This window comes from Paraburkholderia tuberum STM678 (assembly GCF_902833905.1).
Lineage (GTDB): Bacteria > Pseudomonadota > Gammaproteobacteria > Burkholderiales > Burkholderiaceae > Paraburkholderia > Paraburkholderia tuberum.
This window is the reverse complement of record NZ_CADFGP010000021.1, coordinates 1-57,230: the sequence shown is the minus strand read 5'-3', so window position 1 is coordinate 57,230 and position 57,230 is coordinate 1. Positions and strand designations below refer to the sequence as shown.

49 protein-coding genes and 7 pseudogenes are annotated in these 57,230 nt (G+C 61.5%); 20 read left to right on the top strand and 36 right to left on the bottom strand.

Translation table 11 applies throughout. The features are described 5' to 3' along the window. Positions 1 to 65 precede the first annotated feature (65 nt). From HWY30_RS19685 to HWY30_RS19670, 4 genes are all read left to right on the top strand, one after another. The gene (locus HWY30_RS19685; protein ID WP_090811672.1) at positions 66 to 2,327 is read left to right on the top strand and encodes a polysaccharide biosynthesis tyrosine autokinase; all 2,262 of its coding nucleotides are present in this window, start codon (positions 66 to 68) and stop codon (positions 2,325 to 2,327) included. Positions 2,328 to 2,395: 68 nt separating this feature from the next. Continuing rightward, positions 2,396 to 3,634, top strand: a complete 1,239-nt coding sequence (locus tag HWY30_RS19680) for a lipopolysaccharide biosynthesis protein (RefSeq protein WP_090811670.1) — start codon at positions 2,396 to 2,398, stop codon at positions 3,632 to 3,634. A gap of 82 nt (positions 3,635 to 3,716) precedes the next feature. Beyond that, the gene (locus HWY30_RS19675; RefSeq protein WP_090811668.1) at positions 3,717 to 4,865 is read left to right on the top strand and encodes a hypothetical protein; all 1,149 of its coding nucleotides are present in this window, start codon (positions 3,717 to 3,719) and stop codon (positions 4,863 to 4,865) included. 98 nt (positions 4,866 to 4,963) lie between these two features. After that, positions 4,964 to 5,086 carry a hypothetical protein gene (locus HWY30_RS19670; RefSeq protein WP_341809937.1) on the top strand — a complete coding sequence of 41 codons (123 nt, stop codon included), beginning with the start codon at positions 4,964 to 4,966 and terminating at the stop codon, positions 5,084 to 5,086. A gap of 34 nt (positions 5,087 to 5,120) precedes the next feature. Here the strand turns inward: HWY30_RS19670 and HWY30_RS19665 are convergent, their stop codons facing one another. The 5 genes and pseudogenes from HWY30_RS19665 to HWY30_RS19645 form a co-directional block, all read right to left on the bottom strand. Beyond that, positions 5,121 to 5,951 (bottom strand): ATP-binding cassette domain-containing protein, encoded by an 831-nt coding sequence (locus HWY30_RS19665; RefSeq protein WP_018422193.1) that lies wholly within the window; start codon positions 5,949 to 5,951, stop codon positions 5,121 to 5,123. Next, on the bottom strand, positions 5,951 to 6,955 hold the full coding sequence (locus tag HWY30_RS19660; protein ID WP_090811666.1) for an ABC transporter permease: 1,005 nt from the start codon (positions 6,953 to 6,955) through the stop codon (positions 5,951 to 5,953). Before HWY30_RS19660 ends, HWY30_RS19665 begins: the two co-directional genes overlap by 1 nt. Then, the gene (locus HWY30_RS19655) at positions 6,955 to 8,064 is read right to left on the bottom strand and encodes a sugar ABC transporter substrate-binding protein (RefSeq protein WP_090811664.1); all 1,110 of its coding nucleotides are present in this window, start codon (positions 8,062 to 8,064) and stop codon (positions 6,955 to 6,957) included. The genes HWY30_RS19660 and HWY30_RS19655 overlap by 1 nt, the downstream gene beginning before the upstream one ends. Positions 8,065 to 8,355: 291 nt before the next feature. Next, a pseudogene (locus HWY30_RS19650) lies at positions 8,356 to 8,466 on the bottom strand (uracil-DNA glycosylase family protein); the annotation flags it as partial. 93 nt (positions 8,467 to 8,559) lie between these two features. Next, the gene (locus HWY30_RS19645; protein ID WP_090811663.1) at positions 8,560 to 9,108 is read right to left on the bottom strand and encodes a DUF488 domain-containing protein; all 549 of its coding nucleotides are present in this window, start codon (positions 9,106 to 9,108) and stop codon (positions 8,560 to 8,562) included. 174 nt (positions 9,109 to 9,282) lie between these two features. Between HWY30_RS19645 and HWY30_RS19640 the strand changes: the two genes are divergently transcribed. Continuing rightward, positions 9,283 to 10,683: an MFS transporter gene (locus tag HWY30_RS19640; protein ID WP_090811661.1), complete on the top strand. Its 1,401-nt coding sequence runs from the start codon at positions 9,283 to 9,285 to the stop codon at positions 10,681 to 10,683. Positions 10,684 to 10,716: 33 nt separating this feature from the next. Here the strand turns inward: HWY30_RS19640 and HWY30_RS19635 are convergent, their stop codons facing one another. The 18 genes and pseudogenes from HWY30_RS19635 to HWY30_RS19555 form a co-directional block, all read right to left on the bottom strand. Next, the gene (locus tag HWY30_RS19635) at positions 10,717 to 11,682 is read right to left on the bottom strand and encodes a sulfonate ABC transporter substrate-binding protein (protein WP_090811659.1); all 966 of its coding nucleotides are present in this window, start codon (positions 11,680 to 11,682) and stop codon (positions 10,717 to 10,719) included. A 564-nt stretch (positions 11,683 to 12,246) separates the two neighbouring features. Next, the gene (locus HWY30_RS19630; protein WP_018422184.1) at positions 12,247 to 12,687 is read right to left on the bottom strand and encodes a MarR family winged helix-turn-helix transcriptional regulator; all 441 of its coding nucleotides are present in this window, start codon (positions 12,685 to 12,687) and stop codon (positions 12,247 to 12,249) included. 27 nt (positions 12,688 to 12,714) lie between these two features. Then, positions 12,715 to 14,610, bottom strand: a complete 1,896-nt coding sequence (locus HWY30_RS19625) for an FAD-binding monooxygenase (RefSeq protein WP_090811657.1) — start codon at positions 14,608 to 14,610, stop codon at positions 12,715 to 12,717. Between the two features lie 137 nt (positions 14,611 to 14,747). After that, on the bottom strand, positions 14,748 to 14,954 hold the full coding sequence (locus HWY30_RS41715; RefSeq protein WP_090811655.1) for a hypothetical protein: 207 nt from the start codon (positions 14,952 to 14,954) through the stop codon (positions 14,748 to 14,750). Between the two features lie 46 nt (positions 14,955 to 15,000). Further along, positions 15,001 to 15,342 (bottom strand): annotated as a pseudogene (locus HWY30_RS19620) (ABC transporter substrate-binding protein); the annotation flags it as partial. A gap of 144 nt (positions 15,343 to 15,486) precedes the next feature. Then, entirely contained in the window at positions 15,487 to 16,806 is a 1,320-nt protein-coding gene (locus HWY30_RS19615) for a PQQ-dependent sugar dehydrogenase (RefSeq protein ID WP_090811654.1), read from the bottom strand. Then, complete coding sequence (locus tag HWY30_RS19610) at positions 16,799 to 17,185, bottom strand: DUF2231 domain-containing protein (RefSeq protein ID WP_244144947.1); 387 nt, start codon at positions 17,183 to 17,185, stop codon at positions 16,799 to 16,801. The genes HWY30_RS19615 and HWY30_RS19610 overlap by 8 nt, the downstream gene beginning before the upstream one ends. Before the next feature lie 556 nt (positions 17,186 to 17,741). Then, positions 17,742 to 17,820: pseudogene (locus HWY30_RS19605) on the bottom strand (ShlB/FhaC/HecB family hemolysin secretion/activation protein); the annotation flags it as partial. A gap of 2 nt (positions 17,821 to 17,822) precedes the next feature. Further along, positions 17,823 to 19,277 (bottom strand): TolC family protein, encoded by a 1,455-nt coding sequence (locus HWY30_RS19600; protein ID WP_244144946.1) that lies wholly within the window; start codon positions 19,275 to 19,277, stop codon positions 17,823 to 17,825. Further along, positions 19,267 to 20,691, bottom strand: a complete 1,425-nt coding sequence (locus HWY30_RS19595) for an HlyD family type I secretion periplasmic adaptor subunit (RefSeq protein ID WP_090811648.1) — start codon at positions 20,689 to 20,691, stop codon at positions 19,267 to 19,269. The genes HWY30_RS19600 and HWY30_RS19595 overlap by 11 nt, the downstream gene beginning before the upstream one ends. Further along, positions 20,691 to 22,832, bottom strand: coding sequence for a type I secretion system permease/ATPase (locus HWY30_RS19590; RefSeq protein ID WP_279613293.1), 2,142 nt, complete (start codon positions 22,830 to 22,832; stop codon positions 20,691 to 20,693). Before HWY30_RS19590 ends, HWY30_RS19595 begins: the two co-directional genes overlap by 1 nt. Positions 22,833 to 22,931: 99 nt before the next feature. After that, positions 22,932 to 23,339: a TonB family protein gene (locus tag HWY30_RS19585; RefSeq protein WP_167368805.1), complete on the bottom strand. Its 408-nt coding sequence runs from the start codon at positions 23,337 to 23,339 to the stop codon at positions 22,932 to 22,934. Positions 23,340 to 23,430: 91 nt separating this feature from the next. Next, a complete protein-coding gene (locus HWY30_RS19580; RefSeq protein ID WP_090811642.1) occupies positions 23,431 to 26,121 on the bottom strand; it encodes a beta strand repeat-containing protein in 2,691 nt (896 codons plus the stop codon). Then, the gene (locus HWY30_RS19575; protein WP_090811640.1) at positions 26,122 to 26,730 is read right to left on the bottom strand and encodes a hypothetical protein; all 609 of its coding nucleotides are present in this window, start codon (positions 26,728 to 26,730) and stop codon (positions 26,122 to 26,124) included. A gap of 226 nt (positions 26,731 to 26,956) precedes the next feature. After that, positions 26,957 to 27,889: a phytanoyl-CoA dioxygenase family protein gene (locus HWY30_RS19570; protein WP_167368804.1), complete on the bottom strand. Its 933-nt coding sequence runs from the start codon at positions 27,887 to 27,889 to the stop codon at positions 26,957 to 26,959. Positions 27,890 to 28,028: 139 nt separating this feature from the next. Further along, positions 28,029 to 28,178 (bottom strand): hypothetical protein, encoded by a 150-nt coding sequence (locus HWY30_RS19565; protein WP_167368803.1) that lies wholly within the window; start codon positions 28,176 to 28,178, stop codon positions 28,029 to 28,031. A gap of 781 nt (positions 28,179 to 28,959) precedes the next feature. Then, a pseudogene (locus tag HWY30_RS19560) lies at positions 28,960 to 29,211 on the bottom strand (MFS transporter); the annotation flags it as partial. 87 nt (positions 29,212 to 29,298) lie between these two features. Next, positions 29,299 to 30,258 carry an MBL fold metallo-hydrolase gene (locus HWY30_RS19555; protein ID WP_090811638.1) on the bottom strand — a complete coding sequence of 320 codons (960 nt, stop codon included), beginning with the start codon at positions 30,256 to 30,258 and terminating at the stop codon, positions 29,299 to 29,301. 205 nt (positions 30,259 to 30,463) lie between these two features. On the opposite strand from HWY30_RS19555, the gene HWY30_RS19550 reads away from it, so the two are divergent. Together HWY30_RS19550 and HWY30_RS19545 are read left to right on the top strand one after the other, a co-directional pair. Then, the gene (locus HWY30_RS19550; protein WP_090811637.1) at positions 30,464 to 31,267 is read left to right on the top strand and encodes an IclR family transcriptional regulator; all 804 of its coding nucleotides are present in this window, start codon (positions 30,464 to 30,466) and stop codon (positions 31,265 to 31,267) included. A gap of 5 nt (positions 31,268 to 31,272) precedes the next feature. Beyond that, a complete protein-coding gene (locus tag HWY30_RS19545) occupies positions 31,273 to 32,127 on the top strand; it encodes an IclR family transcriptional regulator (RefSeq protein WP_090811636.1) in 855 nt (284 codons plus the stop codon). 10 nt (positions 32,128 to 32,137) lie between these two features. Here the strand turns inward: HWY30_RS19545 and HWY30_RS19540 are convergent, their stop codons facing one another. Both HWY30_RS19540 and HWY30_RS19535 read right to left on the bottom strand, forming a co-directional pair. Then, positions 32,138 to 32,329: a DUF2783 domain-containing protein gene (locus HWY30_RS19540; RefSeq protein WP_013094246.1), complete on the bottom strand. Its 192-nt coding sequence runs from the start codon at positions 32,327 to 32,329 to the stop codon at positions 32,138 to 32,140. 5 nt (positions 32,330 to 32,334) lie between these two features. Continuing rightward, positions 32,335 to 34,020 carry an FAD-dependent oxidoreductase gene (locus tag HWY30_RS19535; protein ID WP_090811634.1) on the bottom strand — a complete coding sequence of 562 codons (1,686 nt, stop codon included), beginning with the start codon at positions 34,018 to 34,020 and terminating at the stop codon, positions 32,335 to 32,337. Between the two features lie 279 nt (positions 34,021 to 34,299). Between HWY30_RS19535 and HWY30_RS19530 the strand changes: the two genes are divergently transcribed. Next, a complete protein-coding gene (locus HWY30_RS19530) occupies positions 34,300 to 35,454 on the top strand; it encodes a Vgb family protein (protein ID WP_090811632.1) in 1,155 nt (384 codons plus the stop codon). 73 nt (positions 35,455 to 35,527) lie between these two features. On the opposite strand, the gene HWY30_RS19525 is transcribed toward HWY30_RS19530, so the two are convergent. Continuing rightward, complete coding sequence (locus HWY30_RS19525; protein ID WP_090811630.1) at positions 35,528 to 35,947, bottom strand: DUF1810 domain-containing protein; 420 nt, start codon at positions 35,945 to 35,947, stop codon at positions 35,528 to 35,530. Positions 35,948 to 36,107: 160 nt separating this feature from the next. Here HWY30_RS19525 and HWY30_RS19520 point away from each other — a divergent pair, with 160 nt between their 5' ends. Then, the gene (locus HWY30_RS19520) at positions 36,108 to 36,578 is read left to right on the top strand and encodes a ribonuclease (RefSeq protein WP_090811628.1); all 471 of its coding nucleotides are present in this window, start codon (positions 36,108 to 36,110) and stop codon (positions 36,576 to 36,578) included. Between the two features lie 586 nt (positions 36,579 to 37,164). After that, complete coding sequence (locus tag HWY30_RS19515) at positions 37,165 to 38,511, top strand: NAD(P)/FAD-dependent oxidoreductase (RefSeq protein WP_090811627.1); 1,347 nt, start codon at positions 37,165 to 37,167, stop codon at positions 38,509 to 38,511. A 335-nt stretch (positions 38,512 to 38,846) separates the two neighbouring features. On the opposite strand, the pseudogene HWY30_RS41710 reads toward HWY30_RS19515, so the two are convergent. Together HWY30_RS41710 and HWY30_RS19510 are read right to left on the bottom strand one after the other, a co-directional pair. Continuing rightward, positions 38,847 to 38,975: pseudogene (locus HWY30_RS41710) on the bottom strand (cupin domain-containing protein); the annotation flags it as partial. A 2-nt stretch (positions 38,976 to 38,977) separates the two neighbouring features. Further along, positions 38,978 to 39,568 carry a LysE family translocator gene (locus tag HWY30_RS19510; protein WP_090811625.1) on the bottom strand — a complete coding sequence of 197 codons (591 nt, stop codon included), beginning with the start codon at positions 39,566 to 39,568 and terminating at the stop codon, positions 38,978 to 38,980. A gap of 100 nt (positions 39,569 to 39,668) precedes the next feature. Here HWY30_RS19510 and HWY30_RS19505 point away from each other — a divergent pair, with 100 nt between their 5' ends. Continuing rightward, positions 39,669 to 40,559, top strand: a complete 891-nt coding sequence (locus HWY30_RS19505) for a LysR substrate-binding domain-containing protein (protein WP_090811623.1) — start codon at positions 39,669 to 39,671, stop codon at positions 40,557 to 40,559. Positions 40,560 to 40,648: 89 nt separating this feature from the next. Here the strand turns inward: HWY30_RS19505 and HWY30_RS19500 are convergent, their stop codons facing one another. Beyond that, complete coding sequence (locus HWY30_RS19500) at positions 40,649 to 41,539, bottom strand: LysR family transcriptional regulator (protein WP_090811621.1); 891 nt, start codon at positions 41,537 to 41,539, stop codon at positions 40,649 to 40,651. 121 nt (positions 41,540 to 41,660) lie between these two features. Between HWY30_RS19500 and HWY30_RS19495 the strand changes: the two genes are divergently transcribed. Continuing rightward, complete coding sequence (locus HWY30_RS19495; protein ID WP_090811619.1) at positions 41,661 to 42,401, top strand: SDR family NAD(P)-dependent oxidoreductase; 741 nt, start codon at positions 41,661 to 41,663, stop codon at positions 42,399 to 42,401. 36 nt (positions 42,402 to 42,437) lie between these two features. Here HWY30_RS19495 and HWY30_RS19490 read toward each other — a convergent pair whose 3' ends face one another. Next, positions 42,438 to 43,187, bottom strand: coding sequence for an SDR family oxidoreductase (locus HWY30_RS19490; RefSeq protein ID WP_090811617.1), 750 nt, complete (start codon positions 43,185 to 43,187; stop codon positions 42,438 to 42,440). A 99-nt stretch (positions 43,188 to 43,286) separates the two neighbouring features. On the opposite strand from HWY30_RS19490, the gene HWY30_RS19485 reads away from it, so the two are divergent. Together HWY30_RS19485 and HWY30_RS19480 are read left to right on the top strand one after the other, a co-directional pair. Next, positions 43,287 to 44,201 (top strand): AraC family transcriptional regulator, encoded by a 915-nt coding sequence (locus tag HWY30_RS19485; RefSeq protein WP_090811616.1) that lies wholly within the window; start codon positions 43,287 to 43,289, stop codon positions 44,199 to 44,201. Between the two features lie 8 nt (positions 44,202 to 44,209). Beyond that, positions 44,210 to 44,641, top strand: a pseudogene (locus HWY30_RS19480) (glycine cleavage T C-terminal barrel domain-containing protein); the annotation flags it as partial. 105 nt (positions 44,642 to 44,746) lie between these two features. On the opposite strand, the gene HWY30_RS42720 reads toward HWY30_RS19480, so the two are convergent. The 5 genes from HWY30_RS42720 to HWY30_RS19455 form a co-directional block, all read right to left on the bottom strand. Further along, positions 44,747 to 44,947 (bottom strand): BON domain-containing protein, encoded by a 201-nt coding sequence (locus HWY30_RS42720; protein ID WP_341809936.1) that lies wholly within the window; start codon positions 44,945 to 44,947, stop codon positions 44,747 to 44,749. Positions 44,948 to 45,383: 436 nt separating this feature from the next. Next, positions 45,384 to 46,829 carry an adenylate/guanylate cyclase domain-containing protein gene (locus tag HWY30_RS19470; RefSeq protein WP_090811612.1) on the bottom strand — a complete coding sequence of 482 codons (1,446 nt, stop codon included), beginning with the start codon at positions 46,827 to 46,829 and terminating at the stop codon, positions 45,384 to 45,386. A gap of 118 nt (positions 46,830 to 46,947) precedes the next feature. Beyond that, the gene (locus tag HWY30_RS19465) at positions 46,948 to 50,253 is read right to left on the bottom strand and encodes an adenylate/guanylate cyclase domain-containing protein (RefSeq protein ID WP_090811610.1); all 3,306 of its coding nucleotides are present in this window, start codon (positions 50,251 to 50,253) and stop codon (positions 46,948 to 46,950) included. Between the two features lie 302 nt (positions 50,254 to 50,555). Beyond that, positions 50,556 to 51,503 carry a pseudouridine-5'-phosphate glycosidase gene (locus HWY30_RS19460; RefSeq protein ID WP_090811608.1) on the bottom strand — a complete coding sequence of 316 codons (948 nt, stop codon included), beginning with the start codon at positions 51,501 to 51,503 and terminating at the stop codon, positions 50,556 to 50,558. A 62-nt stretch (positions 51,504 to 51,565) separates the two neighbouring features. After that, complete coding sequence (locus HWY30_RS19455; RefSeq protein ID WP_090811606.1) at positions 51,566 to 52,228, bottom strand: dihydrofolate reductase family protein; 663 nt, start codon at positions 52,226 to 52,228, stop codon at positions 51,566 to 51,568. 264 nt (positions 52,229 to 52,492) lie between these two features. Between HWY30_RS19455 and HWY30_RS19450 the strand changes: the two genes are divergently transcribed. From HWY30_RS19450 to HWY30_RS19435, 4 genes are all read left to right on the top strand, one after another. Then, a complete protein-coding gene (locus tag HWY30_RS19450; RefSeq protein ID WP_090811604.1) occupies positions 52,493 to 53,002 on the top strand; it encodes a DUF1269 domain-containing protein in 510 nt (169 codons plus the stop codon). 146 nt (positions 53,003 to 53,148) lie between these two features. Further along, positions 53,149 to 54,276, top strand: a complete 1,128-nt coding sequence (locus tag HWY30_RS19445; RefSeq protein ID WP_090811602.1) for an aminotransferase class V-fold PLP-dependent enzyme — start codon at positions 53,149 to 53,151, stop codon at positions 54,274 to 54,276. A gap of 353 nt (positions 54,277 to 54,629) precedes the next feature. Further along, the gene (locus HWY30_RS19440; RefSeq protein ID WP_244144945.1) at positions 54,630 to 55,262 is read left to right on the top strand and encodes a hypothetical protein; all 633 of its coding nucleotides are present in this window, start codon (positions 54,630 to 54,632) and stop codon (positions 55,260 to 55,262) included. Beyond that, positions 55,263 to 55,523: a hypothetical protein gene (locus HWY30_RS19435; protein ID WP_090811598.1), complete on the top strand. Its 261-nt coding sequence runs from the start codon at positions 55,263 to 55,265 to the stop codon at positions 55,521 to 55,523. Between the two features lie 198 nt (positions 55,524 to 55,721). Here the strand turns inward: HWY30_RS19435 and HWY30_RS19430 are convergent, their stop codons facing one another. Beyond that, positions 55,722 to 56,120: a VOC family protein gene (locus tag HWY30_RS19430; RefSeq protein WP_090811596.1), complete on the bottom strand. Its 399-nt coding sequence runs from the start codon at positions 56,118 to 56,120 to the stop codon at positions 55,722 to 55,724. A 462-nt stretch (positions 56,121 to 56,582) separates the two neighbouring features. Between HWY30_RS19430 and HWY30_RS19425 the strand changes: the two genes are divergently transcribed. Next, positions 56,583 to 56,921 (top strand): P-II family nitrogen regulator, encoded by a 339-nt coding sequence (locus tag HWY30_RS19425; protein WP_026226100.1) that lies wholly within the window; start codon positions 56,583 to 56,585, stop codon positions 56,919 to 56,921. 28 nt (positions 56,922 to 56,949) lie between these two features. After that, a pseudogene (locus HWY30_RS41085) lies at positions 56,950 to 57,230 on the top strand (ammonium transporter); the annotation flags it as partial.

Here is a 57,230-nt window from a genome sequence, read left to right as displayed (position 1 = left end):
ACGCCGCATCGCCTGCACATTAAATCTAGCTTCCACCCTTTTCGTACACCCTCCCTGGGGTTTCGATGAATCAGAACTCTCTGCTTACGAATGCTGTCGTGCTCCGGAATAACGATGTAAGTCTTTCGCGTTATTTCGACGTTCTAATGGCCAACCGCTGGCTGGTCGGTGGCATCGCCGGCAGTGTGCTCGCCCTGGGCGTGGCCTACGCGTTTATCGCGCCGTCGGTGTACCAGGCCGATATTCTCGTGCAGGTTGAAGACAGCATTCCGACCAACAATTCGAAAAGCCCGCTGGGCGACGTCTCCAGCATGTTCGACGTCAAAACAGAGGCGACGGCTGAAATGGAAATCCTGCAGTCGAGAATGGTGGTCGGAAAAGCCGTTGACGATCTGCACCTCGACGTCAGCGCAAAGCCGAAGCGCTTTCCATTGATCGGAGACTGGTTGGGCCGGCAAGCCCGGAGTCTTTCCGAGCCAGGGATCTTTGGATTTGGCGGATATGCATGGGGCGATGAAGCGATCAAGGTGTCCAGCTTCGACGTCCCGGAAGCATTCGAAGGCGAGAAGTTCGTTCTGACGGTTCTGGAGGGCGGACGCTACCGGCTGGAGCAGTCGGATCTCAGCGAGCCGATCGAGGGTCGCGTGGGCGAAAAGCTCGACACGAAACTGCCCGATGGCGCGATCACGCTGCAGGTCGATTCGCTGAACGCAAAGCCGGGCACGCAATTCATTCTGGAGAGACAGTCGCGCGAGAAGACGGTGGAAAGCCTGCAAAACCGGCTGACGGTCTCGCAGAAGGGTAAAGACAGCGGCATCATCGGCGCGTCGCTGATGGGCTCTGAGCGGCTGCTGACGGCCAGCACGCTCGCCGAAATCGGCAATGCGTATGTTGACCAGAATCTGAAGCGCAAGGCGGCGGAAGCCGAGAAGTCGCTTGCGTTCCTGAGCGCGCAGCTGCCGCAACTCAAGAGCGACCTGGAGCGCGCCGAGGGACGCTATAACGACATGCGCAACCGCATGGGCGTGTTCAATCTGAGCGAGCAGGGCAAGGCCTATCTGGATCAAAGCGTAGCCACGCAGCGCAGCCTGCTCGAACTGAAGCAGAAGCGCGCGGAGATGGGCGCGATCTACGCGCCGGGTCACCCCGCGATCCAGGCGATCGATCAGCAGATCGGCATGCTGAGCAGCAGGATCGGAAGCTTGTCGCAGCAGGAACAGGCGTTGCCGGACCTGGAGCAGAATGCGGTGCGCCTGACCCGTGACATGAACGTGAACAACGAGCTTTACGTCGGCATGCTGAACAACATGCAACAGCTCAGACTGGTTCGCGCCGGCAAGGTTGGAACGGTGCGGTTGATCGATAACCCGGTGGTGCCGAAAGAGCCGATCAAGCCGAACAAGCTTCTGGTGATTATCTATGCTGCGTTGGGCGGCCTGATTCTGGGCGTGGGTGCGGCGTTCGGGCGTACGGCGCTGTATCGGGGCGTGACCGACGCGCAGGAGATCGAGGAGCAAACGGGCCTGAACGTCTATGCGAGCGTGCCGCTGTCGCAGGCGAAAGTCGCGCGAATCGGCAAGACGCCGAAGCTGCCCGCTGGCGAGAAGTTCCTGCTGGCGAGCGAGTTTCCGCGCGACCCGTCGATTGAAAGCCTGCGCCGACTCAGAACCGCGCTTCATTTTGCCATGCTGGAATCGGAATCGGGCGACAATCGCGTGCTGCTGACGGGGCCGACGGAACAGGTGGGCAAGTCGTTCCTTTCGGCGAATCTGGCGGCGGTCGTATCGGCGGCCGGCAAGCGGGTGTTGCTGATCGACGCGGACCTGCGCAAAGGTCATCTCGAGCAATACTTTGGTCTCGACTCGACACCCGGCCTGGCTGACTATCTGTCGTCGGAGGTGACATCCGACCCGGTGATCATGCGTGACGTGCGTCCGGGCCTCGACTTCGTTGCGCGCGGAGCGATACCGGAGAACCCGGCCGAGCTTCTGGTGAGCGAACGCATGCAGCAATTCCTCGCGAAGACGAGCGAATACGACATCGTGCTGATCGACACGCCGCCGGTGCTCGCCGTATCCGACGCGACCGCGCTTGCGGATAGCTGCGGCACCGTGCTGCTGGTGACCCGCTTCGAGACCACTTCCATTGCGCAGGTGGTGGAGGCCACCAAGCAGCTCAAGCAGGCGAATGCCCGGGTGAAGGGCGTGATCTTCAACGGGATCGATACGGATGTCTATCGCTATAGTCTGGGCGCGCGCGCAGGCCTCTATCGCAGTGCTTCCTATCTCGACGCATTGCCCGCCAGCGGAAAAACGCAGAAAGGCTAGCCTTCAGACGACAACCATCGTCGTGTAGAGCGATGAAAAATTCACCCGGACTTCGACGTAGATAAATTGTGAATATCAAACATTCGATCGTCAGTATCGCTGGAGTCGTACTGAGTCAGGCGCTCAATTTCGTTTCGATTCTATTGATCGGGAAGTTCTGCGGGCCGACGGCTCTCGGGTATTTCAGCCAGCTCATGGCCGGTGGTCTCTTTATCGGGTCGGTGATCGGCTTGCGTCTGGAGGTTGCGTGCATGGCGGCGGACAAGGCCCAGGCCGTGCGCGCAATGACGAGTTCCAGTGCGGTCGCCATAGGGATCGGCGTGGCGCTCGTGGTGGCCACGGCAGCGGCCGGGCATACGGAATACATACCTGTTATCGGTCTGGCACTTGGCGTGTTCCTGCAACAGGCGTTGTGCGGAGCACTCACCACCGAAAGAAAGTACGCGCAAATCGCGACGATCCGGTTCTTCCCTAATGCCGCGTTCGCCGTCTACTTCGTCTGCATGATGATGTTTTCGAAAGGGGAGTGCACAGGCACCACCGTATTCAACGTCTATAGCTGGATTTTTCTGGCCTCGACCGTTGTGCCCGCCGCGATCTGCCTTTACTCGGCGCGCCGGATGATCCCGTTGGCCTTCATCAGGTTCTCCGCGCTTCAGATCCAGTATGCAAAATTTGGTGTGCCGACCACTACGCTGAATTCCTTCGTGATCTATGCGTCCGCCATTTTGATGCCGATGATCTTCGATCATCGTGAAGCCGGCATCTTTGCGCTGGCGTATCGTGTGGGGTACTTCCCTGCGTCCCTCTTGTCGCAAAGTTTGGGCGCTGTCTTCCGCCGCGATCTGATCGATTATTTCGACGGCCACAGAAAAGACAGAGTGAATCCCTCAAAACAGTTTTTTACTATGCTGACGTTTATCAGCATTTCTCTGGTGGCAGCGTGCTATGCAGGCCTTAGCCTCATTATCCACATGAAGATGGGCGACGAATGGGAACCGTCGATGTCCGTGTACCTGATCTTTGTTCCCTATTTCATCACGATGGCGATCTATGGCTCGATGGCTCAGGTATTCATTGTCGCGAACCGGCTGAAGATCGACTTGATGATTCAAGCAGTCAATGCCGTATCGATCTTCCTGATCTTTGCGACGGCTCAATTCCTCGGCGTCGGGTTCATCCACTCGCTTCTTCTGCTCAGCGTCTGTGGAACGATCGTGGCAAGTGCGGGTACTTACCAGGCGCTCAAGATCGGCAAGGAGCCGGACGCTTATTTGAATCGCCAACCTAGTTTTGAAGCGCCGTGATCTCTGCGCTCAAAAATCGGCGACGCTGCAAGTTTAGCTCCTCCACCGCGAGGCGAGTCGCTCACTTGTTCAGGGAAAGAGAATGCGCATTGTAAAACTCCCCGGCATCATCGGCAGGAATGCGAGTCCAGGCGTGTCGGCCGTGGTCTGGTTCATTCTGTTCATCGCACTTTATGCGATCTCCGCGTTTCACCAGAGCACGTTGCCGGCGCGTTTTCTGTTGGATGAACTGGTGATCTTCGACCGGATGAAGACCGTCACGGCTTTCAGGGCGTTTGGCGACTCATTTGACAATCTCGCGTGGCTGTTCAACTTCTTCGGTCTCCGGAGTTTCTCCATTTCTTTGATAGGATTTCTCGCATCGACTATCGGCATGTTTGTCGCCGTCTGGCGTTCCGGTGTCACTTCGCTAAAACCGGCCGAGTTCTTTCTGGTTGCCTTCTGGCTCGCCAATCAGACCGTCTACATCGGCGTTCCATCGAAAGAAATCATCATTTCGGTTCTGGTTCTTTTGATGCTGTTTTACAGCTCGTCGCGTGCGATATTGGTTTTGTTTGTCGTCCTGGCAGCGCTGGTAGCCGTGTACTTCAGATCGTACTGGGGCATTACACTGGCCGCAACCGTGTTTCTTTATATCGCGCCAAACGGCTTCAGAAGGCCGGTTTCATTGATCTTTTTCGCGCTGGCCATGTTTGTGATGGTCGCCTTCGTGTTCCAGAAGGCCTATGGCGAATCACTGGATTTCGCAAGGCAGAACGCCAATGAGTGGCGGGACCCGGAGGAGGTGGGGTCGATGATCGTACAGTTCATTCCAGGCAGTGGTATGTTCATTGGCGTGGCGAACGTCGCCATCACGCTGGCGACCTTCGTTTTGCCGGTGCGGTTGATTACGTCGGGTTCTCCGCTGCAAATGCTGGGCGGCATTGGCGTGTTTTTCACTTTTGCGATGGCGTTTGTGCGTTATCGCTCCGCGGCGGCGCTATTTCCGATGGGCCGATTCGAGACGCTTTGTTTTTGTTTTCTGGTCAGTTTCCTGTCAACGCAAGCTATTTTCGAGCCGGACTACGGGTCATTTCTGCGGCATCTTTCGCCGGTGTCGCCGATGATCATGTTTCTCGTCCTGCGGCTCTCGTACGATGAACACATAACGGTATCGGCGCAGAGTGCATCGCGAGTGAACGACGGCGCCCATCACCAGTCCACATTGTCGAAGCATCGCAGCGCCTCCTGAATCGCAATGACGGTCCGCTGACTCAGTAGGCCGTCGATGAAGCACATGATCGTAGACATCGGGGCGAACTATCTGACGCGCATCGGTGGGGGCATGACGTGACGCTGCGCGCGGCGATCGACAACATCACGAATCGCCGCTACTGGATGTTCCAGTACTCGGACTACATCGCGCCGGGCGATCCGCGCATGGTCAGCGTGAACGCGAAGATCGATTTCTGATCTGAGTTGCGCGGTGTCGCGGGCCGCGGCGGGCTCACTGTGCGCCGCCGGCGCGCATGGCCCGGTATTCCCGCTGCACGATGTCCATCAGCTCCGCCACCGAAGTCAGCGCGCTCTGTTGCTCGTAGGTCACGCGCCCTCGCTGCATCAACATGATGCGATCCGCGATATCGAGCGTCTGCGCATAGTTGTGCATGATCATGATGATCGAGAGGCCGCCTTTTTCCTTCAAGCGCATCAGTAGGTCGATGATGAGTCCCGCCTCGCGCGCGCCCATCGCGGCGAGCGGTTCGTCGAGCAACAGGATTTTCGCGTTCGAATGCACGGCGCGCGCCACGGCGATCGCCTGGCGCTGGCCGCCCGAAAGACGCTCCACGGGCAAATCCACCGAAGGCACGTGCACGCCGATATCGTCGAGGCATTGCGCCGCGCGCTCGCGCATCCGTTTGTGGTCGAGCAGCCTGAACGGCCCGCGCCGCACGATTTCGCGGTTCAGGAACATGTTGTGGTAAATACTCAGCGAATTCGCGAGCGCGAGATCCTGATACACGCATTCGATGCCGAGCGAACGCGCGTGATCGACCGAGCGCAACAGCGTCTCCTCGCCGTCGATGTGGAGCGTGCCGCTCGTTTGCTGATGAAAGCCCGTGAGGATCTTCACGAGCGTGGACTTGCCCGCGCCGTTGTCGCCGAGTATGCCGAGGATCTCGCCCTTGCCGAGCGTGAGCGAGACGCCATCGAGCGCCGTCACCGCGCCGAAGCGTTTGACGAGGCTGTCGCCGCGCAGCGCGAGCGGGGCGTTCGGCGCGCTGCGCGCAGCGGCCGTGGCATTGGCGCCCGCGGAGGAGGTTTGCGATTGGTCCATCATCGTCCACCCTTGCGGCGAATGCGCCCGACGTGGATGTTGAAGATCATCGCCGCCAGAATCGCGGCGCCAAGAATGATGTTGAACGTAAACGCGTTGATACCGATCAGTGTAAAGCCGTCGTTCAGAATACCGAGCACCGCTGCGCCGATGAGCCCGCCCACGATGGTGCCCGAGCCGCCGGTGAGCGGCGTGCCGCCGATCACGGCGGCGGCCACGGCAAGGAACATGATCTGGTTGCCGCCGGCCTGCGGGTCGATCGAGGTAATGCGAAAGGCTTCGAGCATGCCGGTGAAGCCCGCCAGCACCGCGGCGAGGACGAAGTTGCCGAGGCGCAGTCGCTTCACATGTATGCCGGCCTCGCTCGCGCCGAGCGGATTCGCGCCCGCGGCCTGCGTATGCAGGCCCCAGCGTGTATGTCGCAACAGCACGTGCATCGCGGCCGCGATCACCAGGGTCCAGATGATCTCGCTGTAGCCCCACGCGCCCATGAACGCGGCGAAGGTGGGCGATCCCGGCGTGGCGGCGGGCGTGCCGCGCGAGATCGTGAGCGTGATACCGTTGATCAGAAAGAGCGTGCCGAGCGTCGTAACGAACGAGGGCAGCCGCAGCCAAACCGACACCGCCCCGTTCACGAAGCCGACGATTCCCGCGGCGACGAGCCCCGCGATCACGGCGAGCCACATCGGCGCGCCCGCGTCATTCGCGAACACCATCATGAATGGCGCGAACGCGAACACCATGCCCGCCGACAGATCGATGTCGCCGCCGATCATCAACATGATTTCGCCGAACGCGATGATCGCCACCGGCGCGATGAACTGCGACAGGTTGACGAGGCTCGCGTTGGTGAGCAGGAAATCGTGGTTTGCGAATTCGAAGTAGGCGGCCAGCAACACGGCCACGAGCAGGATGCGCAGCTCGGCCGCCCATTGAGACGCGAAGGAAACGCCCGCGCGCCGGGACGCGCGGACCGCTTTGCTGGTTTCGTTCACTGTATTCATCAGGACTTGATTGCGCCGGATCTCGGAACGATTTGCTCCTTGTCGGTCTTGCCTTCATAGCGCGTCGAGGTATTCAGGTACGGCTCGACGTTATCCTTCGTCACGAATTTCAGGCCGGTGTTGATGTCGGCCGGGCCGACGAGGCCGCCGGAGCTGAGGAACACGAACGCCTCCATCACCGTATAGAAACCCTGGACGTAGGGCTGCTGATCGATGGTGAAGTCGAGGAAACCTTCGTGGATCAGCTGGATCGTGCTCGGCAGCAGGTCGAAGCCGCCGCCGTGCACGCCTTTGGACGGCAGGTTCGACTCTTTCATCACCTGCGCGACGCCCTGCGTGCTGCCCGCATCCACCGCGAACATGCCTTTCAGGTCCTGGTGGCCCAGGTAGAACGCCTTGATCTTCGACAGCTCCTCGTTGACGGTCGCGCCCGTGGCCACGGTCTGGATGTCGATCTTCTTGCCGGACTTCTTGATGGCGTCGCTCGCACCGTCCAGACGCGGCTGGATGTTGAGCTGCCCCGGCGTGGCGATGAACAGCCCGACCATGCCGCTGTCGATCAGACTGACGATGCGCTCGCCCATCTGGTAGCCCGACAGATACAGGTCCTGGCCGATATACGCGAGGCGCGGATTCTTCTTGCCGCGCGGCGCGTCGGCGTTGTACGCGAACACCGGAATTCCGGCGTCGAGCGCGGCCAGGATGGGCTTGTCGAAAGCGCTCGGATCGACGATCGGCACCGCGATGGCGTCGGCCTTCGCGGCAATCGCCGAGTTCACGGCGCGGACCATTTCGCCCGCGTCCGAAGTGGCCGAGCCGGTCCACTGATAATCCATGTCGAGTAGCGAGCAGGCATCCTGAATGCCGTACTGCGTGGGCACGAAGAACGGGTTGGTGGTGACGTGATTGACGAACACGATCCTCCACTTCTTGTGCGACGGAAAAGCCGTCTGCGCTGCCTGCGCGGTGCCGATCAGACCGCCCGCGCCGCCTAGCGCGCCCATCAGCGAAAGCGCTGCGCCGAGTCCCGCGCCCTGCATCAGCCCCCGCCGCGCCGTGCTGAAACCGTTGCCGCTGTTTTTCTGATCGTCATCCCGTTGCTGTGCCATCTGATCCTCCGGTTCTTGTCTTCATTGGTCGATGTGGTCGACGTTGCGTCGATTGCGTGCAGATGCTGGACGGCACCGGGAGTTCGCGGGGCAGCGCGAGAGTTTGGCGTGGGACGTGCAACCCCGATTCGGAAGCGCTCGATACGAGCCGTGCGGTACCGGAAAAATGTTAGTGCAGTGCGGTAGCGACTCCTAATCCATGTATACCCGTAACCGTTCCGAAGATTGGGACGCCGGGTCAGGATGCGTGTTTACCACGAGCGGCCGATCGCGCGGATGGGTGCGCGGCGCTCAAAGCTCGCCGCCCGCCAACACCGTCGCCACGTGCTCGCGCAACGTCGGCAGCACCGCGCCCTCGAACCAGGCATTGCGCTTGAACCACGCGATATTGCGCGGCGACGGATCGAGCGACGTGTCGAGTTTCGACGGACGTTTGGTGGTAACAGCCATAAAGCGGTGCGAGGTGACTGGTGCGCAGTCGTGTCGTGAGTCGGCTCAGTTCTGCGCCTGAGCCGGATAGATCAGCGTGCCGTCGGCCTGGGGCTCGGCGCCCGGTGTCATCGTGGCGGCGTTCGTGTGATGTGCGTCCATGATGTGCAGCACGGTTTTATCGTGCATCAGCAGATAGTCCGTAATGATACGCCGGTGGCAGCGCCACCAGACCGCCTCCGAGCACATGATCGCGCAGCGCTGCCGATGACCGAGCGTCAGAAGTTGCGCCAGCCCGTCGCGGAATGCGTCGCTCATTGCATAGTCGGCATAGTTGCGAAAGGCCGGATGCGTCCAGTACGCATTCGGCGACGGCGCGTCAACCTTGCGCCTGCTGCGGCGTCCGCCGAGCGCGGCGAGATGCATGTAGTCGATATGTTCCGGTGCGAGCGAGGCGGGCAGCGTGTCGCGATTGAACTGCGGGTTGGTCCGCGAGCGCGGGATGCTGCGCACGTCGACGAGCAAGGCGATCTGCTCGCCTTTCAGTAAGTCGACGAATTCCTGCAACGGACGCGTCGAGTGGCCGATCGTGAAAAAAGGGCGTTTCGTTTCCATGTGTGCTTCGCCGGCGCTGATAGCGGCGTCGATCCCTACAGACTTACAACGTGCGGCGCAGTAACGTCAACTGTGTCCCGATTCAGGTACGAGTCGAAGTTGCAACAATGCACCCGCGACGGCGCCCGCGCCGCACGCAGTCGCCCGCGCATTTTCTTTCGACCCGCTTGCACCATGACCGACGGCCTGCCCAATCCCCAACGTGCGTTTGCGTACATTGCGATCGCCATCGCGATGACGATGTCGGTGCTCGACACCTCGATCGTCAACGTCGCGCTGCCCACCATCAGCAACGACCTCGCGGTATCGCCCGCAAGCGCGATCTGGGTCGTCAACGCGTATCAGCTGGCGATCACGGTGTCCTTGCTGCCGCTCGCGGTGCTCGGGGACAGCCTCGGCTACAAACGGGTCTACTGCTACGGACTCGCACTTTTCACGCTGGCGTCGTTCGCCTGCGCGAATGCGCACACGCTGCTGGTGCTTGCGGTCGCTCGCGTGTTTCAGGGCTTCGGCGCGGCCGGCATCATGAGCGTGAATATCGCGCTGGTGCGCTTCGTCTTCCCGAAGGCACGGCTTGGCGTCGGCGTCGGCTATTCGTCGCTGGTGGTGGCCGTTTCGGCGGCGGCGGGGCCGAGTATCGCGTCGGCGATTCTGGCGGTCGCGCACTGGCAGTGGCTGTTCCTCGTCAACGTGCCGCTCGGCGTGCTGGCGCTGTCGATCGGCGCGCGCACGTTGCCCGCGACGCCGACCTCGGGGGCTCGCCTGAGCGGCCTGAGCGTCCTGCTCAACGCGCTCACATTCGGCCTGCTGATCTCCGGTCTCGCGGCATTCAACCAGGCGGGCGCGACGCAGCGCGGCGCCGTGATGGTCGCGATCGCCTTGGTGGCCGGCGTGCTGTTCGTGCGACGCGAAAGCCGGCTCGCGACCCCGATGCTGCCCATCGACCTGCTGCGCATGCCGGTGTTTTCATTGTCGATGGCGACGTCGATCTTCTCGTTCGCGGCGCAGACGATGGCGTACATCATGCTGCCGTTCTACTTCGAGCAGACGCTGAAGCTGTCGGAAACACAGACCGGCATTCTGCTGACGCCGTGGCCGCTCGTGACCGCGTTGATCGCACCGGTCGCGGGCCGGCTGTCCGATCGGTGGGCGCCGGGACGCATCAGCAGCGTCGGGCTCGTCGTGTTCGGGTGCGGACTCGCGATGCTCTGCCAGCTCGGCGAGACGGCGACGCGTTTCGACATCGTGTGGCGGCTCGCGGTCTGCGGCCTCGGCTTCGGTATCTTTCAGTCGCCGAACAACCGCGTGATCATCGGCAGTGCGCCGCGGCATCGCAGCGGCGGCGCGTCCGGCCTGCAATCGATGGGTCGTCTGCTCGGCCAGTCGAGCGGCGCGGTGGCGGTGTCCATCGTGTTCGGACTCGTGCATGGCCGGCACCTCACGTTGATTGCCGGCATTGCCGCGGCGCTCGCGTTGATCGCGGCCGGCGTGAGTTCGGTGCGGCGTATGACGGAGCACAGCGACGCCCCGCCGGAACAGCAGGCTACGCCAACGCGGCCGGTCTCCGAGCGTTGACGCGGCTGCGGCGTCGTTGCGCCGCCCATACGCCTACGCGAGATTCGAAGGCGCCGCCTTCAGCACGTCGACGTGCTTCGGAATCAGGCCGAGATCGAGGAACGTCTCGGCGATCTGTTGCTGCTCGCCGAGAATCGCGCGGGTAATCGGCTGCGTGCCGAACTGTTGACGCTGCACCGCCACGTCCACGACCTGCTTCGGCAGACCCCATAGCTGCGCGAGTTCGCTGGCGAGCTGATCCTTGTTCTGCTTGCCCCACTGATCGACCTTGTCGAGTTCTTCGATCAGGATCCGGACCACGTCGGGATTGTTCGCCGCATAACTCTGCGACGAGAAGTAGAACGCCCGATTGCCGACTACGCCGCTTGCATCGGCAATCACGCGAGCGCCGAGCGATTGCTCCGCCGCGGCGAAGAAAGGATCCCAGATGACCCACGCGTCGATCGACGCCCGCTCGAACGCGGCGCGTGCATCGGCGGGCGCGAGGAACACGAGCTTTACGTCGCCGTATTGCAGGCCACGCTGGCGCAGTAGCTTGACGAGAAAGTAGTGGACGTTGCTGCCTTTGTTGAGCGCGATCCGTTTGCCCTTCAGGTCCGCGACCGAGCGGATCGTCGATTGCGGCGGCACCAGCACCGCTTCCGACCGCGGCCGCTTGACGGTCGCCGCCACATAGGCCAACGGTGCGCCGGCGGCCTGTGCGAAGATCGGCGGTGCTTCGCCGACGTCGCCGAAATCGATCGAGCCGACGTTCAGTGCTTCCAGTTGCACGGGGCCCGCCGCGAACTCGGTCCATGTAACCGATACGTGCAGCGGCGCGAGCCGTTTTTCGAGGGTGCCGCGGCCCTTCAGCAGATTCAGGTAACCCTTCTGATTGCCGACGCGCAGCGTGCGCGCGTTGCCTTGCGCGAACGAAAGCGGTGCTGCCGCGGCCGCTGCGGCGCCGAGCGAAAGTTTCAGGAAGATGCGGCGGTCGTGGAGCGTTCTGTTAATGGACATGACGGACGATACGATCAGGAGGGCAATGAAGAAGGCAGGATGCGCGGCGGCCGAAGCGCCGCGGCGTGAGTCGCGCGTTGTTCGTGCGTCAGGTTAGTGCTGGGGCGCGCCATCCCATGCCGGCAGCGTGGCGCCGTGATAAACGGTCAGGATCGCTTTTGTCGTAGCCATGTTTTGAAAAGAGATCGAAGTGTAGGTCCGGAGATCGTAGAGAGGCGCTCGTTAGTGCACAAATAATATCGAGCGCTATCGTTATCGCGCTTGAGCGTAAGCGGCGGTACGACGTGCATGGCGCTGCTGGAATAAGCCAAGCGCGATCGCCGCGCTGGCATGAAGCGAGCCGCAGCGGGGTTGGCGGACGCCGGAACGTGCGAATGTCCGCTGGCGCGGTTTTCGTTTCAGGTTGCGTGCCGGAACAGACGTGCGGGCTCGCATGCGTCGTCCGTCATTTGTTCTGGAAAGGCACCCGGTTCTAACCAGGCGGCGGGGAGGGGGCTATGGGAGCCGAAATGGAGGCGCTGTCTGGCAGACCGCGACGGCAGGCGGTCTTCAGAAGCAAGCGCATCAAGCCCGCGGCGGCAACAGTGCCGAAAGCAGCCGGCGCAACTGCGCCAATTCGCTTGCCGTCAGCCTTTCAGTGAGAATGCGCTCGACCTGCTCGACGCGCGGACGCAAGGCCGAGAGCTGCTTCTTACCGGCAGTGGTGAGAAACAGCACATAACTGCGCTTGTCGACAGGATCGTCGGCGCGCTCGATCTGGCCGTTGCGCACCATGCGTGCAACGAGATCGGCAATCGTCGAACGATCCACGTCGAGTTTGTCTCCGAGTTGCCGCTGACTGACGCCAGGCGTCTCGTGCAAGACCTCGAGCGCCGCGTACTGCACGCTCGTGATCTCCGCGGAAACCTCGCTCAGCCAGACCGCTGCATGGCGCTGTTGGGCACGGCGCACCAGGCTGCCAGTAAATTTGGGGAGCGCGCCGGCGTCTTCGGGTTTGATCGGCAATTTCGGAGGTTTGGGTTTCGTTGTGGTTTAACGCACGCGAAAGATGGGCCGAAAGAAGGCGTTCAACTCCGCATACGCATTCAATGGGAGAACATGGGCCACGTATTGATCGGGACGTACCACGACGAGTGCACCTTGTTCGCGATCGATGCCGCGCTCGTCGAAGATATCAGTCGTCGCGTCGCTCGTAAATGCCTTTTCGTAGTCGATGAGGCCGTGGCGACCCTTGCGCGGCAGCAGGAGGGCGGGGACGTCTTCGAGGCGGACTTCGCGATGCGGCTGTTGCAGCACCGCGCGCAGATCGAGAACGCTGTCCACGTCGGCGTCCTTCGGCGTGAAGAGCCTCAAAACGGAATCGGGCGACTTGTCGAGATGCTCGCACAGCGCATCCAGCGCACGACGCGACGCGTCCGCGAAAGCGTACAGGCGCCAGCGGCCGTCCGCTTGCGCGGCATGCCCTAGATGGAACGGTTTTGCATCAGCGAGGCGAACGACAGGCGACGAGTGAAAGCGCGTACCGATCGCAAAGCCTTTGGCGAGCGCCTGATGCGTCGCTTCACCGGTCAGGGTGGCCGGCCGGTAACGCGTTGCGACGCCAGCCGTGTAGCGGCCAGCGCGAACGAAGTACGCCTGAAGCTCCGCGGGATCGACGCCGCCCGCCTCGGGCCGGTTCGGATCCTTCGGCGGCGCGGCCATCATCGCCGACCATTCCTTGTCGAAATCGATCAGCTCCTGCGCAATAGGTTGGCGCTCGTCCGAATACGTGCGCAACAGAGCGGCGTCGCTGCGGCCCTCCAGCACCGCGCCGAGCTTCCAGCCGAGATTGAAGCCGTCCTGCATCGACACGTTCATGCCCTGACCCGCTTTGGCGCTATGCGTGTGGCAGGCGTCGCCCGCGATGAACACGCGAGGCTCGCGCGAAGTGCCGTCGGCGGCGATGGCATCGTCGAAGCGGTCGGTGAGGCGCTGCCCGACCTCATAGACCGAGAACCACGCCACTTCTTTTACGTCGAGCGTATAGGGATGGAGGATGCGCTGCGCCGTCTCGATGATGCGATCGACCGTGATCTGCTTGATGCTGTCGCGGTTCTCCGGGGTGACGTCGCCGAGGTCGACGTAGAAGCGGACCAGATATCCGCCTTCACGCGGAATGATCAGCAGGTTGCCCCTGCTCGCGGACTGAATCGCCGCTTTCAGCCGGATGTCCGGAAAGTCGCTGACCGCCAGCGCATCCATCACGCCCCACGCATGGTTGGCCGCGTCACCGCGCAGCGTTTGTCCGATGGCGGTGCGTACGCGGCTGCGAGCGCCGTCGCAACCGACGACATAGCGCGCACGCACGGACATCGTCTCGTCGAGCCGCGCGGGATCGGTCTGGCGCAGCGTGACCAGCACCGGGTATGCGTGCGTATCGTCGCGCTGAACGTCGACCACTTCGAGGCCGTAGTCCGGTTCGATCCGTCGCGCGGAGCGGCGCATCACGTCGAGCAGATATTCCTGGATGCGGGCCTGATTGACGATGACGTGCGGAAATTCCGAAAGGCCTGTTTCGGTATCCTGAACTCGGCCGGTACGACTGATCGCGCCGCGGTCATTTGCATCGGGTCGCCAGAATACTGTTTCATTGACCCAATAGGCTTCTTGCAGCAGGCGGTCACTGAGGCCGAACGCATTGAACATCTCGACGGTACGGCACGCCACGCCATCGGCCTGACCCATCTGCAACGGTCCGTCGCGACGCTCGACGACGCGCGTGCCGATCGACGGGAATTGCGACAGCTGCGCCGCCAGTACGAGTCCGGCAGGGCCGCTGCCGACGATCAGCACGTCGACCGTCTCGGGCATCTGCGCCGCATGCGCATTGCCGATGACTGGCTCGATCGTCGGATCGCCGACCCGGAAACCGTTGAGATGAAATTGCATGACGTCCTCCTCCGTTCAGTAGATATTTGCTGAACGCGAATATACTCCGTACCCCAACCATTTTGAAGTACTTCGTGGGAGGATGGATGTTTACCCTGGTTCGGTAGAGCGCTCGTGGACTTTCGGGAACGGCTGTTTCAATGACCGTGCCAATGGCCCCCATGGTCACCCCAGTAGCCGCCAATGCCGATGCCGAGGCTCACGGACGGCGCGACGTAATACCCGGGGGCATAGCCATAGGCGGGCGCTGGCTCATAACCGTAGCCAGAGCTGGGCGGCGGCGGGGCGACGACGCAGCCCGCCAGGCCGACTGCCACGATGATTGCAAAGAGTAGTCTGGTCATGATCGTTTTCCTCCAATGATTGAGGAGACGCAAGATTCAGTCCAGCCGTCTTCTGCCACCACGTCGACAGTAGCCATTCGTCGGCGGCGAAGTAAAGCGGCAGCTCCGCCGGATAGGCGAGGTTGTTCCGGTACGCGATGCGATGAACCGCGGAATACCAGTGCGGAATCACGTAATAGCCGTTCATCAGTACCCGGTCGAGCGCGTGGGTCGCGTCGACGAGCTGCTCGCGCGTTTGCGCGCCCAGCACCTTGCGCAGGATCGCGTCGACGGCCGGCGATTTCACGCCCGCGAGATTATCGGAGCCCGGCTCGTCCGCGTACTTGCTGCCGAAGCGCGACAGCTGCTCGGTGCCCGGCACCTGCACGTCGGGCAGGCGCACGGTCGTCGGCATACCACATTGCCAATCCGCTCAGCACGAGCATGATCAGCAAGCGCCGCCGGTTGGACCAGTGGATCGCCGGGGAAGTCATCACTGGGTCGCGGTGTCCGCAACGGTGCATCCACGCGGCAGGCGATTGCGATGCGCGCATCAGCCGCCCGCGCCCGTCACGCGCCACGCCGTGTTGCCGACGTCATCGGCGATCAGTAGGCCGCCGTCGCGATCCTTGGCGACGCCCACGGGCGCGCCATACAACTCCTTCTGATCCGGCGACATAAAGCCCATCACGACGTCTTTCGGCGCACCGGCGGGCTTGCCGTTCTCGAACGTCACGTACGACACCACATAACCGCTCAACGGCGAGCGGTCCCAACTGCCATGCGCACCGATGAACGCGCCGCCGCGATACTGCGAGGGCAGGCTGTTGCCGGTATAGAAGGTCAGTCCTGGCGGCGCGACATGCGAGCCGATCGAGAAGTCTGGGGCAATCGCCTTCGCGACGAGGTCGGGACGCTGCGGTTGAGCACGCGGATCGACGTGCTGGCCGTAATAGCTGTACGGCCAGCCGTAGAAAGCATTCTCCTTCACCGACGTCAGATAGTCGGGCACGAGATCGGGGCCGATCTCGTCGCGCTCGTTCGCGATGGCCCAGAGCCGGCCCGTCGTCGGTTCCCATTGCAGGCCGGTCGGATTGCGAATGCCCGCCGCGTAAATGCGGCTTGCGCCCGTCGCCGTATCGATTTCGAGTACGTCCGCGCGCCGGTACTCGACCTCCAGCCCGTTCTCGCCGACATTGCTGTTGGAGCCGACTCCCACATAGAGCTTCTTGCCATCGCGACCGGCGAGCAGGGCTTTGGTCCAGTGATGGTTGATCGTATCGGGGAGATCGGCGAGTTCGACGCCGCGCTCGCTGATGGTGGTTTCGCCCGTCTTGTATGGAAACTTCAGGATCGCATCGGTATCGGCGACATAGAGTGTGTCGCCGACGAGCTGCATGCCGAACGGGGAATGCAGATGGTCGATGAACACATACCGCTCCCATTCGCCACTGCCGTTGGCAGGCTTTCTGAGCAGCGTAATGCGATTCGCGCCGTCGGCCTTCTTTCCCGATCTGGCTTCGATCAGCCCGGCGATGACCTGCTTCGGCGTGGTAACGGCCCCCTCGTTCGGGCTATTGGCTTCCGCGACGAGAACGTCACCATTGGGAAGCGTATAGATCTGGCGAGGGTGCACGAGTCCCGAGGCGATCTTCTCGATCTTCAGGCCGTCGGCCACCTTGGGCGTCGCGCCATTTTTCCATCCCACGTATTTCGGCACCTGCATCGGCGGTGCGAAGAAGTTGCGTGCCCGCGGTATCGACGGATTCGCTCCGGCCTGCTGCGAGGGGTCGTACTCTGCCCGTACGTGGCAGCCGCTCATCAACACGGAGATGGTGATGACGAACGCGCTGCCGGCGATCAGCTTAGCCATGAGTCACCTCGGGGAGATCGAGCCTGTTCATTGCCATCGCGACGTGGGCGATGCTCAGCAGCACGACGGTGATGACCGACAGAATCACGTTGTCCGGGACCATCGCATAAGCGTCGCGGCTGTGCACGAATGCATTGACGATCGCCGCGATGATGGCGAGCAGATTGAGCCAGAAGTCGATTCTTTCGATACGCGTGACGCGGCGACGTCGCTGCAACCAGACGTGACCGAAATTGAGCAGGCGCGGAATGATGGCAATGATCAGGCCCACCGTAATGAGCCACGCGGCGCCCTTGCCCCAGAACACGTTACGTGTGCTCATGTAGGTCAGGTCAAAGATCAACGCGCCGACGAACATTCCATACGAGATGGGGTTCAACAGTCCGAAGATCGCGGGGCGCGAGTTTCGATGGATGTGTGGCGGGATGTCTGATAGCGGACGGCGTGGTGGACATAGCTTCTCCTTTCGATGTGGGAGCCGACGTCGTCTTGCCGCGCATTAGCCATGCCTGAACGTTTCGCTCGACTTTCGGTCGTCGCGGCGGGTGCGGGTGGGCATGCCTAGTGCTGCGGTTACGGGTTATGCGTTGGCGGCGTTACCAATGATCGACGCGAGGAGCCGAGATGAAACGATTCATATTGGCTGTGTTACTGCTTACGCCATTGATCTCCGGCGTGGCGGGTTGTCAGAAAGCGCACCAGGCCGGCAACGACAGCACGAGTGCGGGTGGTGCGAAGATGGGTGTTGCGGCGTCGGGGGATGGGGCTTCTGCGGGGGCGCGGCAGTAGCGGCCGTCAACGTCAGCCCGCCAAGCACAAGCGGTCCCGCAAGAAGGGAGCAGCGAGATCCGTGCTGCTCAAATGGACGTTGCTCCCCGCCAGGCAACTTGAACTGGTTGCTCCGTACGGGTATTCAGAATTGAGCAGTTTCAGGCGTCGACCGTTGCGCCAGAAGAAACCGCGTTCGGCCGCGAGCATCGTTTCGCCGTCGAAGCCGCGCACCGTATGGCGGCTTATCATTCATCCCCAACGCTGTTCATGTCAAGGCGGCCGAGCCTCGATGCCAGTTGCAGTTTCGCATTGTGCCAGTCAGCGAGCGTCTGAACGCGCCGTTGCTGAGCCGTGGCAAGCGATGTCTGCGTGTTCAGTACTTCGAGGATGTTCCCCACACCTGCCCGGTAGCGATGCTCAGCGGCGTCGAATGAGCGTCGGGCAATCGCGAGCGCCGTCTCGCTATGCATCGCGTTTCGCGTGGCAGTGCGCAGCGTCTGATAACCCGCCCAGACATCAAGCGCCACCTGCTGCTGTGTTTCCGCGGCCGCGTCGCGTTGACGTTCTGCTTCAGCCTCGGCTTGCCGGATCTGGTAATGCCGCCCGAACCCTTCGAAAAACGGAATACTTACCTGCACGCCGATGTAGGCATCACGCCCGGTTGCCGGAAACGTTTGAACACCCAGACCCAGGCTCGTCGGTTGGTTGTTACGGCTGTACTTCGCAATGAGACTGACGTTCGGTAACCCTTGCGCACGTGTCTGGGCGATGGCGGCGTTCGCGGACTCGAACTGCGCCTGCGCCGCCAGCACGCGCGGGTGCGCCCGTTTGACATCGTCGATCATCGCCGCGACCGAGCGGCTAAAGGTCTCGTCGGGACTGGCATTCTCCGTGACGGAGAGCACAGCAAGCGGTACGTTCGGGTTAAGCCCCATGTCTGAGGCCAGCGTGCCCAGCGCCGTCTGCGTGTCTCCTTCGGCCTTCGTGAGATTGAATACCGCGTCGTCGTGCTGGGTCTGGGCCTGTAGCGCGTCGGTGACCGGAGCGACGCCCCGATCAACCCGTGCCTCCGCCGCGACGACGATTTCGCGCGTCATGCGTTCGATCTCGCTGGCCGCAGCGAGCGCCCCCTGCGCCGCCTGGGCGGCATAATAATCTCTGGCAATCGTCGCGAATTCCGCCAGCACGGCTGCGTCCTGCGTCGCCCTTGCCGCAGCGAGCAGGTCGGACGCGCTATTCAGTGCGGCAGCCCGACCGCCGAAATCAAAAAGCACCCAGTTCAGGTCTACGCTGGCCGAGCGGATGGTAGCGGCAGTGTTCGAACTGAGTTGTGGTTCGCCGCTCACGCGGGTCTCGGCATTGTCCCGCACGCCCTGCCAGTTGCCTGAAATGGTCGGCAGGAATGCCGCGCGCGCGACGCCAACGGCAGCCGCCTGCGCTTTCACGCTAGCCCAGGCGGCACGGGTTTTCGGGTTGTTGCATAGCCCGCGCGCGATCGCTTCGCGCAAACTCAGTGGTTGTTCCCGCGCGCCAAAGTCGCAAGCCTGCTCATCCGGCGTCATGTTCAGTTCCATCCCGGCGACTGGATTGGTGGGAATGCCGCGCTGCGCAAGCAGCGGGTCGAAAGCGAGTGCGGGTAACGCGAATGCCAGCACAATCCCGGTCACGGCGATTCTTTGCATCATACGTCTAGCGTTCACGCATGCTCTCCTGTACGCCCTCAACCAACGGCCCGAGGAAATAGTGCGCGACGCTCTGTTTGCCCGTCCTGATTTCGGCGCTCACGGCCATCCCTGGCGTGAGCGTGATCCATCTGTTCTCGATCCATATCCGGTTCGTCTTCAGGCGCACGCGCGCGGTGAACGCAAGGCCCAGTTTCTTATCCTGCACCGCATTGTTCGCGAGCGACACGACTTCGCCCTCCAGCATGCCGTAGCGCGTGTAGGGGAACGCTGCCACTTTGATCGCTGCACGCTGCCCCCCACTGACGAAGCCGACATCCTTGTTTTCGACTGTCGCTTCGACCTCCAGCGCATCGTCTGGCACGATCTCCATGAGCGCCTGCGCGGTCGTCACGACGCCGCCCAGGGTATGCGTGGCCAGTTGCTGAACCGTGCCGGCAACGGGTGCGGTGAGGCTCATCAGGTTCGCGCGTGTATGGGCCTTGGTCTCATCACTGCGGCTCTGGGTGAGCTGCTGCGTCGCCTTTTCCAACTGGTCAAGCTGTTCGCGGCGAAACTGCGATGAGGTCGCCTCGATCTGCGCGCGCTGTCCTGCGATACCGGCCACCAGTTCGCGCGCGCGGCTTCGCTGCGTCGCCAGTTCATGTTCCTGCTCAAGCGCGGTCTGTTCCTTCGCCAGATAGTCGTGCCGGGCAACGTACCGGTCGGCCGACAGTGTCCGGTAGTCGTTTGCCTGCGCACGGGCGAGCGGCGCGGTGGCAGCAAACTTCGCAATCTGCTGCCGCGTACTGTCGAGTTCGGCTTCGCGCCTGGCCAGTTCGGCACGCGCTGCATCAAGCCTGTCCTGATACTCTCGATACGCGCCTTCTGCCAGTCGCTGCGCCTCCTGCTGGCGCTCATCCGGCGCGTCATCGACTGGCACTACCCGCAGTTGCGAGCCAGTCTGCTCTGCGGTGAGCAGTGCCTGCGCACGCGCTGCGGTGAGCGCCGCATCCAGCCTGGCCGATTTCGCCTTGTCCTCATCAGCCACCGCCTGCGTGGTGTCAAGCTTCAGCAGCAGTTGCCCGGCGGCAACCCGCTGTCCATCGCGCACGGCGATTTCCCGCACGACACCAGTGATGGCTGGCTGCACGATCTTCACCCGTCCATTGGGCACGAGCTTGCCCTTTGCGGTTGCAACGATATCAAGCTTCGCGAAGACTGCAATGGCAAGGACAATGACAGCGAGCGCGACGATCAGACGCGCTGTCCAGCGCGGCGCCGGGTGAACGGGCGTCTCGACAAGTTCAAGGTGCGCCGGCTGGAACGCCAGTTCATAGTCGAGTCTGGCCGGTGCATCGAGCTGCGTGCGCACCGACCACGCGGCACGCCACACGGCTACATAGCGGCGGCATAGGTCTGCGAACGCCTGGAAACGCGGTGATATCGTCATTAACTGTTCTGCAAGGAGACCAGGTGGGCGTAATAGCCGCCTTGCGCCAGCAGGGCATCGTGGGTGCCACGCTCGACGACCTGTCCCCGGTCCATCGCGATAATCTGGTCGGCGTGCCGCACGGTGGTCAGGCGGTGCGCGATGATGATGACCGTGCGGCCGGCACAGATCGCGCGCATGTTGTTCTGGATCACGCGTTCGGTTTCAAAGTCGAGGGCGCTGGTGGCCTCATCGAAGATCAGGATACGCGGGCCGGTCAGCAGGGCTCGCGCGATGGCCAGACGCTGCCGCTGTCCGCCAGACAGGTTGCCGCCGTGCTCCTCGACCAGCGTGTCGTACGCCATCGGCAGTTCGCAGATGAAGTCATGCGCGCCGGCCAACTGCGCGGCCTGCATCACGGCCTCAAGCGGGGCGCCGGGATCAGCCAGCGCGATGTTCTCGCGGATCGAGCGGTTGAACAGCAGACTCTCCTGCAGGACAACACCGACCTGCCGGCGCAGCCACGCGGGATCGGCCAACGCGAGATCGATGCCGTCGATGCGCAGCGTGCCCTGTTCGGCCAGATACAACCGCTGCAGAAGCTTGGCAAGCGTGCTTTTACCGGAGCCGGAACGGCCTACGATACCGACGACCTGACCCGCGCGGATATCGAGCGAGACCCCGTCGAGGACTGGCGGCCCGTCCGCCCGGTAGCGAAAACGCACGTTCTCAAACCGGATGTCGCCCCTGAGCGCGGGCATTGTCTGGGTGCCGGGTGGCAATTCCGTGCGTGAGTTGAGGATGTCGCCGAGCCGTCGCATCGAGATGCCGACCTGCTGGAAGTCCTGCCACAGTTGCGCCAGCCGCAACACCGGGCCGGCGACGTGTTGCGACATCATGTTAAATGCAATGAGTTCACCGACCGTGAGCCGGCCATCGATCACGAGGCGCGCACCGAAGAACAGCGTGACCAGCGAGACCAGCTTCCCGACGTACTGAATGAGTTGCTGGCCGATGTTGCTCAGACTGACGACACGAAAGCCTGACGCTACATAGGCGGCCAGTTGTGCTTCCCATTTCCTGATGAATTGCGGCTCGACGGCCATCGCCTTGACCGTCTCCATGCCGGACACGGTCTCGACCAGGAATGACTGGTTGTCCGCGCCGCGTGAAAATTTCTCGTTCAGGCGCTGCCGCAGACCCGGTATGAGCGCAGCCGACACGGCGGCATACAGTGGCAGGGAGACGACAACGATGAGTGTCAGCCGTACGCTGTAGAGACACATCACGGCGAGAAACACGACTGAAAACAGCAGATCGATGACCGCCGTCAGCGCCTGTCCGGTCAGAAAATTGCGAATGCTTTCCAGCTCGCGCACCCTGGCAACCGTGTCACCGACGCGGCGGGCCGCGAAATAGTTCAGCGGTAGCGTGACCAGGTGGCGAAACAGGCGCGCGCCCAGTTCCACGTCGATCCGGTTCGTGGTGTGGGCAAAGGTATAGTTGCGCAGGCCCGCCAGGAGCACCTCGAAGGTCGCACTGACGAAGAGGGCGATACAGACGACATCCAGGGTGTTGTAGGTGCGATTAACGAGCACCTTGTCCATCACGACCTGGAACATGAGCGGCGAGACCAGGCCGAAGAGCTGCAGCATCAGCGAGATGCCAAACACTTCCAGCAGCAGGCGCCGGTACCTGACGATAGCAGGGATGAACCACGAGAAGTCGAAGCGCGCGAGTTCACCGGCCAGCGATGCGCGGGACGCGAACAGGATCATATGTCCGGTCATGCGTGCGGCGAGCACATCGAGCGGCATCACGCTGGGCGCCGAGGCCTGCGCTTCGAGTACGAAGGCGGTTTCGCCGTCACACCGTGCGATGACAAAGTGATTACCGTCGCGGTCCGACACAAGTGCAGGTAATGGGGCCCGGCCCAATCGCTCGATGCGAAGCGGCGCGACGCGGGCCTTCAGGCCGAGCGAGCGGGCGCCGAGCACCAGCGAATCCATGCTGAATGCCTCATTGCCGAGCGCGAACGCGTGCCGCAGTTGCGCCGCGTCAGCGGCAATGCCGTGGAAGCGTGCAATGACGACAAGACACGCGAGTCCAGCATCGGCGACGGGCATGGATTCAGCGGGAGTGCGGTGATCCGGTGCGTTCATTCGGTTTGTGGCGTTGCAGACGTGCGTGCCGTAAGGCAGGCGCACCTGGCAAACATTTCGGAAATGGAGATAGTGGTGTGCGGCTTCGTGTACGCTTGGCTAGGCGGCTGGTCTGACCGTAATGGTGAAGTGCCGCTGCGTATCATCTTGGGGAGGAGGAAGCGGCGAGGCCTTTTTCACCGCCGCCAACGCGATGGCGTCCCATCCCACATGACCGCTACTTTGCGCGAGGGTTGCGCTTGTGATCTGTCCATCATCTGCGAGCTTGACATCGATTACGGTCGGCGCCTGAGATTGCGTGTCGGGAAGGCTGGACCTGAGATGCTGGCGCATGCGTGACTGAACCTGTACTGCAAACCCACGGTCCTGCGGGCGAATGCCTGTCAGCAGCTCATCGGGTATTCTGACCTCGGAATAGAGTTGAAGTGGTTGACCAGCGCGGGGTCCGTAGGCGCAGCCCATTAGTGCATGACATGTAATCACGCAGATTGCAAAACCAGTTTTCATGTTCGTGCGTTTGACTCTCACAACTCCCGGCGCACCGGGCGCGCGCATCTGCGGCGTATCCGCTGCAGATGCGCGACTCCATTACGTCGGGTCAGTGCAGGCTGGCCGCGAGCATCGTGTACGGTTGTGGCTGTGCGGCAGGCAGCAGCGTCGAGCTGGCCGCCGGCTGGGCATCGTAGGAGGACATGCCGGCGATCAGGTTGCTGATCTGCAGGTCTGCCAGACTTGCGGTAGCCTGCCCGTCCGGCAGGCTGCTCATGACTGCGGGAGCGGGCTGGAGGCTTATGTCGATCGCGGTACTAAGCGGGCTCACGGAGATCGGCGGAGTCGGCACGGGGTAGCTAATCACCCCGTTGCCCTGATCTATGCCTCCTGACGGCGGGGACGGAAAACTACCCCCGCCCGGCGGCTGTGGCACCGGTGTCTGCGGGCCAGCTGGACGCCCATTGGTGGTATTGAGTGTGCCCGACACGACGTTGTTGGCCGGGTTATCACCTTGAAACCTGACCGTGGCGCCGTTGGCGTAAACATAATTTCCCTGTCCGGTCACGATAATGTTGGTGTTTACGCCATTCAAATCGTTGGCGTTAATGAAATTGTTGTCGCCATTGATATATATGGTCTTTCCCCTCAGTGCGCTACCGAAATCGATCTCGCAACCGGACGCATTAACGGTGTCATTGCCGCCATTAACAAAAAGGTATGAACCTGCTCCCATGCTAATGTTGCCATTATCGCCAATGCTGCTGAGCGAGCATCTCGCCCCAGCGCTAACGGAAGTGTTATTGCCCACTGCGATGATGTCCCTATTGCCTTCTGCTATAGCCAGCGAGTTCGAATCACCGTAGACGATACCATTTGAGCCTTGGTGAAACGTCACGCCGTCGCCGGCCAGGTGGAATTCTGAGTTCGTGCCTGCGATGGAAAAGCCATTACCGACAAATGACGAATCAACCCTGACGTTGTTGCCCCCAATGGCCACGGTGACACCACCACCAGCTGCAGCTATCGCGTTCGAATCCCCGCTCACGATGCCGTCCGAATTCTGATGGAACGTCACGCCATCACCGGTCAAGTTAAACAACGCGCCCGTTCCGACTACTGAGAAGCCATTCCAGGCAAATGACGAATCAACCCTGATGTTGTTGCCCCCAATGGCCACGGTGACACCACTGCCAGCTGCAGCTATCGCGTTCGAATCCCCTCTCACAATGCCGTCCGAATTCTGGTGGAACGTCACACCATCGCCGGTCAAGTTAAACAATGCGCCCGTTCCGGCTACTGAGAAGCCATTCCAGGCAAATGACGAATCAACCCTGACGTTGTTGCCCCCAATGGCCACGGTGACACCACTGCCAGCTGCAGCTATCGCATTCGAATCCCCCCTCACGATGCCGTCCGAATTCTCGTTGAACGTCACGCCATCGCCGGCCAGCTGGAATACCGAGTTCGTGCCTGTGACGGCAAAGCCGTTGTTGGCGATCAGCGATTCGATATGAGCGTAGTTCCCAACGAGCGTGACGCCGACGTTGCTGCCCACTGCAGCCACGAAATTCGAATCGCCGTAGACGACGCCATCCGAGTTATGGTTGAACGTCACGCTGTCGCCGGTCAGATGAAACACCGTACCGGTGCCCGTGGTCGCGAAATTGTTGCTGGCGACGAGCGAGTTGACGACGCTATTGTTGCCAACCAGCGTCACATCGGTCTGGCTGCCCTGTACATTGACTACACCAGTACCATTGAGCGTGACATGATTGCCGATTCCATTTTCGTTGACGAAGGTCTGGCCGCTGCTGGCGCTGATCGTATAGTTGCTTCCGTTACCGTTGACGAAAATATCGCCAATCGACCCGTCGGCACCACTACAGAACTGAGACCAACTGCCGTCGGCATAGGTGCAGATTTGTGCCTGTGAGGCGGTGCCCGGCTCGTCGCGGATCATCCATGTGCCGGTCTGCGCAACGCCTGCCGCATTCAGGAGAAAGTCGGGCAGGCCAGAATCTGGTGCCTGGAAAAAGGTCGTGCCCGAAGCAAAGGTGTAGGCTGTTCCACCTGCGACCTGCTGGATGCTGGTCGGCACCTCGATGGAATAACCGCTCACGAGGCCGAGTGCATTCAGTTGCGGCACCGGCATGCCGCCCGCGAGCGCGTTCGTGACGGTGTTCGACAGCGAGTTCGTGAAGGAAAGCTGGTCACTGGCGGACAACTGGTTGTAGTACGGCGCGATCACGCTGCGGATCGCGTCGAGATTGTCCTGCAGGGAGGGCGAGTTGGACCACGCGAGGCTGGCGAAGGTCAGGCCTGCCGCGGCAATGCCGGCTGCTATGGCGATTTGGGGGGCCGCCACTGCAGTGACGCCTAATGCGGTCGCCGATCCCAGTAGTGAAACAAGGTCGCTGTCCTTGATGTTGGCGAGGGCGTCTCCACTTTTAATCGCATCGCGGATGAGTACCCCAGCGTTTGCGATCAGGCCGAGCCATGACGCGCCGCTTGCGAGCTTGCCGGCAAGCGCCCCGGCGTTGGCGGAATTGGCCGCGACCTGCTGGAACATCTGCAGAGTGGAAAGCCCGGAGCCGGCGATGTCCATGCCGGCGGCCAACCTCTGCCCAAAGGCGACCAACGGGTCGCCAGCTTGTGCCGCCTGGCTCATCTGGGCAGCGGCGTCTGCCGCTGCTGCCGTGCCGCCAGTCAGGTTGTTCACCAGCGTGGCGATCGCTTCCGCGTTGCCGAGCGACCGGGGTGAGATCTGCGGCAGATCCGCAAGAGCTTCAGTTGCCATTTACACGTCCTCCTGTGACAGTTTTTTCTTCAGGCGATAGGCGTTCAGAGTGCTGATCGCCCAGAACACACCAGCGATGGAATACATCACCATGTCTGCTTTCCACGGGTAACGACGGGCACGCCGCAGCGAATCCTGCAGGCGCTGCTGCGGAATCAGGTCTGTACCGCCGGGCGTACGGATTACGAGAGGCCAGTACGATCCCTTGCCGTTTTCGAGCAGGAATCCCTCGGTGTACACATGAACCGGCGGCTCTCTCCGGGCCAGCGCTTCGAGACCGATGCTGTCCATCACGTAGCGGCCAGTTGCGTAGTGCCGGCCGTCATCCGTCTCGAAGTCCACATAGGGCACGCGCCGGATACCGAACTGGGTGAACTTGTGGACAAACTGGCCCGTCGCCCTGATCAGCGGCGCTTCCGGCGGCAGCGAACCAGAGAATTGGGCGTCAAAAAGATGACCGATGAACGGCGTCCCAATAGCCCACATGAGCGCTCCCATCAGAAGGCTGGATTTCCACTTGTAGCCCTTGCCAACGTCCTCCGGGTTACCTTTGAAGAGCAACCAGAACGCTTTGAGCCATGTGATCCGTGTTCGCGACTGATCACTCATTTCATGATTCCTGTATGAGCGATGATGTCGACGCTGCGGGAAATGGTTCGATTCATTTATTAAATGCGCGATGCATTGCCAGGCTCGCGAAATTTGGCCGAAATGAGGCGTTGTAAATATTGAAACTTTGTTATCGTTGGGACGATGTGACGCTCTGAAAGTATTGCCAGGATGCGCAAACGAGACTCAATGACGCTTGCTCTTTGTCGTTGCAACCTGGAGAGCTTCAGATTGAGCGCCCCTCCGCCTTTCCAAAAAGATCGTAGTGTTGAATACCTGAAACGAACCTGCTCTCCTTCACGGCTCGTGCCACGTCCGGATATTTGGTGAGATACGCTTTCTCGAAGCGGGCGCGCTCAAACGCTTCCTCTGGAACGTCCTGGATGGGCCGATCAATCCAGAATCCGCACGACATGGGGTGCAATTTCAGATCGAGGTTCGTCGCGTCGTCGGCAGAGAAATAGTGGAAGACGAGCGACTTGCGCGTGCGCGACGGGTCCGCGATCGGACCACCGCCATGCAGCAAGTTGGCGTGCCAGATCAATACGTCACCTTTTCTTGCCGAGAAGGTTTTCTTCTCAAAGCCATGCCGCTCCACCTCGGCGTCCATATACGCATGCCACCTTGGCATTTCATCAGGTACAAAGTGAGGCGTACCGTTGCTGAAAATCATCTGCTCGATTTTATGACTACCTGGGTAGTATTCCAGTTGCCCTGAATCCACGTGCGCGTCTTCAAGCGCAACCCAGATAGCGATCAGGTGATCGGGAGTTGTCGGAGTCATGTAAATCGAGTCGACGTGGGCGGGTTGTTGACTGCCTTTTTCGAAGTAGAGACTGTTACAGAGTGCAGGCAAGTGGCCCAATAGATCCAGAAGAATCGGAGCGATCCGCTCTGACAGTGCAAGTTCGCGAACTCCAGCCATATCGAGATAGAGATCGTTGATCTTCATCCGTCGCGTCGCGATTTCCTGCGGTGTCAGCAAACCCAGGAAACTACGTTCTCCTGTGTCTAGCAGGTCCACTGTCACATTCATCGGTTGATCGAGCTTACGCTCTGTGATCGAATCGACAACCTCATCTATCTGTTCTGGCGAATAGAAACTGGGAAGGATGGCGAAGCCGCTTTCGTCAAAATATTGTTTTAGAAGATATCTCACAAATACTCTCAATTATTTACGACTGACCTTTTGACTACGCGGGCGGAAGTCTGCACCGTCTCAATTTTCGTGGCTCCCATCCTGACCGTCTCTATTACGTGGCGCTGCACAATTTAAATCATGGCATGCAAATTGACAATTATTGAGATAGCGACGAAGCAGGCGGTGACGCCGGCACCTTGACCATACCCGTGTGGTCTTCGATATGGCTCGCGGTGATTGCGTTGCCTTCGATATCGATCACCGTACAGGTCGCGAGCAGGCAACAGAGCAGCGCGAAACGATGCACTTCACGCGGCGCTAACGGTATTGGGTGCAATGAGTCGGCTCAGGAATTCACCGGTACGTGAAGTTGACCCGCACACAAAAAGCAGCACGGTATGGGCAGGCGCGAGGCGTTTCAGCCCGCACTAAAGTACGTTGTTTCGCCTATGCGGAGAAGGGCGTGGCGAACGCACCGACGAAGCTCAGGTTGTTGAGGGTGAGGGTGGTTGCATCAACCTGCCAGATAAAATCTCAGTCATCGTCGGCAAAAAGTGAGCAGAATGCCGCGCCAAACTGCGAGGGAGCAAACTGCCGAGTCGTGATGGCGTAGCCGGTCGCCGCGGCGACGGCTGCGTATAGGCAACGGACTGGCCGCCCGTCGCAATGTGCCGTGCGACGACCTCTGCGACACCTTAGGCTACGGTGGGCGCGGAACCGGCGCAGGGATCGGGAAGGCCCAAGGGTGGCTTCACGCTCCGGTAGCAGTTCAAACGTCGAAGCGGGAAAAGCATCGGTGGGCAGAAACGCTGCGCATGCGTCGAGCGTGGCGCAGGTGAGAGTCAGCCCGCGCAGCACTGCAGTCTGTGTCGTCACGACTTCGCGGAGCCACACACGTCCGCGCGGCAGCAGCAGTTGCAGCACGTCCCGGTAGTCGGATACCCTGTGCTCAGGGCCGGCACGTCAAACCCAGGTCAACACGCCCGCAACAGGTAGCTCGCCAGTGCCGGGGGTGATGCTTGCTGCCAGCGGCATTTGAGGTCCGTCTGAAAAGCACTGGAATACTAGGTATATATTCGACTATGTATGCTCGGCACTTCGCACAGCACATAGACGAGATAGAACACGGCCGCGCTGAGTCCATACATCGCGTCGCTGAAGCTGAACTCATGCTTCATCTGCAATTGCACGAAGCCGATATTGATCCGGTCCACAACGGACGCGACATAGCAAAGAAAGAGAAACGGCACGACGCGCCACGCGACCTTCTTGAACACCGAATCGTCACTCGCGACGGGCGCGGCGCAGCCAATAGCGTTGCCATCGAGGGAATGCTGCATGTCGCGCTCCGCGTGCGGAGCGCGCCTTCATGGTCTAAACGGAAGTGAGGAAAGACCGAACGGCCTTTCCCCGAATGCACAGAACGATCAATTCTGCAGCGCGTCCCACATTTCCTTGTCGCGCTGCGCTGTCCAGATGCCCGGATGGCTGATGCCGCTTGCTTCGTCGTAGGCTCGCGACACGTCGAACGGCAGGCAATGCTCGTAGATGAAGACGTTGCCGAACTTCGGGTCCATGGACTTGCGCGTGAGCGCCATCGCGCCCTTCAGATCGAGCTTGTCCCTGAATGCGTCACGGCCCGCCTGCAATAGCGTGGTGACGAAGTCTTTCGTGTAATCGAGGCCCTTGTTCACTTCCGCCGGCGACAGTAGCGCGGGGCCGCGACCCGGCACCAGCTTCTCCGCGTTCAGGGCGCGCAGTGCTTCGAGCGTCGTCGGCCATTGTTCGAGTTGCGCGTCGCCGCAATAGCAGGCCGCGTCGTACTCGACCAGGTCGCCGGAGAACAACACCTTCTGCGACGGCAGCCAGACGACCGTGTCGCCCTTCGTGTGGCCGGAGCCGAGATGCGCGATGCGCACTTCGAGCTTGCCGAGAAAGAGCGTCATTTCCTTTTCGAAAACCAGCGTCGGCCACGTCAGACCGGGCACCGTTTCGACGCCTGCAAAAAGACGCGGGAAGCGTTCGATCTCCGATTTCATATCGGCTTCGCCGCGCTCGACGATCATTTCGTAGGTGCCGCGGCTGGCGATCACCTGCTGCGCGCCTTCCTTGAAGTACGCCGACGCACCCAGCACCCGCACCGCGTGATAGTGCGACAGCACGACGTATTTGATCGGCTTGTCGGTGACGCTGCGGATCTTCGCGATCAGGTCTTGCGCCATGGCTGGCGTGGCGGTGGTGTCGACGATCAGCACGCCGTCGTCGCCGATGATCACGCCGGAGTTGGGGTCGCCCTCGGCCGTATACGCATACGCGTTTTCCGACAATTGGGTCCACGTGATCTTCTTTTCTTCCAGATCGGCCTGGGATGCGAAAGCCTTCGCCATGTCTGTCTCCGTCTCACGACTCGTTGGGGGATGACTAATAGTCGTCGTCATGTTGTGATTTGTCAATGACAAAATACCTTGTCATTCACTAAGCTAGGGTAAACTCCGTTGGTTGGTCGGCACGGTCCGATCGGATACCATCTAGGCCTTCCACGGGCGACACCGGACGGGCCGAATCTCCTTCGGGTCAAGGGCGGACAACACGATGGCTGATACGACAAGCGAAAAGAAACAGCGGGGGATTCAGAGCGTCGAGGTCGGCGGACGTCTGCTGCAGGCGCTGGCGCGACAGCGCGAACCGCTCGGGCTGACCGAACTGGCCGGCGAGGCGCAACTGTCGTCGGCGCAGGCGCATACCTATCTCGTGAGCCTGACGCGCCTCGGCCTCGTCAAGCGCGATGCCCTGACCGGCAACTACGAGCCGGGGCCGCTGTCGTTGCGGCTTGGCCTCATGCATATCGAACAGCAGCCGGTCTATCGCATCGCGGCTGACCACGCGGCGTCGCTCGCGGAGCGGATCGGTCTTAGCGTGGCGATCTGCGTGGCGGGCGTGCAGGGCCCGACCATTGTCCGATACGAGCGCAGCGGTGCGCCGCTGCATGTCAATCTGCACATCGGCACGGTGATGTCGCTCGAAGCGACATCGACGGGCCGCGTATTCTGCGCGTTCTGTGCGCCCGAGCAGGTCGCGCAAATGGCGCGAAGCCAGGCGCATTCGGCGGACCCGACGCCGGCGCGCGGCCGCGCCGCCAAAGGGCCGACTAGCAAGGAGTGGCGCAAACGTTTCGATGAGATCCGCGCGCGCGGCATCGAGCGAGGAATCGATGCGCCAAGTCCGGGCATCAGCAGTCTGAGCGTGCCGGTGTTCGATGGCGATCAACGGATGCAACTCGCGTTGACGGCGATCGGCTCGTCGGGCTCGATCGAAGTCGCGTGGGACGGTGTGGTCGCGCGTCAGTTGCTCGAAACTTCCCGACGTATCACCGAAGCGCTGGTCACACCCAGCTGAGAATCATGCAGATCGAAACCCCGGACGCGTCCGACGCGAACACGCCCCAACTCAACGACACGAAAGCTCAGCGCGGAATCAGCGCGCTCGACAACACAGGCGAACTCCTGCTGGCACTCGTTGCCGCCGGCCGTCCGCTGTCGCTGCGCGATCTGGCCGCGGCCGCCGATATGCCTGCCGCCAAGGCGTTTCCGCATCTGGTGAGTCTGCTCAAGGTCGGCTTGCTGAGCCGCGACGACGCCGGTCTTTTCAGTGCGGGACCGCTCGGCATGGAGCTCGGCCTGATCGCATTGCAGCGCATGTCGCCGATTCGCGATGCCGAACCGGAGATCGTCACGCTTGCGGCGGAGTCCGGCATGAGCGTCGCGGTGGCGATTCTTGGACCTTTGGGTCCCACGGTAATCCGTTTCGAAGAATCGGCGAGACCACAACACGTGAGCCTGCGCGTGGGCACCGTGATGTCGCTCGTCAACACGGCGATAGGGCGCGTGTTCGCCGCGCATCTTGCGGACGACGTATTGGTCGGGCTGTTGTCGCAGGAATCGATCAGACTCGCGGGCGCGCCGGTTGCGGAAGTGCTCGTGGCGCCGAAAAAGGGCCCGCCGTCGTTGGCTCCGGCCTATCTGGCACGTCGCGCGAAGGTTGTGAGCGACGGCATCGATGACGCACTCGATGCGCCGGTGCCGGGCATCGGCGCGTTGGCCGCGCCCGTGTTCGATCATACGGGCAGCGTCAGTCTGGTGGTCGCGGTGATCGGTCCGTCGGGCGGCTTTGATTTCAGCGCGCACGGCACGACCGCACAGAGGCTGCTCGCCACGACACGACGGCTGTCGTGGCGGTTCGGCTGGATCGGGCGCTGAGCCTGGGTCGTCAATCCGCGCGCGCCAGCGCCAGCGCTTCGAGCAGCACGTCGGCATCGCCGATGTGGTTCGCGAGCAGCAGCACGAGTTTTGCGTTCATGAAATGGCTTTGCTCGTCGGTCAGTCCATTGTGCGCGTCGATGAGCTTTTCATAGAACGCATCGGGATCGGCCATATTCGTTTCGATGTTCAGCTTGGTCATGATGGTTATCCGTTGCAGGTTGCGCGATCCACGGCCTTGGCGACCGAGGCGGTGTCGAGGGCGCGCCAGCGCGCGCAGACGTGCTGGTCCGGACGCAGCAGATAAAAGGTGCCGGGCCGCGCATCGAAGCGATGCGTAACGATGCCTTCGACGTCCTCGATCACCGTGACGTGAGGCATCTCCGGCAGCGCGGTCACGGCCGCGCCACGCGGCACGACGATCAACGAGTGAACCGGCACCGCGAGGCATGCGAGCGCGCGAAGCCGTTCGGCGCATTTCGTCAGGTCGTCTCCCGGGCCGCAGAATTGCACACCCGTGAAGCCGCCATGTCCGGTCTGATTCAGGAACCAGGCGTCTTCGCCAGCGAGCTTGACCGGCGCGTCGGTGCTGGCCGCGCCGGGCACCATCGCACCGGTGAACGCGTCGGCGTCGGGCGAGTTCAGGGGCGAGTCGCGCAGAACTGCCGGCACCGACAGACGGCCGCTGTTGACGATGCGCCGCGCGAACGGACACTCTTTTGCGAGCTTAAGCGTGGCATCGCGGAACATCCGCGAAACCGCGCTTTTCGGCGTGATGAAGTCGGTGGCGCGCGATGAGTTCAGGATGTTTTCGTCCGCCGCATACTCGCGCTCGGATGCATAGGTATCGAGCAGCGCCGGCGGCGCGTCGCCGTTGACGACGAGCCGCAGCTTCCAGGCGAGATTGTCGGCATCCTGCACGCCGCTATTCGCGCCGCGCGCGCCGAACGGCGACACGCCATGCGCCGAATCGCCCGCGAACAGCACGCGGCCATGCCGGAAACTGTCCATCCGCAAACACGAAAACGTGTAGACGCTGACCCATTCGAGCTCGAACCCGGCATCGTCGCCGAGCAGCGCTTTCACGCGCGGAATCACTTTTTCAGGCTGTTTTTCGGCGACAGGATCGGCGTCCCAGCCGAGCTGGAAATCGATGCGCCAGACGTTGTCGGGCTGCCTGTGCAGCAGTACGGATTGGTTGCGATGGAAGGGCGGATCGAACCAGAACCAGCGTTCGGTCGGAAACGGCGCCTTCATTTTCACATCCGCGATCAGGAAGCGGTCCTTGAAGGTGCGACCATGACTGTCGAGACCGAGCGCCTTGCGCACCGCGCTGCGCGCGCCGTCGGCGGCGACCACGTATTGCGCGCGCATCGGATAAATGCCGTCGGGCGTTTCGACCCGCAACTCGACATGGTCGTCTTGCTGGGTCACACCGATCACATTGCTTTTCCAGCGCATCTGCAGATTCGCGGTTCGCTTCGCCTCGTCTACCAGATAGCCTTCGACGTAGTACTGCTGCAGATTGATGAATGCTGGGCGCGCGTGGCCTGTCTCGGGCAGCAGGTTGAACGTATAGATCAGTTCATCCTGCAGGAACACCTTGCCGACGTTCCAGCTCACGCCTTTGTCGACCATCTGCTTGCCGCAGCCGAGCCGATCGAAAATTTCCAGCGTCCGCTTCGCAAAACAGATTGCGCGCGAACCGCTCGACAGCGTGTCGTCATTGTCGAGCAGTACGGTGCGAACGCCCTGCTGGGCCAGATCGATGGCCGCTGACAACCCGACCGGGCCAGCGCCGATCACCACGACCGGATAGGTGAGCGGTGCACCGGCATCGTGGTCGGCGGCTCGTTCGTAGTCGAACCGCATCGTTTGGTAGTCGATCTGCATGGCGTCTCCGGGTTCTGCGGGGTATCTTTGATTAATCTATAGCAAGCAGTATTGCTCCTTGCTAATATCGGCCATTCTATAAAGCTTTTTGAGCAATCGAATCTGTATTTACCCTGGTGCGGTTCCATTGCACGCAAACCCGGCAACGAATATCCCGGCGAATCGCACTTTCGACAACGTCGAGGAAGCGCATGCCGCCAAGCATTGAAACGTCGGGTTGACCTTGGCAAGTGGCATTCGTGATACGTTAGCTGGCACAAGCAGCGATGGAGACCACCCATGCTGATTCCTCTGCTGTTACTTGTGGGGCTTCTTTGGTGGATGTTCGCGATCCATCCGGGGCATGCGGCGCTCGAGCGACTTCGTGCGACGATGGATTTTGCCCGCTTGGACTTCAAACATTTTCCGAAGCTTGCCCCGCAATCCACTGCCCGGTCTGCGATTGCCCTGGCTCTTTACGCCATCGCTTGCGCGATCAGCACAGACAACCTTGGCCTCGCGCAGGCTCAAGCACAGCCGCCGTCGTTCGAGAGCTTCGCCGTCCCGGCCGGCAGCGCACCGCATGACGTCGCACCGGCGCGTGACGGCACCGTGTGGTACACCGCGCAGGCGCGGGGAGCGGTCGGGCGGCTGGACCCGCGCAGCGGCAGAACCGACACGATCGCACTCGGCGCCGGATCGGCGCCACATGGCGTGATCGTCGGCCCCGATCGTGCGGCGTGGGTCACTGACGGCGGCCAGAACGCAATCGTGCGTATCGATCCGAAGACGCTCGCCGTCACGCGTTTTCCGCTACCCAAGGACCGGCCAGATGCCAATCTGAATACCGCCGTGTTCGACAAACAGGGGCATCTGTGGTTTACGGGGCAAAGTGGTATCTACGGCGAACTCGATCCGCAGCGATCGCGCATGCGCGTCTTTGATGCCCCACGCGGCGCCGGGCCCTACGGTATCTGCGTGACCCGCTCCGGGGATCTGTATTTCGCTTCGCTGGCGGGAAATTACGTAGGTCGCATCGACCCGACCACGGGCGCGGCACAGGTCATCGAGCCACCAACGTCGAATCAGGGCGCGCGCCGCGTCTGGGCCGATTCCAGGGGGCGCATCTGGGTCAGCGAGTGGAACGCCGGAAAAGTCGGCGTGTACGATCCTGGCACGCATCATTGGCGCGAATGGCGACTGCCCGGCAACGATCCGCACGCGTATGCAATATTCGTCGACGACCAGGACATCGTCTGGCTCAGCGAATGGAGCGCTAATGCGCTAGTGCGCTTCGATCCGCGTGCCGAGCGGTTCGACGTGTTGCGGCTGCCGCGTGACCACGCGAACGTGCGTCAGATGATGGGTCGTTCGGGCGAGGTCTGGCTGTCCGAATCCGGCACGGATCACCTGCTGCTCTTTCGATCCCGTGCAGCCGATGTGAGCGGGCAGTGACCACGCACTGCACCGGGAGCGGAATTGCGCGGTCCGCTGCGCCCCGCGTGCGCGGGACCGCTACCAAAATGGTCTAGAGCAGCTGGAGGGTCCGCGGATCGGCTTCTCCGCCGAAATACTTGCGCAAAGCTTCGATGAATACGTCGTTGTCGTTCGTGGCGCGCGCGAACAAGGTGACCGACGAGCGAAACTTCAGGTCATCCGGATACCCGAATATTTCCTCGACGGAGCGGTCGCTGACGAGGTTGACCAGGTGCGTCGTTTCGCGCAGCCGTGGGCCGAGTATCGGGTGGCGCAGATAGGCTTGCGCTTCGTCCAGCGACGAAAGCGCGAATCGCTGAGCCATTGCGCTGGTTCCGAGCCCCTCGATTTGAGGAAACACGAACCACATCCAGTGGCTTCGCTTGCGTCCGTGCCTCAGTTCATCGCATACCTGGTCGTAGACCGGCTCTTGTGCATCGAGGAAGCGCTGAAGATCATAGGGATCGTCCATTTCGTACTCCGCTGCAGGCGTGGAAACCATCGTTAAACCACGATTCTCGCGCGCATGCAGGCACGGGTCTACGATGGATCGTTGATTCGCTCCGTCATTAGCGATACCTTTACGTCTATCCAGGTCGTCGGGTGCTGGTCAACGAAGGGAGAACCGTTTCGTGAAGAGAGCGTGGGCTGTCTCCTGCATCGTCGCATTGAGCGCGATCTTCGGCGGATGCGGCAAGCAGGGACCGCAAAGCGCCACTGAGGCATCGGGCGCATCCGCGAGCTCGGCGCCGGTTCAGCCAGCACAGGGTGCGAGCGCTGCAACCGCTGCATCAGGCGCCCAAGGAACGGGCGCGCTGGTCACCGTCACCAAGGCGCAGTTGCCGGCGGAAGCGGCCGAAACACTGCGACTGATCAAAGCGGGCGGCCCCTTCCCGTTTAGCGATGACGGCGTCTTGTTTCGTAACAGTGCGGCTTTGCTGCCGAAGCATCCGCGCGGGTACTACCACACCTATACGGTTCGCACACCAGGCGCGACGGATCGGGGGCAGCGTCGGATCGTATGTGGTGGGCCGCGCAGGCAAACCCGCGAGTGCTATTACACCGACGATTACTACGCCAGCTTCAAGCGCATTGGAGAATAAAGACCGAATGAACTGCATCAGCGACGCTATCTGCGAACTGGCGGCGGCGTTGCAAGGCATCTTTTCGCTAGCTGCGATGGCGCCTGTTTCAGCGAGTTCGGCGACGCAGTCATCGTGCCATTGCGGCCCACAACGATGAGATACCTGCCGACAGCATCAATCCATCGACCAAAAGTCTGAACGTTGATGGCTTCATCCTGATCACCACAGATCTGGCGAAGAACGACCCCCAGCCATCAGCGCGGCACCTACACCTACGATCACCCCTTTGACGACCACGCCGAGTGGAAGGGCACCGAACTGCGTTTAGCAGTACGTTCGAGCGCCTGGCCATCGCGGCGAGCCGACTGCGCCTAAGTGAAGTCGCGCGCCGGGTCTCGGGCATCGTGCGTGTGAACCTGGAGGGGATTCCAGACAGTGCGAGTACGCCGTTGAGGGCGAGGTCAGTAGGAGATCTCTCAATCAGAAAACCTGAAGGCAGCCATCAGAACTATGAGATTTTCCTGCCGTCGGGCTTCTGCGATAGTTGTTCTCAACCGTTGTGTTGGATTTCCGTACCGCGCGTCGTCGTCCAGGGAGAATCTGCATGCATCGTTTTGTGATCGTGGGAGGAGGGGCGGGTGGCATCGAACTCGCAACGAGGCTAGGCGATCGTTATGGTGGTCGGCAAAGCGGGGCGCAACGTGCCTCCATTACGTTGATCGACCGCAACCCGACGCATATCTGGAAGCCCCTGTTGCACGAGGTCGCAGCAGGAAGTCTGGACCCATTCGCACAGGAACTGGCGTACGCCGCGCAAGCCCAGTGGCACGGCTTCCAGTTCATCCAGGGCGAACTTGTCGGACTGGATCGTGGCTCGAGGCAGGTCCTGCTTGCGCCACTGCTCGATGACGACGGAACCGAACTGGTACCGCCGCGCCGAATCGGGTACGACTCGTTGATTCTTGCCATCGGTAGTACAACGCACTACTTCGGCGTGGCGGGCGCGGCGGAAAATTCGCTCGCGCTTGACAACGTCGCTCAAGCGGAACGCTTCAGAAAGCGCCTGATTTCAGCTTGCATTCGCGCCGAACAACAACGAGACGCCGGTGAGCGGAGTGCATGTGGCGTGCCCGTCGATCACGCGCCTCGTGTTCAGGTCGCGATAGTTGGCGGGGGCGCTACGGGCGTGGAATTGTCCGCCGAATTGCGCAATACGGCGAAGGTACTTTCATCATACGGCTTGCATCGGCTCGACCCCACACACGACGTCGGGATCGTGCTCATTGAAGCTGGGCCGCGGATTCTGCCAGCGTTGAAAGAACGCGTGTCCACCGCAGCTGCCGGACTGCTGGACAAACTCAATGTCAAGTTGATGGTCGACGAGCGGGTCGCGGAGGTCGCGCCCGGACTCATCCGCACGAAAAACGGCAAGACGATACGTGCGGATCTCACGGTGTGGGCCGCGGGCATCAAGGCACCCGCGGTGCTTTCAACGCTCGATGGGCTGACCGTCAATCATCTGGGGCAACTCAGTGTGCGTCGCACGCTTCAAACGGATCTCGACGACCATATATTCGCATTCGGCGATTGCGCGGCCTGTCCATGGTTGGGTTTCGAGCGCAATGTTCCACCGCGCGCCCAGGCGGCTCATCAGCAGGCATCGTTTTTAGTCAAGGCACTTGCGCGACGGATCGAGGGGAAAAAGCTTCCGGAGTTTGCCTATCGCGATCTCGGCTCGCTAGTGTCGCTCGGGCACGCGAATGCGGTAGGGAGTCTGATGGGAGGTCTTATCGGCGGCAGCATGCTCGTGGACGGACTGCTTGCTCGCTTCATGTATTTGTCGCTGTATCGGATGCACGTTGCAGCGCTGCATGGCTATGCACGCATGATCGTCAATACCCTCGCGCATCGGCTCCGTCGAAGCACCGCGCCGCACGTCAAACTGCACTGAGCACCATTTCGCTTCGGATGGCGAAAGGGTCTGGCCGCCACAAGTCAATCAACCGGTTCTAAACCCAGGAAGACGGAGGGAACACTATGAACAGCTCCGATCTATCGCCTTTCAGCGTCGACTCGAGCAGATGTGCGACGCGCGCTCGAAACGGCGAGAATGGCTCTGAAAATCGATCGCGCTCGGTATATAGATCGTTTCTCGCATCGACGGTATCGACGATCGCTTCGAATGTTCCTGAGAGGCCGGACGTGGCGTCCGCCGCTGTCCTTGGCTACAACTGACACGCGTTGTCTGGACACGGAAGCGGAGCAGACATCCCTTCCCGCTTCAGACCCGCGCACTTTCGCGACCTTCACGTACTGATCGTTGACCTGTGCGACAACTTTCGGCGACCAATGATCCGACACATCGGCGAACGCGGCTTCAAGGTCGAACGATTCGGCGAACGGATGGGAAGACATGCTTATCTCCAGGTCGGAATGAGGGATGCGGCGAGCAGCACACCCATCGCGAGATTGAGAATGCGCCAGTGGCGCGGCGTCCGAAACAGCCGCGCGAATAGCACGCCGAGCGCACACCACAGCGCGAGCGACGCGCACGCAGTCACCCCGAACGCTGCACCGAGCAGCATCGCGAGGCGGTTCGGATTGTTTGCGAGCAGCGCGAAAGACGCCGCCGCGCCAACCGTCATCGCCCAGCCTTTCGGGTTGAGCCAGAGCAGCAGGAAACCGTTGACGAGCGAAACCGGCCGCACGGGGCCATTGCTCGCGTTTGGCGGCCCGCTGCGCGCGATGCGCCACGCGAGCCACAGCAGATACGCGGAGCCGAGCGTTCTCACCGCCGTTTGCAGCGATGGCAGCGTGAGAAGCAGACCGCCAAGCCCGAGTGCGGCGAGCGCAGCGAGCAAGGCGAGGCCCATCGCGATGCCGAGCATCAGCGGTATCGAGCGTACGAAGCCGAAGCGTGCTCCTGAGGCGGCGGCGAGCGTGGTCGCGCCGCCGGGCGTCACGGTCGCGACGGCGACGAAGAGCAGAAGCGGCAGAATCGAGGTCATCGGTGCACATTCGGATCAGTGAATTCGCACTGTACGGATCGTCAAGGCATCGTGAAAGCTAATAATATTGATGCGGTACATTACGCCGCATAATGCATAGATGAGCCGAAACCTCGACCTCGATCTGGTCCGCACCTTCGTTGCCGTCGCCGATAGCGGCAGCATGACGGTCGCCGCGAATCTGCTGCACATGACGCAAGGCGCCGTGAGCCAACAGGTGAAGCGCCTCGAAGATGTGCTGGATTGCCTTCTGTTCGTTCGCAAGACGCGCCGGCTGGAACTGTCGCACCAAGGCGAGCAGTTTCTCGTGAAGGCGCGCAAGCTGCTGCGGCTGAACGATGAAATCTGGGCCGACATGACCGGCCAGCCGTTGCGCGGCGCCTTGCGTGTGGGCGTGCCTTACGATCTCGTGACGCGGCTCGCGCCCGCGATGAAGGCATTCGCCGAGGCGCATCCGCACGTCGAAATTTCGTTGGTGTGCGCGGCGTCGCCAGAGCTGAGCGAAGCGGTGAATAGCGGTCGCGTTGACGTGTCGTTGGTCGAATATGTCGCAAGCGAAGCCGAAGGTGAAGTGGTCTGCATCGAGCCGTTGGTGTGGGTCAAGGGGCGCGGCAGTGATGCATGGCAGAAGCGGCCGTTGCCGCTGTCGATGGTAGACGAGCGTTGTGCTTTCCGTCCGGTGGTGCTCGGCGCGCTCGCGGACGAGGGCATTGCGTGGCGCACGGTGTTCGAGAGCGGAAACATCGAGGCGACCGCCGCAACGGTGCGCGCGGGCCTCGCGATCACGGCCTGGCTCGCCTCCACGGTGCCGGCCGATCTGGAGACGCTCACGTTTCGAGTCAGCGGCTTGCCTGCACTGCCTGCGTTCGCGATCTGTCTGCGATTGCCCGCGACGGTTCAGCCAGCAGCACAGGAATTCGCGCGCCATGTGCGGGATTCGATGTCGAGCGACGCAGGCACTCGACGCGCGCCGCTCGCGAACATTGCGTGACGGACGGCGTTTGAAGTGCGCGCCGGAATCGACTGATTCAGACGCACGCAGTGCCGCCAGCCAGCTTTTAGTTCACGGACGTCGCGATCCTACAAGCGCTGCGGCAGCGCAGCAGCAAAATAGTCAGTCACCCGGCGCACGCGCGCAGGCACGAAACGACGCCTCGGCCAGATGATGCTTACATCACGGGCGTCGCGAATGAAGTCGTCCAACACGGTCACAATGTCGGGATGCTTGAGTTCGTCGGCGAGCGAGAGCTTCGCGAAGAGGCCGATTCCCACGCCCGCGAGCACGGCCGATCGTATTGTCTCGACGCTATTCGACGACAGGTTGCCTCGCACCGGTACGCTGAATCGGCCTCGTGGCCCATGAAACGGCCAGTTTGCCGACTCCATCAGACCGCCGTAGAGCAGGCAATTGTGATTGGCGAGTTCGGTAGGATCCTTCGGTACACCGTATTGCTCGAAATAGCGACGCGATCCGACGCAGACCAGCGGGGTGCTCGCAATCCGCTTCACGACCGAATCCGGATCGTTGACGGAGCCCACTCGAATCGCGAGATCGATTCGATCCTCGACCATATCGCGTACGAAATCCGACAACACGAGCTCGACCCGCAGACCAGGATAGCGCGACAGCAGCTCGGGAATGAGCGGAACAACGTGCAGGCGACCGAACGTAGAGGCAGAGGCGATCCGGACCAGCCCCGAGACATCCAGCGTGCTGCTGGTCAGTTCGCTGTCGGCCACCTCAATCTCGTCCAGCAACGGCTTGGTGCGTTCGTAGTATTTCTGCCCCTGATCCGTCAGGGTCACGCTGCGTGTGCTTCGGTTGAATAGCAGCACGCCCAGGCGCTTTTCCAGCGCGCCGATCGACTTACTGATCGCCGACTGTGACTCGCCGGTTCTGCGCGCCGCGGCGGAAAAGCCACCCGCTTCAACGACGGCGAAGAAGGCGTTCAATTCGTGAAACCGATCCATTGTATTTCTCTCGTGCGATCTATTCTCTCGGTGAATGGATCTTATGATAAATCCGCCGATTATCATTCGCAGGGGCCGCAATTACGATGTCACTTCCATTCACCAACAGGCAGAAGCTTCAATGTCTACTCTCGCAGGGAAGATCGCCGTGATTAGCGGCGGAACGACGGGTATCGGCCTGGCGATCGCCAGGCGATTCGTCGCCGAAGGCGCTCACGTCTTTATCTTCGGTCGGCGCCAAGGCCAGCTCGACGAGGCCGTCAAACTGCTCGGACGCAACGTTACCGCGCTTCAGGCCGACGCCGCGAATCTCGATGACCTCGACCGTGTCGCTGCGGCAGTCAGGGGCGAAAAAGGTGTCGTCGACATCATCGTGTCGAACGCGGGCTTTACCGAGCAGGCTTCGATCGACACCATCACGCCTGAGCATTTCGACAAGGCATTCAACCTCATGGCGCGCGGCCCGGTATTCCTGGTGCAGAAGCTGCTGCCGTTGATGACAGGTGGCGGGTCGATCATCCTGGTTTCGTCGGCCATGCACGTCATGGGCATCCCTGGTCATACCGCCTACGCGGCGACCAAGGCCGCGTTGCGTTCCTATGCCCGCACCTGGGCCGCCGAATTCAAGGATCGCGGCATTCGCGTCAACATGCTTAGCCCCGGTGTCACCGACACCCCGATTCTCGACTCCCAGTCGGCGACACGCGAGGATCTGGTGAGCATGTACAAGAGCATGGTCCCGATCGGTCGACTCGCCCGCGCCGAGGAGATGGCCAGCGCGGCGCTCTTTCTCGCCTCCGAACAGAGTTCCTATATGACGGGCGCGGATTTGATGAATGACGGCGGCATCGGCCAGGTCTGAGGCCCGAGGCTCTCATCTCGGCGATTTTTACTCGTGCTATTTAGCGGCCGCGTTGTACCACTCGACAGCGTCCTCGCCGGCGGGGATGTTGAACGGGCTCGATGAATCGGTCGCTGCGAGCCAAACCGCTTCGGCGACATCCGATGCGTGCGTGACGGCCGTTTCTTTCTGCCAGTTTGCGAAAATCTGCTCCACGAGCGCGCCGTACGGCTCGGCGAATCCGTCTTTCATACGTGCCTGCGCGTTCTCGCCGAAGCGGGTGGAAGGCGCGCGTCCCGGCAGCACGACACGCACGCGCACATTGAACTGCTCCAGTTCGAGCGCGAGCGATTCGCTGAACGCGTTGACCGCGGACTTGCTCGCGGTGTAGACCGACAGCAAATGCAGCGGTCTGCAGGTGACGGTCGACGTCACATTGATGATCACACCTTCGCGGCGCTCGCGGAACTGCGGCAACACGGCCTGCGCCATCGCAATGGTACCGAGCGTGTTGGTCTCGAAGATATCGCGCACGGTGTCCATCGGCGTTCCTTCGAGCGCGTTCAGAAAACCGATACCCGCATTGTTGACGAGCACGTCGATCCGACCGGCGGCATCGATGACGGCGCGAATGCTTTGCGGGTCCTTCACGTCGAGGGCGAGAATCGAAAGACGATCGGAGCGCGGCAAGAGGTCTTTGCGTGGCGCGCGCATCGTGGCGATAACGCGCCAGTCGCGATCCAGAAAATAACGCGCGATTTCGAGGCCAAAGCCGGACGAGCAACCGGTAATCAAGACGGTCTTCATGTCGAATCCTGTGGTTGGTGACAGTCCCAACACAATAAGTCCTGACCACCGGGACTCGCTACAATTGAGCGTCCAGGTTTCATTCGAAATCGTCCGATCATGATCGACCCGCTCGCCGAAATCGTCACATTGCTGAGGCCGACGCCCACGTTCTCGAAAGTGCTGAGCGGCGCCGGGCGCTGGCGCGCGAGCCGCACGGAAGTCGGCCAGCCGTTCTATTGCGTGGTGCTCGAAGGTTCCTTCCGTCTATCCGTCAATGGTTGCGAGCCGCTCATTCTTCAGGCCGATGACTTCGTGCTCGTGCCCGAAGTTTTTAGCTTCACGATGACGAGCATCAACCCGCCCGACGATGACGACGTCTCCGATATCGCGCCCGCGGCACTGCCCGACGGCAGCTTTCGTTTCGGCGATGCATCGGTCGCGCCAGAAGCCCAATGGCTTGCGGGCCTCTGCGCGTTCGGTTCGCCGGATGCGGCCTTGCTTGTCTCGCTCTTGCCCAAGCTCGCGCACGTGCGCGGTGAACCCAGGCTGGCGACGCTCGTCAAGCTCGTGAGGGAAGAATCGCGCGCGCAGCGGCCCGCGCGCGAGGTCGTGCTGGCGCGACTGCTCGAGGTGCTCTTCATTGAAGCGTTGCGAGCCACGGGGACGGGGGCGTCGCCCGGACTCGTCCGCGGCCTCGCCGACGCCCGTCTCGCGCTCGCCATCCGTCATATGCACGAGAGTCCGCACAAGCCCTGGACGATCGCACAACTCGCAAAAACCGCCGCGCTTTCACGGTCCTCTTTCTTCGATCGATTCAGCCGCGCAGTCGGCGTGGCACCGATGGAGTATCTGTTGTCGTGGCGCATGGCCGTCGCCAGGAGCCTGCTGCGCCGGAACGAAGTCAGCATCGCGGTGATCGCGGAACGTGTCGGTTACGGCTCGGCGAGCGCATTCAGCGTCGCGTTCACGCGTCATGTCGGGCTGCCGCCCACGCAGTATGCTCGAGACGCAGCGAATGTCGTCGCTCGATAGCGTCATAAAAAGGCTATCGGGCCTGGGGCCGCGAGCTTTCGCCGGATTGCAATCCGTTCGAGGCAGGCCTGGCGTTCGCCTGCAAGCTCGACCGGGACATCGCCTTCCGCGGTCGCGACGCCCTTCTGCGTCTGCGCGAGGCGCCGCTGCGCCGGCGTCTCGCGATCCTGACGGTCGACGGCGCCGAACATCTGATGCTGTGGGGTGGCGAAGCAATCTTGCGCGACGGCAAGCCGGTAGGGGCGGTAACCTCAGCCGCGTTTGGGCATACATTGCGATGTCCGGTTGCAATGGGTTTCGTGAACCGTGCCGATGGTGCCGCCGATGCCGCGTGGCTCACGCAAGGCCGCTATACGATCGACGTGGCGGGCGAACAGGTGAGGGCAATCGTGCATCTTAGGGCGCCATACGATTCGCGATCGGAACGCGTGAAGGGCTAAATGCAGCGAGCTGAGGCGCGAACGACCCCAAAATCAGGTTTTCGCGCAACAGTCGCGCGTTGCGCCTTCGTGGAGCTTCCCGAAGTGATGAGATCAACATCGAGCCTATCCGGCCGATGCCGCGAGACGTTGCTCAATGCTTGCTGCATCGCTCTTTCGCTCTGTCAATCTGTTCGTCACCGACGTGACTCCGAGCACTGATCTTGCTGCATTGCCAGCGCGCGAGATCTGCCAGCTTTCCGGCACCGATCCGGTGAGCGTGACGACGCCGTGGCTCGCCCTGATGTGAATCTCTGAATCATCCATATCCGGTACCCGCCTGAGGGCGCGGCGAACGTCACGAACTATCGAAGTATCCGGCCTGGGTCGAGGCGGCGAGCCCGAGGCCGCCACCCTTTGTGCGACCGCGCCGGCCGTCGCGCTCATACCTTGTTGCGCGTTCGCATAGGCCGCGCCACTCGCGATGGCCGCAATTAACATTGCGCCGATTATTCTGCTCGCATTGCTTATGTTCATGCTGGCTCCTTTGGGTTCTGCCAACCTTGCAAAATCCGCTGTCCGTGTCGAACGATTTCTTTGACCAGCAAATCCAGGTCGCGAGTGTTTCCTCGGAACGCGGCGGAACGCCATGCATAGGGAGCAAACCGGCTGCGTCGTTCTTCTCCATCTCGGCACCTGTCGGGTTCGACGTTGAGCAAACAAGAATAGCCGCAGGAGGAGGCAAGATCGGCGCCGTAAGCCGTCACCACTCGGACACGATGCGATACACGCTTGCCCTGCCCTGGAGGCCGCGAAGCGGAGCCTCAAATTCGACGACAGTGCGGCCACCAAGGAGGTCGCGGACCCCAGGCGCACTATAGAGCGCTTCCGAAATGCAAATCTCCCCGGCATCGGCGAGAGACTGCACGCGCGCGGCGACGTTGACGGCCTGGCCGAAATAATCGAGATTGTCGTTCAGTGTCACCGCAATCGACGGCCCGCAATGTGCCCCGATCTTCAGGATGATCGCCGGTTCTCCACGTTCGCGATTGAAGCGCCCGATTTCCTCCACGATACTCAACGACGCGGAAACTGCGTCCGTCGGTCGACAAAAGACGGCCATCACAGCGTCGCCAATCGTCTTTACGATAGCGCCGGAATACCGTTGTGCGATCATCTCGAGCAAGGCGAAATGCTGTCTGACGAGGCCGTACGCATTCAGATCGCCGATGCGTTCATACATGGCCGTCGAACCCTTGAGATCCGTGAAAACGAACGTCACTTGCCGAATCCCAAGGCCTTCCTTCTCGTCAACGTTCTCCGAGCGGAACAGGCGCCGGAAGGTTTGTCGCGCCACCAGCGCCCCGCCGGAGAGATACGGTTCGAATTCGAGCGGCGGCTTGATGGCCTGAGCGACGACCTCTGGAGGCCAATTGATCAAGAGCAGCGACCCGCGCGTGCTCCCGGCATTCCTTACTTGAATGACGACAGGACCAGGCGGCACAACGCAGAGCGCCGGGGCAAACCGTTGACCGTCATAACCGACCTGCAACAGTGTCGGCGAGGTAGCGGCCTCACCAGCGATCGGAACAATGAGAGCGGCTTGTGTCTCGACATTCACACCCGTCAAGGCACCGGGGCCAAGAACAGCCTGCAGGGTCGTCGTCGAAGCTGGCGGCAGGAACGTGAGGCCGCGCACGAGCCCCCGCAAGAAGTCGAGAAACCGGACTTGCTGGCCGGCGAACCGACCGTCACCGTTAAATCGCAGTTTCCAGTGGAAATCTTCCACGGAAAGCGACTCGGGATCGTGGAACGTCAGCCTCCGAAGTTCGGGCGATATTGAAAACGTGACCTGGATGAAATCGTCGAGGTCGGTTTCGCCCGTAACGTCGCATAGCCCACAGACATAATGGGTCTTGAGAGTGCGCAATGATCCGAAGCTGTGGAGGACCATTCCCGACTGCGGACAAAGAACGTCCCAGTTCATCTCGAACAATCCGTATCGCGCCGCATGAAGAAAGAGGTCAATGCATTCAGCCTCGCTTATGCCGCGATCTCGCGCAAACGCCAGCGGATTGACCCGGTAGACGGACAGCTCGTCGCCGCTCCTGATCAGAGTCTCGAGCTTGGAAATGACGCGCGGACTCCATGATCTCGCCTGCTCGATCGCGATCATTTTGCTCTCGAGAAGCCGATCGTCAATGTTCATCGTCGTGGCCAGGTCAACGGAAAACAGTCAGACACAACTGCCGTGTCATGTCGCTTTACCTTGGATTGCAAGATACGGTGATGGTTGGACGGCGTCAACAGGAGTGAGCGCGGCGACCCTATCCTCCTCTATCGGCCTCGCCCGAAAGCGCGGCCTCGATCGCCTGGAGCGCATAAAGGAAACCCAGGCCGCTGCCCTCCTGCCGTAGCCGCTGGAGTTCCTTCAGCGATGCCGGATCGCGATTGCCGGTTCCATACGAGACAAGCGCCCGTGCGCGCGCCACGAAAAATCCGGAAAAGGGCGATGGCTCGCGGCGTGCGTAGTCTTCAAGGGCCGCAGCATGGTGCGCGGCCGCATCCCAGCGTTTGCGGTCGATGCATGCATCTATCGCATCACGTCGAAACAGAAAGTGGTTGTGGCTCACCGCTCCGGCCGCGAGCAAAGCTTCGCCCTCCGCGAGCGCCTGTGCGAAGACAACGGGGTCGTCCGTCGTGCGCGCGAGCACGCCGAGATATGCGGGGCCCAGGTAATTCATGCCGGTCTCCCGGCTGATCGACAGCGCCGCTTCGATATCGGCGCGCGCTTCGCGCGGACGGCCGGCGACCCGATGCAATTCCGCGCGAAACGCGAGCGCTTCACCTTCGAAGCGCCTTGATTTCAGCTCGCGCGCGCACTGTAGCGCAGGAGCGACGTGCTCCCACGCATGATCCCACTCCGCGCGATCGTGCAGGCAGTGCCAGGCAGCGTGATGGGCGACGGCGAGTGCGCGGGGATGCCCGACCTTCTGCGCTGCGGCGACGCTGGCAAGCGCGGCGTCGAGTGCGCGCGCGGCTTCGCCGGTAAACCACGTCGTGATCGCCCGCATCGGAAGGTTGGCCACCTCGATCCGTCCGAAGCCATGGCATTGGCAGAGATCGATGCAGCGGCTGAAGGCCGCCTGGGCGCTGATCATCCGGCCGCGCATGTACTCGCCGTCGCCAAGGCCGCCGAGTGCGGCCGCCTCCTGTTCGGGATCACACGCGTCGCGCGCGAGGGCAAGGCTGCGCCCGTGCTCACGCAGGCAGCCGTCGATATCGCCGCGGGGAAAACACAGATTGCCGCGCAGGAAGTGAATGCGCGCCTCTTCGCGCAACAGGCCTTGGGAGGCTTCAGCGGCGTAGTCGAGGTCGGCCCATGCACCGTCGAGATCGTCGATGATCCGCTTCACCGTGGCCCGCCCGATCCATGCGCGGCAACGCTGCGCGTCCGTCGTCGCATATTCGAGGGCGATTTCGAATGCATGAAGTGCCGACTTCATGTCGCCCAGCTCATGCAGGACGTTGCCATGTAGACACTCGAGTGCGGCGCGGTCGCTACGTTGATCCGCTAGATCGAGACCTCGTTCGACAAGCCGGAGCGCGGCTTCATGGCGGTGCCCCGACGCCTGCGAGCGCGCTGCTTCGCAATAGGCGAGCGCTGCCCCGGGTTCTCCCGCGCGATCGAGATGTTCGGCTCGCAGGACGAGGTCGCGCTCGCCGTACCACTGTGCGGCGCGACGATGCAAATCGCGGCGCCGGCTTTTCAGCAGCCCGTCATAAATGGCGTCGCGAATCAGTGCGTGATGGAAGATGAATCCGGTGCCTTGACGTCGTAACAGCAGACCGATCACAAGCGGTTCCAGCGCAACGCCGGCATCAGCATCGGCGCCAGCGCCATCGACGAGAAAATCGACCGCCTCCTTCTCGAACAACTGGCCGAGCACCGAGGCAGCCTGCAGCACTGTCTTATCGGCGGGATCAAGCCGATCCAGCCGCGCCTGTACGAGGCTTCGCACCGACCCCGGCACGCCGGTCCCTTCGCCGTCCTGCGCATCGTTCAGCAACTGCTCGAGAAACAGCGGATTGCCCGCCGCCCGTTCGATGCAGCGTCCCGCCAGACCTGCCTGCGCCCCGGGAAACGATCTGGCCATCGCATGCGCGTCGCCGGCGCTCAGCGGACCCAGATCGATCAGCGAATACGGTCCGCCGGTCGCCACGCGCCACGGCTCTTCACTCGAATCGCCGTGCGTCCGCACTGTCAGGACGAGTACGGCCGGACATCCCGCCATCGTTTCCGACAGTCCGGCGAGGTCGCGAAGCGTCGATTCGTCCGACCAGTGAATATCCTCGACGACCAGTACCCGAGGTTGCTGGCGGCTCGCGCGTTGGACGAGCCGGGTCAGGGCGTTGCGTCGGCCGCGAACGCGCATTTCATTGTCCATGGCGTCGTAGACTGCCCGGGCCTCGAACCCCATCGGCAAATCGACCAGATCTTCGAGAAAGAGTGCGTCGCCAGCGTCGATCAAACCGCTGGCGAGCGCGTGCTCGACGCCAGCGGCACTCGCAGCTTCGTCAGTTGAGCCGTCGGCTGTCAACAGGCCGCGCACGAGAGACTGGATTGCGCTACGTCCGGTTGACGCACCGAAGTCGAGCACGAGGCCAGTATGAGAAAGGAATCCTGACTCCCGTGCCTCGCGTTCGAATTCCTCGACCAGGCGTGTTTTGCCGATCCCGGCCTCGCCGCGCAGCAGAACGGTGCGTCCGCCTCCGGTGTCGCGGCAGGAATGGAGCACGGATCGAAACTGCCGCATCTCATGATGCCGGCCGACGAACGGCCGGCCCGGGCGTGAGCGCCGAAGGCCGGCAATACACCACGCCATGACCGCTTGCGCGAAGCCTTTGACCGACAGCGCGCCGCGTTCGACACAGTCCAGGCGGTCAGCCAGCGGGCGTCGCACGCTTTCCGAGATCAGGATCGTCCCCGGCTCAGCCGCATCGGTGAGACGCGAGGCGAGGTTGACCGTGTCGCCGGTGACGGTGTATTCCCTATGAGTCGCGCTACCGGTGCCGCTTGCGACGACTTCGCCGCCGGCTATGCCGATATGCACGCAGACCGGGCGGCCGAGCGCACGCGACAGGTCGGGCATTCCGTCCCTGATCGCGAGTGCCGCCCGCACGGCGCGTTCGACATCATTGCCATGCGAGACCGGCGCGCCGAATACTGCCATGACGCTGTCGCCGACGTGCTTGTCGACGTGCCCGCCATGCTGCTCGATGGTGCGGTCAACCTGCTCGAAGTAGCGATCGAGCACGGCGAGTACTTCCTCCGCGTCGACTTCACGGCTCATCCGCGTGAAGCCACACAGATCGGCGAACAGGACGGCGACCTGCCGTCGTTCGCCTTTCGCCTCGCCTGGGCTCGCGCCGCTATGCCGGGGCCCGGTTCGCGCCCGCAATTCAGTCAAGGCATCGAGCAGTTTGCGGCGATGACCGACCGACGCAATACCCAGTTCTTTCAGATCGTCCGCGGTGAGGTCGCGAAGCACGTCGGCGTCGATGGCGTTCTCGCGAAACACCGGTTCATACCGCTCCATTCCGAGGCTGTGCAGCCACACGGCGACGTCCACGCGCCCTCCTGAGAGGAAGGTGTCGAATCCGTCAAAGATAGCACGGGGCTGGCTTCGTGGAGCTCTGCGCCCCGGGCGGCGGCCGACACATCGCTGCCGCCCATGGGCGCGGTTGTCGACCGGTGGAAAGCAGCGGAGAAGGTGCGTCTTGCGCATTGCCGATTGGACGCCTGGGACTTCCGCGAGGCAGATATCGACGAGCCAGCGCCTCATATAGCGGCGGGGCGAACAGCTTCGGCACTGGCTCGAAATCAGCGCGGTGGCCGTCAAGGAAATACCAGCCGCGCGAAACCGCAGTGAGGCTACACCGCGCCTGTGCTGGGCTTTGAGCGTGCCAACGCTAGCGCAAGCCTTGCGCCGACCTCGGCGTTGTGTTTCACGAGCGCGATGTTTGTGGCCAGGCTGCGCCCGCCTGTCAACGCCTTGATGCGCGCCAGCAGGAAGGGGGTGACGGCCTTGCCGGTGATTCCTTGTGCAGCGGCCTCGTCGAGCGCCTGCTGGGTCAGCGCGTCGATCTCTTCGAACGACATCGCTGCGGCTTCCGGCACCGGAGTGCTCAACACCACACCGCCGTCGAGGCCCAGGTCCCACTTGGTGCGAATGAACCGTGCCTGTTCCTCCGCGTCGTCCAGCCTGAAGTCCGCGCGAAAGCCGCTGTCACGCGTGTAGAACGCCGCAAAATTGTCCTGTTCGCAACTGAGCACCGGCACGCCGTGGGTTTCCAGGTATTCCAATGTGAGCCCGATGTCCAGGATGGACTTCGCACCGGCACAGATCACCGCCACCGAGGTCTTCGCCAGTTCTTGCAGGTCGGCCGAGATGTCAAAGGTTTCATGCGCGCCTCGGTGTACGCCGCCAATGCCTCCGGTGACGAAGACCTCGATGCCGGCCAACGCCGCACATATCATCGTGCCAGCCACGGTCGTGGCGCCCAGCCCGCCGCCGGCCAGCACGGCCGGCAGGTCGCGGCGGCTGACCTTATGGACGTGGTCCGATCGGCCGATCGTTTCCAGCTCGTCATCCGAAAGGCCGATGTGGATTCGCCCATCGATCAGCGCAATAGTCGCCGGCTCGGCACCCGCGTCACGGATCAAGGCTTCCACTTCGCGCGCAGTGCGAACGTTCTCCGGGTAGGGCATGCCGTGGGCGATGATGGTCGATTCCAGCGCCACGAGCGGGCGACCGGAGGCCTGCGCAGCGGCTGCAGGCGCGCTCCAGGTCAACCAGGAGCGTGCAAGGTCAGCAACCATGTCGATCCTTTCGGTGGTGTGATTCACTGAAGTATGCGGTACAAGAGGCCTTCAGCGAGTGCTTAGGCGTCCGTGTGCCCTTGGCGCCTTAGGACGACATGCGTGGCCTTCTCCGACGCTACGAATTCAACGCATTCGTATCCCAGAGCCCGCAAGTCGACCCCTTCGAACAGCGATTCTCCCCGGCCGAGCAGGACCGGCGCGACGGCAATGTGCAGATCATCGATGAGGCCCTCGCGAAGATACTGCTGAATTGTGTCCGGCCCACCGCCGATCCGCACGTCCATTCCGGCAGCGGCCTCGCGTGCACGGTCGAGCGCCTCGCGGATGCCTCCTGTTATGAAGTGGAACGTCGTGCCGCCTGCCATCTCGATGGGGGGACGAGCGTGATGGGTCAAGATGAAGACTGGAACGTGATACGGTGGATTGTCTCCCCACCAGCCTTTCCAGTTTGTGTCCGGCCAGTCCCCACGAATGGGTCCGAACATGTTGCGCCCAAGAATCCAGGCCCCGACATTCTGAAAGCCACGGGCGGCGAAATCATCGTCAACCCCGGTCGTACCGCCGTCCTTGCCGAACAAGGCTTGCTGGAACGTGTGTGTTGGGACTAGCCACTGATGCAGTTCCGTCCCGCCAACGCCGAGCGGATTGTTGATGTCTTGATGCGGGCCTGCACCGTATCCGTCGAGCGAAATGGTGAAGCCCGCAACGCGAACGCGTGTCATCGTTTGCCTCCGTTTAGACGCCTAACGTAATGTGGACCGCAAACCTGCATGGTTTGCCGGAACTACGCGAAATAGTCCGGCAGCAGATTTTTGCTCAACCCTATGTCTCCAGGAGAAGTTTTCCGAATTTGTAAGCTGGCATACAGCAGCGACCATCCATCCAAACACGGCACGCACCTGCCCAGAGCCAACGTTTGCCTGCCGCAGGCGTACGATGAACGGCATAGTCCCGTTTGAGGACGGCTTGATTGATGGAGGGTCGAGATGAGACGTCTTTATTTCCTCGCATCTGACACGTCGACGGCGAAGGCGATCGTAGACGACTTGCTGCGGACGCGGATCACATGGCGACATCTCCATGTTCTCGCGAATCACAGCGTCGCACTCGAACAGTTACCCGAGGCAACTTTGCTGCAGAGCAGCGACGTCGTGCACTCGCTCGAACGAGGCGTGGCGCTCGGCGGTGCGACCGGAGCGCTTGTCGGCCTCGTGGCGCTGGCGTTTCCTCCCGCGGAGCTCGCTATTGCGGGCGGAGCCGTCGTCGCATTGACGTTGGCGGGTGCCGGCTTCGGGGCCTGGACGGCCGCGATGATCGGCGTCGCCGAACCGAATGCACGACTCGAGCGCTTTCGGGACGCCATCCGTGACGGCCAGCTCCTGATCATGGCCGACGTGCCTGGATCGCGCGAACAGGAGATCGAGCAGATGGTCGCGCAGCATTTTCCGAAGGCCGATATCGAGGGCGCGGAGCCCACGACACCGATCTTCCCCTGAGAAGCAGTCGGGACGAGGCGAGCGGCGCCACCTTTGGCGCGACTGCGATCGAAGAAGGGCGGGGACGTCTCGGCCGATACCGTTGCAGGCAGCTTTCGTTAGAATCTGTCTTCGATTCTTTTACTCGTCAATTACCGGAGGCGAAGGTGCCAGGTTTACTTCCCGATGTCGACCGCGATGGACTCCTCGAATATTCGGTCGTCTACACCGACCGATCGATCAATCACATGTCGCAGCTCTTTCAAGGAGTCGTACGCGATATTTCCGGCGCCCTGAAAAAAGTCTACAACGCGAAGTCGGCCGTTATCGTCCCGGGCAGCGGGACTTTCGGCATGGAAGCCGTCGCCCGGCAGTTCGCGACGAACAGGAAGTGTCTGGTCATCCGCAATGGCTGGTTCAGTTTCCGCTGGTCGCAGATTTTCGACATGGGCGACATTCCGTCTGAATCGGTGGTGTTGAAGGCGCGTCCGGTCGAACGAGGTAGGCAGGCCGCATATGCACCGGCTCCGATCGAAGAAGTCGTCGCTGCGATCAAGGAAAACAAGCCGGATCTGGTCTTTGCGCCGCATGTCGAAACCGCATCCGGGATGATGCTGCCTGATGCCTACTTGCGCGCGGTGTCCGACGCGGTGCATGCCGTCGGCGGCATGTTTGTACTGGATTGCATCGCCTCCGGTACGATCTGGGTGGATATGCAGGCCAGCGGCATCGATGTCCTGATCAGCGCACCGCAAAAAGGATGGAGCGCGTCACCTTGCTGCGCAATGGTCATGCTCAGCCCTCTCGCCCGCGAAAGAATCGACGCAACGACCAGCACCAGTTTCGCTTGTGATCTTGGGAAATGGCTGCAGATCATGGAAGCCTACGAGAACGGCGGGTTCGCCTATCACGCCACGATGCCCACGGACAGTCTCGCGACGCTGCGCGACGTCATGAAGGAAACCGAGGCATATGGCTTCGAGAAAGTCAGAGCTGAGCAGCTTGAACTCGGCAAGCGCATTCGCTCGCTCATGAGTGACAAAGGTTTCAAAAGCGTGGCGGCTGAAGGTTTTCAGGCTCCTGGCGTCGTGGTCTGCTATACGGACGATGACGGCATACGATCCGGCAAGAAATTCGCCGATGCCGGCTTGCAGATCGCGGCCGGTGTTCCCCTTCAATGCGACGAGCCAGAAGACTTCAAAACCTTCCGCGTTGGATTATTTGGCCTGGACAAACTGCATGACGTCGAAGGTGTGGTCGCCAGGCTCGCCAAGGCGTTGGACAGTATTCTTTAGAGCGTTTTTCCAAAGCACGTGCGCGTGGCTCGCTCTCGCGACCGGCCGCCGCACGGCGCCGCGAAACTTCATTTCTCATCCGACGCATCAGTCGGATAACCTTTTCAGTCTGCTCTTTTCATCCCGCCAGGATACCAGCTCTCAATCGGAGTTTCTAACACGCTTTAATTCGGGGTTTTTTGAGATGGTGCCTTGTTGCACAATCGGGCCTCCTTTATTGCCTGTGAGGCACTATGCATTCAGTTTCCCTAGGCTCTCATCGCGGCGCCCACGAAAGGCGGCACGGACATTTCTTTTCGATCAGCCTTAGCAGATCGTTCTACCTTCACATCGAGTCTCCCTGGCTGTTTGACGTGGACCGGTGGTTCCACTTTGCATTGCCGGCGAGCGTACCTCGCGAAGCACACGACGACACTGTGCAGGCCATGGAAGAAGCGCGCGCAGCGTGGCTACAACATAGCCCGTCCGTGCTGGCGTCGCATCAGTCATACGAGTTACGCGATATGCTCGGCCGGAGTGAAAACCGCTTTCATATGCACAGGATGGACGACCATGAGATCGCCAAGGCCCTATACAAAGAAGTGAAGAACGGCAACCTGCTCTTTGTTCCCGAACGGGACGAGATGCGCAAGTGCGTGCAGGCGATACGGCAGCAGCGGGAAAAGGCTTCCCGCTCAGCCGCCGTGCGCGCGCAGAAACCGGCCAACGCGGACATGCTAAGGTCGCTCTACCGCGACACCCCACGCGTGCCGCAGAACTTCGACAATGCGCAGCCGTTCAAGTACACACCGGACGCGATAAGCGACGATGTGCAGAGCATCGCGGCGCGCGGAGTGAGCGAAGCGCACGACGCAGAATGCCACGCGCAGTACGAACGAGACATGGACGAATGCACTGCCTATCGGATGGCAATGGGTGGGCAGAGATTCATGGATGTGTGCTCGCAGAGAGCATTTCAGAACTATCAACGATGCAGAGGATATTGAATGGCAACTCACCCCCAAAAGCGATGTGTCGTGGTCATGTGGTCGGAGGAAAAGCAGGCACTGGTCTCCTATACGCTTGACGTTGAAAAGGTGCTGGCGGTTACCACGCGACAGTTTCCTTTAGAACTGCCGGTGGCCGACTACAACAATACGCTGGACGATGAGTTCGCGCGTCGGTTCGGCGCGGCGACGCTCAATCTTCTCGCTCTCTCAAATCCTGAACTCAGGCCGTTCATCAAGATTACCTCGGCTAACGACTGACTTGCTGAATGGAAGCCCTCGACGGGATCATCGGGGGTGACGAATGCATCAGGAAGTCAACCGAATGTTAGGTGCACTGAACAGTAGCCGACCCGATCCCGTCGACCGCTCGCGCCGCCTCGACGGCAATTTTCAAGTCGAAACGGGTACCGCTTCGAAAATAGGCCGGTGTATAGCGTGTTCGGGGCTTTGCGAATGCTACGGAGTCATGGGATCGTGACAACAAACGCAAATCCTGTTTCCCTCCGGGTCGCGGAAGTACCCCCCGTAATAGTCCGGGTGATAGCGTGCTCGCAAGCCGGGAGGACCTTCGCAAGAACCTGAGTTTGCCAGCGCGCTAGCGTATGCGTTGTCGACTGAACGACGATCAGGCGCAAGCAATGCCACCATTTGACCGTTTCCGTGTTCTGCGGAGTTGCCATCATATGGCCTGCCGATAAGGAAGAGCGGGCGCGGCATACCCTCAGCCATCCAACCAGCCCACGGTTTATCTGGCTCGCAAAACTTCAGTCGATGTCCCAACTCGCTCATGACGGCCGAATAGAACTTCAACGCACGGTCAAAGTCACTAACCCCAACGAAAACATGCGAAATCATCCTGATCTGTTCCTGTTCCTGTTCCTGTTCCTGTTGCGATGTCTTTGCACGTTATCACGGCGGAGTTGCGCTCGACCTCTTGAACGCTCGCAAGCGTCGGGCGTGCGAGTGGAAACCTGGAAGCTTCGATTAATGAATATGTAATGACAAGCGGCAGAACCGTGCACGCATGCCCCCGATTGGGCGGACGACGGGAAAACGCGCTCGCACATGGTGCCTGGGTAGATTCCATCTGTACACCGCATTCCGCCAAGAAGCCTTCTGACAGTGCTGCCGCCCAATCCCGCTCCCTTCCTCACAACATCCATCTGACCGCTGAAGGACCCGAAGTTCGGCTCCTCCGATAACTCCCCGCTCCAGTACCTGCCGTGCAAATGGCATGACAGTTGCTTTGAACGTCTCCGCGCTGAGCCACGGTCATTCGCGGCCAACATCGGGATCGACGGTCAACGGAGAGGCAAATTGAAACTAATCAGTGCGGTCATTAAGCCATTCAAGCTTGATGAGGCTCGAGAAGCCTTGTCATCGCTTGGCGTCTCTGGAATCACGGTTACGGAGGTCAAGGGTTTTGGGCGTCAGAAAGGGCACACCGAACTGTATCGGGGCGCGGAGTACGTCGTCGATTTCCTGCCGAAAGTGAAGATCGAGGTCGCCGTCCCGGACGACATCGTCGATCAGGCTATCGAGGCGATCGAGCGTGCGGCGCGTACCGGAAAGATTGGTGACGGGAAGATCTTCGTGACGCCGATCGAACAGGTGATCCGGATCCGCACGGGCGAGACCGGCGCCGACGCCCTATAAAAAAACACTGGGATAAGAGGAAAGAAAAATGCGCAAACTGTTGATGACGTTGTTGATGGCCGGCTCATTGCTCGCCGGCGGGCTGGGCTCCGCATTCGCGCAAGACGCCTCGGCGCCCGCGGCCGCCTCCGTGCCGGTCGCGCAAGCGTCCGCGGCTCCAGCGGCACCGGCCGCGGCGGATGCCGCTGCATCGGCGCCGGCCGCCCCAACCGCACCTTTCTCGGTCGATTCATCGAAGATCAACTCCGGCGACACCGCGTGGATGCTGACCTCCACCGCGCTGGTGCTGTTCATGACGATCCCGGGTCT

Bases quoted from the DNA above. Each gene is read 5' to 3' on its own strand.
- HWY30_RS42720 (WP_341809936.1), bottom strand. From the start codon at position 44,947: ATGGATGATTCAGAGATTCACATCAGGGCGAGCCACGGCGTCGTCACG.
- HWY30_RS19530 (WP_090811632.1), top strand. From the start codon at position 34,300: ATGCTGATTCCTCTGCTGTTACTTGTGGGGCTTCTTTGGTGGATGTTC.
- HWY30_RS19555 (WP_090811638.1), bottom strand. From the start codon at position 30,258: ATGGCGAAGGCTTTCGCATCCCAGGCCGATCTGGAAGAAAAGAAGATC.
- HWY30_RS19515 (WP_090811627.1), top strand. From the start codon at position 37,165: ATGCATCGTTTTGTGATCGTGGGAGGAGGGGCGGGTGGCATCGAACTC.
- HWY30_RS19590 (WP_279613293.1), bottom strand. From the start codon at position 22,832: ATGAACGCACCGGATCACCGCACTCCCGCTGAATCCATGCCCGTCGCC.
- HWY30_RS19505 (WP_090811623.1), top strand. From the start codon at position 39,669: ATGAGCCGAAACCTCGACCTCGATCTGGTCCGCACCTTCGTTGCCGTC.
- HWY30_RS19525 (WP_090811630.1), bottom strand. From the start codon at position 35,947: ATGGACGATCCCTATGATCTTCAGCGCTTCCTCGATGCACAAGAGCCG.
- HWY30_RS19640 (WP_090811661.1), top strand. From the start codon at position 9,283: ATGACCGACGGCCTGCCCAATCCCCAACGTGCGTTTGCGTACATTGCG.
- HWY30_RS19500 (WP_090811621.1), bottom strand. From the start codon at position 41,539: ATGGATCGGTTTCACGAATTGAACGCCTTCTTCGCCGTCGTTGAAGCG.
- HWY30_RS19585 (WP_167368805.1), bottom strand. From the start codon at position 23,339: ATGAAAACTGGTTTTGCAATCTGCGTGATTACATGTCATGCACTAATG.
- HWY30_RS19655 (WP_090811664.1), bottom strand. From the start codon at position 8,064: ATGGCACAGCAACGGGATGACGATCAGAAAAACAGCGGCAACGGTTTC.
- HWY30_RS19510 (WP_090811625.1), bottom strand. From the start codon at position 39,568: ATGACCTCGATTCTGCCGCTTCTGCTCTTCGTCGCCGTCGCGACCGTG.
- HWY30_RS19645 (WP_090811663.1), bottom strand. From the start codon at position 9,108: ATGGAAACGAAACGCCCTTTTTTCACGATCGGCCACTCGACGCGTCCG.
- HWY30_RS19635 (WP_090811659.1), bottom strand. From the start codon at position 11,682: ATGTCCATTAACAGAACGCTCCACGACCGCCGCATCTTCCTGAAACTT.
- HWY30_RS19455 (WP_090811606.1), bottom strand. From the start codon at position 52,228: ATGACACGCGTTCGCGTTGCGGGCTTCACCATTTCGCTCGACGGATAC.
- HWY30_RS41715 (WP_090811655.1), bottom strand. From the start codon at position 14,954: ATGACCAGACTACTCTTTGCAATCATCGTGGCAGTCGGCCTGGCGGGC.
- HWY30_RS19660 (WP_090811666.1), bottom strand. From the start codon at position 6,955: ATGAATACAGTGAACGAAACCAGCAAAGCGGTCCGCGCGTCCCGGCGC.
- HWY30_RS19580 (WP_090811642.1), bottom strand. From the start codon at position 26,121: ATGGCAACTGAAGCTCTTGCGGATCTGCCGCAGATCTCACCCCGGTCG.
- HWY30_RS19540 (WP_013094246.1), bottom strand. From the start codon at position 32,329: ATGACCAAGCTGAACATCGAAACGAATATGGCCGATCCCGATGCGTTC.
- HWY30_RS19575 (WP_090811640.1), bottom strand. From the start codon at position 26,730: ATGAGTGATCAGTCGCGAACACGGATCACATGGCTCAAAGCGTTCTGG.
- HWY30_RS19485 (WP_090811616.1), top strand. From the start codon at position 43,287: ATGATCGACCCGCTCGCCGAAATCGTCACATTGCTGAGGCCGACGCCC.
- HWY30_RS19615 (WP_090811654.1), bottom strand. From the start codon at position 16,806: ATGGCTAAGCTGATCGCCGGCAGCGCGTTCGTCATCACCATCTCCGTG.
- HWY30_RS19450 (WP_090811604.1), top strand. From the start codon at position 52,493: ATGAGACGTCTTTATTTCCTCGCATCTGACACGTCGACGGCGAAGGCG.
- HWY30_RS19495 (WP_090811619.1), top strand. From the start codon at position 41,661: ATGTCTACTCTCGCAGGGAAGATCGCCGTGATTAGCGGCGGAACGACG.
- HWY30_RS19435 (WP_090811598.1), top strand. From the start codon at position 55,263: ATGGCAACTCACCCCCAAAAGCGATGTGTCGTGGTCATGTGGTCGGAG.
- HWY30_RS19685 (WP_090811672.1), top strand. From the start codon at position 66: ATGAATCAGAACTCTCTGCTTACGAATGCTGTCGTGCTCCGGAATAAC.
- HWY30_RS19625 (WP_090811657.1), bottom strand. From the start codon at position 14,610: ATGCAATTTCATCTCAACGGTTTCCGGGTCGGCGATCCGACGATCGAG.
- HWY30_RS19550 (WP_090811637.1), top strand. From the start codon at position 30,464: ATGGCTGATACGACAAGCGAAAAGAAACAGCGGGGGATTCAGAGCGTC.
- HWY30_RS19430 (WP_090811596.1), bottom strand. From the start codon at position 56,120: ATGATTTCGCATGTTTTCGTTGGGGTTAGTGACTTTGACCGTGCGTTG.
- HWY30_RS19490 (WP_090811617.1), bottom strand. From the start codon at position 43,187: ATGAAGACCGTCTTGATTACCGGTTGCTCGTCCGGCTTTGGCCTCGAA.
- HWY30_RS19675 (WP_090811668.1), top strand. From the start codon at position 3,717: ATGCGCATTGTAAAACTCCCCGGCATCATCGGCAGGAATGCGAGTCCA.
- HWY30_RS19665 (WP_018422193.1), bottom strand. From the start codon at position 5,951: ATGGACCAATCGCAAACCTCCTCCGCGGGCGCCAATGCCACGGCCGCT.
- HWY30_RS19595 (WP_090811648.1), bottom strand. From the start codon at position 20,691: ATGACGATATCACCGCGTTTCCAGGCGTTCGCAGACCTATGCCGCCGC.
- HWY30_RS19535 (WP_090811634.1), bottom strand. From the start codon at position 34,020: ATGCAGATCGACTACCAAACGATGCGGTTCGACTACGAACGAGCCGCC.
- HWY30_RS19470 (WP_090811612.1), bottom strand. From the start codon at position 46,829: ATGAACATTGACGATCGGCTTCTCGAGAGCAAAATGATCGCGATCGAG.
- HWY30_RS19460 (WP_090811608.1), bottom strand. From the start codon at position 51,503: ATGGTTGCTGACCTTGCACGCTCCTGGTTGACCTGGAGCGCGCCTGCA.
- HWY30_RS19545 (WP_090811636.1), top strand. From the start codon at position 31,273: ATGCAGATCGAAACCCCGGACGCGTCCGACGCGAACACGCCCCAACTC.